General features: G+C 64.9%; 43 protein-coding genes, 1 other RNA gene and 3 pseudogenes (1 of these 47 only partly in view). 21 read left to right on the top strand and 26 right to left on the bottom strand.

The features are described from left to right. Both recC and KWO_RS21840 read right to left on the bottom strand, forming a co-directional pair. A protein-coding gene (gene recC, locus KWO_RS21835; RefSeq protein WP_010376479.1) for an exodeoxyribonuclease V subunit gamma crosses the window boundary here: on the bottom strand, positions 1-1128 show its start. Its footprint begins 2286 nt before the window's first position; only the first 1128 of its 3414 coding nucleotides appear in the window; the start codon lies at positions 1126-1128; its stop codon lies beyond the left edge, outside the window. A 349-nt stretch (positions 1129-1477) separates the two neighbouring features. Continuing rightward, positions 1478-6220, bottom strand: a complete 4743-nt coding sequence (locus tag KWO_RS21840) for a putative Ig domain-containing protein (RefSeq protein WP_026113129.1) — start codon at positions 6218-6220, stop codon at positions 1478-1480. 294 nt (positions 6221-6514) lie between these two features. Between KWO_RS21840 and KWO_RS21845 the strand changes: the two genes are divergently transcribed. The 4 genes from KWO_RS21845 to KWO_RS21860 all read left to right on the top strand — a co-directional run bounded on the left by KWO_RS21845 (position 6515) and on the right by KWO_RS21860 (position 8829). Next, positions 6515-7066 (top strand): phage tail protein, encoded by a 552-nt coding sequence (locus KWO_RS21845; protein ID WP_010364925.1) that lies wholly within the window; start codon positions 6515-6517, stop codon positions 7064-7066. 67 nt (positions 7067-7133) lie between these two features. Further along, positions 7134-7661 carry a phage tail protein gene (locus KWO_RS21850; protein WP_010364924.1) on the top strand — a complete coding sequence of 176 codons (528 nt, stop codon included), beginning with the start codon at positions 7134-7136 and terminating at the stop codon, positions 7659-7661. A 60-nt stretch (positions 7662-7721) separates the two neighbouring features. Further along, complete coding sequence (locus KWO_RS21855; protein ID WP_010364922.1) at positions 7722-8258, top strand: phage tail protein; 537 nt, start codon at positions 7722-7724, stop codon at positions 8256-8258. A gap of 13 nt (positions 8259-8271) precedes the next feature. After that, positions 8272-8829: a GNAT family N-acetyltransferase gene (locus tag KWO_RS21860; protein ID WP_010376469.1), complete on the top strand. Its 558-nt coding sequence runs from the start codon at positions 8272-8274 to the stop codon at positions 8827-8829. Positions 8830-8861: 32 nt separating this feature from the next. Here the strand turns inward: KWO_RS21860 and KWO_RS21865 are convergent, their stop codons facing one another. Continuing rightward, positions 8862-9149, bottom strand: a complete 288-nt coding sequence (locus tag KWO_RS21865; RefSeq protein WP_010364918.1) for a DUF6916 family protein — start codon at positions 9147-9149, stop codon at positions 8862-8864. 386 nt (positions 9150-9535) lie between these two features. Here KWO_RS21865 and KWO_RS21870 point away from each other — a divergent pair, with 386 nt between their 5' ends. The 6 genes from KWO_RS21870 to KWO_RS21895 are packed head-to-tail and all read left to right on the top strand — an operon-like array spanning position 9536 to position 13647. Then, on the top strand, positions 9536-10330 hold the full coding sequence (locus tag KWO_RS21870) for an ABC transporter ATP-binding protein (protein WP_010364916.1): 795 nt from the start codon (positions 9536-9538) through the stop codon (positions 10328-10330). Continuing rightward, positions 10330-11079 (top strand): MlaE family lipid ABC transporter permease subunit, encoded by a 750-nt coding sequence (locus KWO_RS21875; RefSeq protein WP_010376467.1) that lies wholly within the window; start codon positions 10330-10332, stop codon positions 11077-11079. The genes KWO_RS21870 and KWO_RS21875 overlap by 1 nt, the downstream gene beginning before the upstream one ends. Positions 11080-11090: 11 nt before the next feature. Next, positions 11091-11642: an outer membrane lipid asymmetry maintenance protein MlaD gene (gene mlaD / locus KWO_RS21880; protein WP_010364912.1), complete on the top strand. Its 552-nt coding sequence runs from the start codon at positions 11091-11093 to the stop codon at positions 11640-11642. Next, a complete protein-coding gene (locus KWO_RS21885) occupies positions 11639-12301 on the top strand; it encodes an MlaC/ttg2D family ABC transporter substrate-binding protein (protein ID WP_010364909.1) in 663 nt (220 codons plus the stop codon). Before mlaD ends, KWO_RS21885 begins: the two co-directional genes overlap by 4 nt. After that, complete coding sequence (locus KWO_RS21890) at positions 12291-12581, top strand: STAS domain-containing protein (protein ID WP_010364907.1); 291 nt, start codon at positions 12291-12293, stop codon at positions 12579-12581. Before KWO_RS21885 ends, KWO_RS21890 begins: the two co-directional genes overlap by 11 nt. 10 nt (positions 12582-12591) lie before the next feature. After that, positions 12592-13647 (top strand): MlaA family lipoprotein, encoded by a 1056-nt coding sequence (locus KWO_RS21895; protein ID WP_010376456.1) that lies wholly within the window; start codon positions 12592-12594, stop codon positions 13645-13647. A 74-nt stretch (positions 13648-13721) separates the two neighbouring features. Here KWO_RS21895 and KWO_RS21900 read toward each other — a convergent pair whose 3' ends face one another. Continuing rightward, on the bottom strand, positions 13722-14525 hold the full coding sequence (locus KWO_RS21900) for an FRG domain-containing protein (RefSeq protein WP_100243350.1): 804 nt from the start codon (positions 14523-14525) through the stop codon (positions 13722-13724). Between the two features lie 9 nt (positions 14526-14534). Next, positions 14535-15098 (bottom strand): glutathione peroxidase, encoded by a 564-nt coding sequence (locus KWO_RS21905; protein ID WP_010376452.1) that lies wholly within the window; start codon positions 15096-15098, stop codon positions 14535-14537. 145 nt (positions 15099-15243) lie between these two features. Here KWO_RS21905 and KWO_RS23320 point away from each other — a divergent pair, with 145 nt between their 5' ends. Beyond that, positions 15244-15378, top strand: a complete 135-nt coding sequence (locus KWO_RS23320) for a hypothetical protein (protein WP_010376450.1) — start codon at positions 15244-15246, stop codon at positions 15376-15378. 95 nt (positions 15379-15473) lie between these two features. On the opposite strand, the gene KWO_RS21910 is transcribed toward KWO_RS23320, so the two are convergent. From KWO_RS21910 to KWO_RS21920, 3 genes are all read right to left on the bottom strand, one after another. Next, on the bottom strand, positions 15474-15842 hold the full coding sequence (locus tag KWO_RS21910; RefSeq protein ID WP_010376447.1) for a hypothetical protein: 369 nt from the start codon (positions 15840-15842) through the stop codon (positions 15474-15476). Positions 15843-16061: 219 nt separating this feature from the next. Next, positions 16062-17594 carry a DNA recombination protein RmuC gene (locus KWO_RS21915; RefSeq protein ID WP_026113127.1) on the bottom strand — a complete coding sequence of 511 codons (1533 nt, stop codon included), beginning with the start codon at positions 17592-17594 and terminating at the stop codon, positions 16062-16064. Between the two features lie 183 nt (positions 17595-17777). Then, positions 17778-18785 carry a zinc-binding alcohol dehydrogenase family protein gene (locus KWO_RS21920; RefSeq protein WP_010376443.1) on the bottom strand — a complete coding sequence of 336 codons (1008 nt, stop codon included), beginning with the start codon at positions 18783-18785 and terminating at the stop codon, positions 17778-17780. A 96-nt stretch (positions 18786-18881) separates the two neighbouring features. Between KWO_RS21920 and KWO_RS21925 the strand changes: the two genes are divergently transcribed. From KWO_RS21925 to KWO_RS21950, 5 genes and pseudogenes are all read left to right on the top strand, one after another. Continuing rightward, the gene (locus KWO_RS21925; RefSeq protein WP_017113520.1) at positions 18882-19805 is read left to right on the top strand and encodes a LysR family transcriptional regulator; all 924 of its coding nucleotides are present in this window, start codon (positions 18882-18884) and stop codon (positions 19803-19805) included. A gap of 477 nt (positions 19806-20282) precedes the next feature. Beyond that, the gene (locus KWO_RS21930; protein ID WP_010376436.1) at positions 20283-20513 is read left to right on the top strand and encodes a hypothetical protein; all 231 of its coding nucleotides are present in this window, start codon (positions 20283-20285) and stop codon (positions 20511-20513) included. A 163-nt stretch (positions 20514-20676) separates the two neighbouring features. Further along, positions 20677-21291: pseudogene (locus tag KWO_RS21940) on the top strand (glutathione S-transferase family protein). 145 nt (positions 21292-21436) lie between these two features. Beyond that, on the top strand, positions 21437-21817 hold the full coding sequence (locus tag KWO_RS21945) for a hypothetical protein (RefSeq protein WP_010376430.1): 381 nt from the start codon (positions 21437-21439) through the stop codon (positions 21815-21817). 219 nt (positions 21818-22036) lie between these two features. Further along, a complete protein-coding gene (locus tag KWO_RS21950) occupies positions 22037-23452 on the top strand; it encodes an amino acid permease (protein ID WP_010376429.1) in 1416 nt (471 codons plus the stop codon). A gap of 528 nt (positions 23453-23980) precedes the next feature. Here KWO_RS21950 and KWO_RS21960 read toward each other — a convergent pair. From KWO_RS21960 to KWO_RS21990, 7 genes are all read right to left on the bottom strand, one after another. Beyond that, positions 23981-26470: a GH92 family glycosyl hydrolase gene (locus KWO_RS21960; RefSeq protein ID WP_026113334.1), complete on the bottom strand. Its 2490-nt coding sequence runs from the start codon at positions 26468-26470 to the stop codon at positions 23981-23983. 402 nt (positions 26471-26872) lie between these two features. Then, on the bottom strand, positions 26873-27463 hold the full coding sequence (locus KWO_RS21965) for a hypothetical protein (protein WP_010376425.1): 591 nt from the start codon (positions 27461-27463) through the stop codon (positions 26873-26875). Between the two features lie 222 nt (positions 27464-27685). Then, complete coding sequence (locus KWO_RS21970; protein WP_010376423.1) at positions 27686-28075, bottom strand: DUF2628 domain-containing protein; 390 nt, start codon at positions 28073-28075, stop codon at positions 27686-27688. A gap of 119 nt (positions 28076-28194) precedes the next feature. After that, positions 28195-29943, bottom strand: coding sequence for a sensor domain-containing diguanylate cyclase (locus KWO_RS21975; protein WP_010376421.1), 1749 nt, complete (start codon positions 29941-29943; stop codon positions 28195-28197). 120 nt (positions 29944-30063) lie between these two features. Further along, positions 30064-31254, bottom strand: a complete 1191-nt coding sequence (locus tag KWO_RS21980; protein ID WP_010364873.1) for a sugar diacid recognition domain-containing protein — start codon at positions 31252-31254, stop codon at positions 30064-30066. 242 nt (positions 31255-31496) lie between these two features. Next, positions 31497-32666 (bottom strand): glycerate kinase, encoded by a 1170-nt coding sequence (locus KWO_RS21985; protein WP_010376419.1) that lies wholly within the window; start codon positions 32664-32666, stop codon positions 31497-31499. 25 nt (positions 32667-32691) lie between these two features. Further along, positions 32692-34002: an MFS transporter gene (locus tag KWO_RS21990; RefSeq protein WP_010376418.1), complete on the bottom strand. Its 1311-nt coding sequence runs from the start codon at positions 34000-34002 to the stop codon at positions 32692-32694. A gap of 195 nt (positions 34003-34197) precedes the next feature. Between KWO_RS21990 and KWO_RS21995 the strand changes: the two genes are divergently transcribed. Further along, positions 34198-34272, top strand: a non-coding RNA gene (locus KWO_RS21995) — sX9 sRNA. A gap of 241 nt (positions 34273-34513) precedes the next feature. Here the strand turns inward: KWO_RS21995 and KWO_RS22000 are convergent. The 3 genes from KWO_RS22000 to KWO_RS22010 all read right to left on the bottom strand — a co-directional run bounded on the left by KWO_RS22000 (position 34514) and on the right by KWO_RS22010 (position 37644). Then, positions 34514-35755: a dipeptidase gene (locus tag KWO_RS22000; RefSeq protein ID WP_026113125.1), complete on the bottom strand. Its 1242-nt coding sequence runs from the start codon at positions 35753-35755 to the stop codon at positions 34514-34516. 283 nt (positions 35756-36038) lie between these two features. Continuing rightward, positions 36039-36359: a hypothetical protein gene (locus KWO_RS22005; RefSeq protein WP_010364861.1), complete on the bottom strand. Its 321-nt coding sequence runs from the start codon at positions 36357-36359 to the stop codon at positions 36039-36041. A 118-nt stretch (positions 36360-36477) separates the two neighbouring features. Then, positions 36478-37644, bottom strand: a complete 1167-nt coding sequence (locus KWO_RS22010; protein WP_010376413.1) for a class I SAM-dependent rRNA methyltransferase — start codon at positions 37642-37644, stop codon at positions 36478-36480. A 322-nt stretch (positions 37645-37966) separates the two neighbouring features. On the opposite strand from KWO_RS22010, the gene KWO_RS22020 reads away from it, so the two are divergent. Both KWO_RS22020 and KWO_RS22025 read left to right on the top strand, forming a co-directional pair. Then, the gene (locus KWO_RS22020; protein ID WP_010376412.1) at positions 37967-38923 is read left to right on the top strand and encodes a TerC family protein; all 957 of its coding nucleotides are present in this window, start codon (positions 37967-37969) and stop codon (positions 38921-38923) included. A gap of 337 nt (positions 38924-39260) precedes the next feature. Continuing rightward, positions 39261-40046 carry a rhomboid family intramembrane serine protease gene (locus KWO_RS22025; protein WP_017112429.1) on the top strand — a complete coding sequence of 262 codons (786 nt, stop codon included), beginning with the start codon at positions 39261-39263 and terminating at the stop codon, positions 40044-40046. Positions 40047-40125: 79 nt separating this feature from the next. Here the strand turns inward: KWO_RS22025 and KWO_RS22030 are convergent, their stop codons facing one another. After that, entirely contained in the window at positions 40126-41226 is a 1101-nt protein-coding gene (locus KWO_RS22030; protein ID WP_010376411.1) for a glycerophosphodiester phosphodiesterase, read from the bottom strand. A gap of 247 nt (positions 41227-41473) precedes the next feature. Beyond that, positions 41474-43780 (bottom strand): TonB-dependent receptor, encoded by a 2307-nt coding sequence (locus KWO_RS22035; protein ID WP_026113124.1) that lies wholly within the window; start codon positions 43778-43780, stop codon positions 41474-41476. 190 nt (positions 43781-43970) lie between these two features. Here KWO_RS22035 and KWO_RS22040 point away from each other — a divergent pair, with 190 nt between their 5' ends. Next, positions 43971-44828: an acid phosphatase gene (locus KWO_RS22040; RefSeq protein WP_010364847.1), complete on the top strand. Its 858-nt coding sequence runs from the start codon at positions 43971-43973 to the stop codon at positions 44826-44828. 156 nt (positions 44829-44984) lie between these two features. On the opposite strand, the gene mnmE is transcribed toward KWO_RS22040, so the two are convergent. The 3 genes and pseudogenes from mnmE to KWO_RS23625 form a co-directional block, all read right to left on the bottom strand. After that, a complete protein-coding gene (gene mnmE, locus KWO_RS22045; protein ID WP_010376408.1) occupies positions 44985-46325 on the bottom strand; it encodes a tRNA uridine-5-carboxymethylaminomethyl(34) synthesis GTPase MnmE in 1341 nt (446 codons plus the stop codon). Positions 46326-46485: 160 nt separating this feature from the next. Then, positions 46486-47116, bottom strand: a pseudogene (locus KWO_RS23620) (tetratricopeptide repeat protein); the annotation flags it as partial. A gap of 71 nt (positions 47117-47187) precedes the next feature. Continuing rightward, positions 47188-47436 (bottom strand): hypothetical protein, encoded by a 249-nt coding sequence (locus tag KWO_RS23625; RefSeq protein WP_227479786.1) that lies wholly within the window; start codon positions 47434-47436, stop codon positions 47188-47190. Between KWO_RS23625 and KWO_RS23630 the strand changes: the two are divergent. Then, positions 47356-47924: pseudogene (locus tag KWO_RS23630) on the top strand (hypothetical protein). The gene KWO_RS23625 and the pseudogene KWO_RS23630 sit on opposite strands and share 81 nt — an antisense overlap. Here KWO_RS23630 and yidC read toward each other — a convergent pair. Genes yidC through rpmH form a run of 3 tightly spaced genes read right to left on the bottom strand, consistent with a single transcriptional unit; the run spans position 47902 to position 50268 of the window. Continuing rightward, a complete protein-coding gene (gene yidC / locus KWO_RS22055) occupies positions 47902-49626 on the bottom strand; it encodes a membrane protein insertase YidC (protein ID WP_010364840.1) in 1725 nt (574 codons plus the stop codon). The pseudogene KWO_RS23630 and the gene yidC overlap by 23 nt on opposite strands. Before the next feature lie 25 nt (positions 49627-49651). Continuing rightward, a complete protein-coding gene (gene rnpA / locus KWO_RS22060; protein ID WP_010376407.1) occupies positions 49652-50089 on the bottom strand; it encodes a ribonuclease P protein component in 438 nt (145 codons plus the stop codon). A 38-nt stretch (positions 50090-50127) separates the two neighbouring features. After that, the gene (gene rpmH, locus KWO_RS22065) at positions 50128-50268 is read right to left on the bottom strand and encodes a 50S ribosomal protein L34 (RefSeq protein WP_002805908.1); all 141 of its coding nucleotides are present in this window, start codon (positions 50266-50268) and stop codon (positions 50128-50130) included. Positions 50269-50471: the final 203 nt, after the last annotated feature.

The following is a 50471-nucleotide window of genomic DNA, read 5'->3' on the forward strand; positions in this document are numbered from 1 at the left end:
CGTGTCGTCGAGCAGCGCGCGCAGCTGGTCGTGCAACACCTGCAACTCGCGCAGCCGGGTGTGGCAGGCGTGCACCTGCAGGCTGGGGTCGTGCAGATTCACCGCAGGCAACAACGCAGGCACCGGCGGTGCGCGACGATGGAACAGATCGCTCTGCATGCGTCGCAATAAGCTGTCGCCCAACCCGCCATCGGCCAGCGTGCGACGGCCGGAGTCGAGCGGGTCGGCATACGCCGCAATTTCGGCTAGCGGGTGCACCACTTCGTAATCGCCCACTAACGCCATGAAATCGCGCCCGGCCGCGCCCCAGGCCTGCAGCAAGGGGTTTTCCTGTACTTGCTCGGCGAACAGCTGCACGGCGCCGTCTTCGCGCCGGCGTTGCCACAAGGTCTGCAGATCGCCCCAGTAACCTTGCGTGGGCGTGGGCAAATAGAAATGCAGCGTGCCCACACGCGCCTGCGTGGCCAGCACGCGCAAGACATCCGGCGAAATATTCAAGATGGCAAAGGCGAACAAGCGCTGCGGCAGACCTTGCGGCACCGGACCATCGGCACGCGCGTAGCGATCCAGATACTGGCCGATGCGGCGCGCGCGGTATTGCCGGCCGCTGGCGATACCGCGCCACAGCCGGGCTTGCGGGTCATCCGGATCAGCGCCGCCTTCCCAGCGCAGCAGCCAGTCGCGTCGCCATGCCTGGTATTTTTCGAACACGCTGCCCAACTCGCCGGCCAGCGCCCACGGCTTGAGCGCATCGCCATCGGCCAGGTATCCGGCCAGCGGCGCCAGGGCCGCATCGCTGCCCAGGTCGGTCTGCAGCGCGGCGTACAAGCGCCACTGCGTGGTGGCCATGTCCAGGTCGTCGTCGGCCGCGGCGAGGTTGCGCTCCAGCGCACGCGCGACAAATTCGCCGGGTGTGAGAAATTCCAGATTGGCCGCAACACCGTGCTCGGCCGCCAGCGTGGACTGCAGCCAGCGCCGCATCGCCACCTGCGGAATCAGCACCACCTCCGGCTGCAGCAACGGTTGCCCAGGCACCGGCCGGCGCAACTCCTGCGCGAGCAAGGCAGCCAAGGTATCCAGCGCGTTGGATGGATAGAGACGGAAATCGGGCGCGGAGGTGGCGTGCATGCGTGGTGCATTGTGCCGGATGCACGCGTGACGCGCCGTTTGCTGCGGTGTCCGCGCCAAGGTCGCCGCGTTGAGCGACAAGGCCGCACGGCATCGTGCCGGCACTGCGCGGGGATGTCGATCGACAGCGCGCCATACACGTTGCATCAACAACTGCAATCAGGCTTCACGCCGCATACGACGCGCCGCCATCCTTACGCACATGCGTAGAACCACCCAACGACGCCATGTACTCCGCAGGCAAGCATCATCGCCACCGTGCGAGCGACGCAACGCACGCCACAAACGCGACGGGCCGGGATATTCGCCCGGCCCATCGCGTTGCATTACTGCATGGCGTGCAAGTCGATCAATATTTCTTTTCCAGATTGATCATCCAGGTCTGATCGTTGTTGCTGTCGCCGTCGGTGATGCCGCGGTATTCCAGCCGCGTCGACAGGCCTTGCCCGGTCAGCAACGCCGCACCGATGCCCACCATCAACCGGTTGCGATCGAACGCGCTCTGCGCAGTGCGATAGAACGGGCCGCCGGTAAGATCGGCGTAGCTCAGCGTGGCATCGCCACGGCCCTGGAAGTCGCGCTGATACTCCACGCGCAACTGCGGGGTCAGGCGTCCCCAAGCGACTTCGCGACGCCATTCCAGACGCAGACCGAGGTTACCGGTGGTGGTGGCCACATCCATGTCGGCATAACGCAGCGCGAACGGCGCCACGCCCTCTTCCACATAGCCATCCAGCGTTGCGCGTGCCACATCCACCCGCGCGTACGGAGTGATCTGCAGCGTGCCGCGTTGCAGGTCGGCACCGGTGGACAGCGAAGCGATCCACTGCTTGCCGTCGCGGTTGCCCTCGGCCAGCGAGCTGTCATCGGTGACAAAGCGGCGCAGGTCGTACGACAGCAGCTGGTAGCCGACCAAGGTGTCGAAGAAGAACGCCTTGCCCGGATGGAAGCTGGCATACAACGCCATCGTGTAGGCGGTGGCCTTGCTGTGACTGCCGTTGCTGCCCACGTCGCTGTCGTCGCGCCCCCAACCCAGGCCCGCACCGATCGCCAGCGACTGCGCAACGCGGTAGTCGGCACCCACGCTCAAGCCGTCGGTCTGGAAGTCCACGCCGTTGCTGTTGGTCTGGCGGTTCAAGCTACCCGAACGGATTGCACCGCCCACCCACAGACCCAGGTCGCCCTGCGTCTGCGCGCTGCTGCCGGTGGTGCTGGTCACCGCGGGCGCATCGCGGAAGTCGTTGTCGGCTTCCTGCGTGTCCGGGCTGCATGGCTGCGCACTGATGCCGCGATCGGCCTGGCGGCAATGCGAGGTCGGCTGGAAGCTCACGGCATTGGTGAAGCTAACGCCGCCGCGATGCGTGGCTTCCAGACGGCGCTGGAAGTTGTCGATCTGCGCCCGCGCGAAACGCCGTGTGGACTCGGACTGCGCATCGATCAGACCACGTACTTCCGCATCCACGCTCGGGTCGCGCCGCGGCGCGATGGTGAACACCACGCTGGCCGGTGCCGAGGTGGCGAATGCGTTGGACAAGGTGAACTGCACCGTGGCCTGGCCGACGAAAGCCGGATTGGGCGTAAAGGTCAACATGAAGGTCGGCGTTTCGGCCATGGCAGCCGCTGCCGGCGATGGGCCGGAGGCACGTGCCGCCGCCGCGCGGGCAGTACCGCCCGCGCGGGTGATGGTGGCGGTACCGGCCGATGCCGGCAGCACCGCAACCACCGCAGCAGCCACGAACGGCCCGCCGGTCGCATTGCGGGTCAGATCGACCTGCTGCGCTTCGCCCGGCACTGCCGCTGCAGTCACCGACACCGCCACCGGCCGCGCGTTGACCGTGATGGTCAGCGTCACCGCTGCCGAGGTACCACCGGCACCGCTGGCGGTATAGCTCAGCACATCAGTGCCGACAAAGCCGGCGTTGGGCGTGTAGACCAGCTCCAGCCCGTTGACCACGGCCGTGCCGTTGGTGGGTGCGGTGGCAATGGCGATTGCCGTGATGCTGCCGGTGTCGTTGGCGGTGACCGCCGCGGTGACGGCGGTGTCGGTCATGGTGGCGGCAACATCGGCCACTGCGACCGGCGCTGCATCACTCACGGTGAAGGTGTAGGCCTGGGTGGCGCTGGCATTGCCCGCATCGGCCACCGCAATGGTGAAGGACGAGGTGCCCTGCACCGTCGGCGTGCCAGACAGCGTGCCGTCGCTGGCCAACGTCAACCCGGCCGGCAACGCGCCGCTGGCGATGCTGTAACGATACGGCGCAATGCCACCGCTGGCGGTGAGCACCTGGTTGTAAGCGGTGCCACGCACTGCCGCCGGCAAGGTGGGCTGCGCCAGCACCAGCGTTGCGGCGTTGATGGTCAGCGCGTAGCTCCGGCTGGCCTGCGCGGCGGGGCTGGGCGTGCTGTCGGTGACCGTCAGGGTGAAGGTGAAGGTACCCGACACCGTCGGCGTCCCGCTGAGGCCGCCGGTTGCAGCGTCCAGTACCACGCCACCCGGCAGCGCGCCGGCAGTGACTGCATAGCGATAGGGTGCAGTGCCGCCGGTGGCCGGCGTGACGGCAGCCGCATAGGCCTGCCCTGCGGTCCCTGCCGGCAAGGCCGACGCCGGCAACACCAGGTTCGGGCCAGCCACAGTCAGGCTGCATGCCTGTGCGCCGGTGAAGCTGTTCGCATCGGTGGCCTGCACGGTGAAGTTGAACGTGCCTTCCACCGTCGCCGTGCCCGACAAGGTGCCGTTGCTGGCCAAGGTGATACCGGCCGGCAATGCACCACTGGTGATCGCGTAGCTGTAGGCGGCCATGCCGCCGCTGGCCCTCAGCGTCTGGCTGTAGGCGGTGCCACGTGTCGCGGTGGGGACTGCGGACGGCGTCACCGCAATCGTCGGCGCAGCGATGTTCAACGTGTATCCGCGCGTGCCCTGCGAGGGCGTGCCGCTGGTACTGTCGGTCGCAGTGACGGTGAAGCTGAAGCCGCCCACGCTGGTGGTGGTGCCGCTCAACGCCCCGCTACTGCTGTTGAGCGTGATGCCGGCGGGCAACGCGCCGGCGGTAAGCGCGTAGCTATAGGGCGCAATGCCGCCGGTGGCCGGAGTGATCGCGCTCGAATAGGCCTGGCCCGCGGTTCCGGCCGGCAAGGTGGTGGCCGGCAAGGTCACGTTGGCGCCGGCCACGGTGAGGGTATAGGCGCGGCTGCCGCTGGTCGGCGCTCCATTGTCGGTCGCGGTCACGGTGAAGTTGAAGCTGCCGCTGGCGGTCGGCGTGCCGGACAACACTCCGGAAGCGTTCAACGTCAGTCCGGCGGGCAATGCGCCAGCGCTGACCACGAAGGTGTAACCCGGGGTGCCACCGCTGGCGGTCAGCGTCTGGCTGTAAGCACTGCCTGCGGTTGCTGCGGGCAGCGACGCCGGCGAGATCGTCACCACTGCATCATCGTTAAGGATGGTGCCGGTGCCGGTGGCGCGGGCGATGGTCGCGTTGCTGACGCCGGACAGGCCCACACTGAAGGTTTCGTTGGGTTCGACGGCCGTGTCGCCGTTGACGGTGATCGCCACGTTCTGCGTCGTGACGCCGGGCGCAAAGCTCAGCGTGCCGGAGCGCGCAACATAGTCGCTGCCGGCGGTGGCGGTGCCGTCGGCGGTGCCGTAGTTGACCGTGACCGTCTGGCCGCTGGCAGCGCTCAGACTCACTGTGAAGGTGGCCGTGGTGGTGCCGCTGTTGCCTTCGTTGACGCTCACATCGTCAATCGACAGCGCCGGCTGCGCGTCGTCGTTGACGATCGTGCCCAGGCCCTGTCCGTCACTCACGGTGGCACCGGTGACGTTGCTGACGTTGACGAAGAACGTTTCATTCGGCTCGGCCAGCGTGTCGCCGTTGACCAGCACGGTGAAGGTGGCGCTGCTGCTGCCGGCGGGGATGGTCTGCCCGGTCAGACTGGAGGCGACATAGTCCGCGCCCGCAGTGGCGGTGCCATCGGCGGTGGCGATATCGAAGCTGACGCCGCCGGCGTCGGCCGGCGCACTCAACGACACGCTGAAGGTGGCATTGGTGGTGCCGGCATCACCTTCGTTCACCGAGACATCGTTGATCGACAGCACCGGCAGGTCGTCGTTGAGAATGGTGCCGGTGGCGCTGTTCGGCGAACCGACCGTGTAACCGCTGCCGGTGTTGAGGCTAATCACCACGGTTTCGTCGGGCTCGACAGTGGTGTCGGCGGTCGGATCGATGGTGATGGTGCCGGTGGTCTGGCCGGCGGCGATCACCAGCGGTGAACTCATGGCCGCATAGTCGGTGCCCGAGGTCGCGGTGCCGCTCACGCCAAAGCCGATGGACAGCGCCGAGGGGGACGGTTGGTCCAGGGTGACCGTGTAGAGGAGGTTGGTGGCGCCGTCCTCGGTCACGCTGGCCGGGGACACCGCGATCGAGGCGACGGGAAAATCGTCGTTGACGATGGTGGCGGTGGCGCTGGCGGGGCTGCCGGTGGAATAACCGGTGCCGCTGGCGACGCTGAAGGTCACCGTTTCGTCGGCTTCCACCGTGGTGTCGGCGATGGGGGTAACGGTGAAGCTGGCCGAGCTGGTATTGGCCGGCACCACCACGCTGGTGACGGCGCCGGAGTAATCCGCGCCACTGGTTGCGGTGCCGCTGCGCGTCAGGTTGACCGTGGTCGCCGAGGTGTTGGTCTGGCTCAGCGTCACTGTGTAGACGAAGGAGTTACCGCTGTCCTCGTTGGCGCTGGACGGCGAAACCGCAATGCTCGCGCTACGCGAGGGGTTGATGGTGATGTTGAAGACGACCTGGTTGTTGTCCTGGTCCAGTAGATAGAACGAGTCCGAGGTCGCGCCATCCCCGTTGTTGGTATATGTCACCCGCTCAGTGCCTGCGCCGTCGAGCTGACCGGTGAGGGTGGCGCTACCGTGCGACGGTGGTGCACCGTCACTCATGCCAAAGTTGTCGGGGCCATCGCAACTACTGACGTCGAACGTCACCGACCCGCCGGAATTGACGGTTGCGCTCTGCGGACTCGTGCAATAGGCGGCCATCGCGACATGAGAGGTCGCCAACAGCATCACCGCCATCAGCCAACGTAGGGCCAGGCGCAAGCCGCCCGTGCCGGTGCAATTCGTATACATCGTGTCATCCCCTTAAACACGCCACCCCGATGGCGTCGGCAACGGTCCTGGTGCCTCAGCTCAGCAAACCCATGCATATAAGGGCATAGGTTTTCGCTGCCGTGCCATTTGAACAGGAACTGACTGCCAGTTAAAGAACACAAAATTAATACTTCATTCCAGTTCTGGTGCACTGCGGCTTGCCGCGTCCCTGACTGCCGGGTATCTCTAGAGCGGCCACCGACATCTGGTCGGCGGTCACCTACGCGGGAGATCTGGATGAGCGAGTTTTTCATTGGTCAGATCATGCTGAGCGGCTATGCGTTCGCACCGAGGTACTTCGCCCAGTGCAATGGGCAGCTATTACCAATCAATCAGAACCAGGCCCTGTTCAGTCTGCTTAGCACGCGCTTTGGCGGCGATGGCAGCACCAACTTTGCCTTGCCGGACATGCGTGGGCGCACGCCCATGGGCTATGGTCCGTCGACCGATCCGAACTGGCAGCCGCCTGCGCTGCCGATGGGCCAGGCCGCGGGCGCAGAAGCGGTGACCCTGGTGGGCGACAACCTGCCCGCGCACACCCATCTGATGGATTGCAGCAGTGGCAACGGCGATAACCGTGCGCCCTCCGGCCGCCTGTTCGCCAACAACATCGTCAGTCCTGGTCCGGGAACGCCGCATGCGTTGTATGCCGCGCCCGGCGCGATGGTGCCGCTGTCGCAGTCCACCGTCGCCAATAGCGGCGGTAGCCAGGCGCATCCGAACGTGCAGCCGTACACGACGCTCAATTTCTGTATCGCGCTGTCCGGCATCTTCCCTTCGCGCAGCTAGGCGCATCCGCATTCGGGCGTGCAGCGCGCAGCGTGCGCGTGGCGCCTCATCGACCAGGAAGAATCTTATGGGTACTCCCTTCATCGGCGAAATCCGCATGTTCGGCTTCGGCCGCACTCCCCAGGGCTGGCAGGCGTGCGACGGCTCGCTGCTGCAGATCTCCGAATACGAGCCGTTGTACGTGCTGCTCGGCACCGCTTACGGCGGCAATGGCAGCAGCACGTTCGCGGTGCCCGACCTGCGCGGCCGCCTGCCGATCCATCAAGGCCAGGGACCAGCCCTCAGCAACTACGTGCTCGCCCAGAGTGCCGGTACCGAGACGGTGACGTTGACCAGCCTGCAGATGCCTGCGCACACGCACACCGCGCAGGCCACGACCGCGGCGGCGACCGCCCCGGCGCCCGCCGGGCTGCTGCCCGGCGCGGTCAACGGCGCTGTGTTCTATGCCAGCGACCTCACCGGCGCCACCATGGTAGCGATGTCCGGGCAGAGCACCTCGTCCGCCGGCGGCAACCAGCCGCACAACAACGTCATGCCCACGCTGACGGTGCAGTACTGCATCGCCACCACCGGCATCTTTCCGCAGCAAGCCTGATCCCATGCGCCGCGCCGACATGGCTGCGGCACGCATCCGCTCCATCGGAGGAATCCGCTCATGACCGAACCCTATCTCGGCGAAATCCAGTTGTTCGGCTTCGACTACAACCCGTATGGCTGGGCGTTGTGCAATGGCGCCACCCTGCCGATCACGCAAAACAGCGCGCTGTATTCGCTGCTGGGCATCGCTTACGGGGGCAACGGCAGCAGCACGTTCCAGTTGCCCAACTTCAGCGCGCGCGCTGGCTGCCAGCAGGGCCCGGGCCCGGGGCTGACCCCGCATACGCTGGGCAGCAACTTCGGCTCGGCCTCGGTAAGCCTGAAGAGCACCGAGATTCCAATGCACCAGCACGGCGTCAATGCGTTCTCGCAGGCGGACGCAACCAAGAAGACCGGCACGCCGGTCAGCGGTGCCGGCCTGTCGTCGCTGAATGTCACCAACGAACGCTCGTTCCTGGCGGCCGCGCCTGACAAGCAGTTCTTTCCGACCATGGTGATGCCCACCGGCATGGGCCAGGCGCACGAGAACCGGCAGCCGTATCTGGCGGTGAACTTCTGCATCGCGCTGTCGGGCGACTACCCTACCTTCAGTTGATGACGTTGATGACATGGCGCGCCTGCTTTCCAGCGAGGCACTGATCGCAGCATTCGGTGCAGGCCAGGTCGCCTCACCGGATGCGCACGCCATTGCACTGCGGCCTGAGCAGGATGCCGATTTACCCTGGTTGCAGGATCTGTACGCCAGCACGCGTCGCGACGAACTCGCGCGCGTGCCCTGGCCGGACGTCGCCAAGCGTGCGTTTACACAGCAGCAGTTCGCGCTGCAGCGTGCGCATTATCGGCAGCATTTTGCCGATGCGGACTTTCTCATCGTGCAGGCACAGGAGCTGCCTATCGGTCGGCTCTACCTGCACCGCGCCGCCGTGCAGCACACACTGGTGGATATCAGCCTGCTGCCGGACTGGCGTTGCCAAGGCATCGGCTCGCAATTGATTGCGCAGGCGCAGGCATGCGCCCGCGATGCGGGATGTGCCTTGTCGTTGCATGTGCTGCACGCCAATCCCGCTGCGCAACGCCTGTATGCGCGCCATGGATTCGTTGCAGGCGACAGCGCCCAGATGCATCTGCAGATGCACTGGCATCCGCACGCTCACCTGCTCAGCTGAGCGTGCTCAGTTGGCCCCGCTCAACTGGCCGCTCAATTGAACACGGCCTGATATAAAAACCCATCGCGCTCGCGTGCCACCGGCACCAGGAAGATGCCGATCTCGCCCAGCCGCGTGTGTCGCATTTGATAGGTCTGCTGCGGGAACAAAAAAGCCGAGCCATTACGGAACAACAGCGAGAACGGCGCGCGCTGCGCGGTGCGTGCATGTGGCAAGGGCCGCGCTTCCACCAGCACGAATGGCACCTCGCCTTCATTCAATGCGGCGGCAAAGGTCTCGTTGACGCTACCGGCGAAGTGTTCAAGCGTCAGCAACTCCATGGAAGATTCCTGCAGCGACGAAGTAGTGTGGATCGTCACGTTTTGTCGCCGATCCGACAAGACGCCGTTGCCGACAACGCGATGCATTCGACAGATCGGTGTACGACCACGACAGACAAGCGATGACGAACGCGACACACTCAAGCGTGGCAACGTGGCGCGTACTGCAGCACGGCACCACAACTCTCCCCTACTGCTGCGTACGTTTCCTGCGTCCGATGGTGCGCATGCCATTGCTTGCGTTGCAGGACACGCTGTTACGCGTAAGCGACGCGAAACGCGCGCACCACCGCTCAGTGAATGCGACAATACTGCACGCGCCAGTCTGGTTATATTCAGCGGTGCGCGGGCTACTCTATCGCGTTGGAATTTTGTTAAAGGCACCGATGACGGCTTCCGCTTCCCCTGTCGTGCAGTTGTCCGGTGTCCGCATCGATCGCGGCGGGCGCACGATCCTGCGCGATGTCTCGCTGGATGTGCCACACGGCAGCATTACGGCCGTGCTCGGTCCATCCGGGAGTGGCAAGTCCACGATGCTTGCGGCGCTGACCGGCGAACTGCGCCCGGTGGCCGGCACGGTCACCCTGTTCGGCAATGCAATTCCCAGCGGCAGCCGCGCGCTGCTGGAGATGCGCCGCAACGTCGGTGTGCTGCTGCAAGGCAATGGCCTGCTCACCGACCTCAGCGTGGCCGACAACGTCGCGCTGCCGTTGCGCACCCACACGCGGTTGCCGGCACCTGTGCTGCAGCGCCTGGTCCAGATGAAGCTGCATGCAGTGGGCCTGCTGGCCGCAGCCGATGCGTGGCCGCGCGAGTTGTCCGGCGGCATGGCGCGGCGTGTTGCACTGGCGCGTGCGCTGGCACTGGACCCGCCGCTGATGATCTACGACGAGCCGCTGACCGGGCTGGACCCGATCGCCTCGGGCGTGATCATGAGCCTGATCCAGCGCCTCAACGACAGCCTGGGCCTGACCAGCATCATCGTCAGCCACCATGTGCACGAGACGCTGCCGATCTGCGACCAGGCGGTGGTGATTGCCAATGGCGGCATCGTGTTCGCCGGCACGCCCACGCAGCTGCAAGACAGCACTGACCCGCTGGTGCAGCAATTCCTGCATGGCCAGCCGGATGGCCCGATCGCCTTCGATGCCGCCCCGCGCCGCGACCGGAGTGCTGCCTGATGGCCTTCGCCGATTCCGTTCGCGCCTTTGGCCGCGCCGGGCTGTTCTCGCTCACGGTGCTGCGCGGCTCGCTGCCCACGCGCGATTTCATTGCCGAGCTGGTGCGCGAGATCTACAAGGTCGGTGCGCGCTCGTTGCCGATCATCGCCGTGGGCGGCGCCTTCGTCGGCCTGGTGCTCACCTTGCAGGGTTACCGCACGCTCACCACCTACGGCGCGTCGGATGCGTTGTCCACGCTGTTGGGCTTGTCGTTGTACCGCGAACTGGCGCCGGTGCTGACCGCGTTGTTGTTCATCGGCCGCGCCGGCAGTTCGATCGCCGCCGAGCTCGGCTTGATGCGTGCCACCGATCAGATCAAGGCGCTGGAGCTGATGGCCATCGATCCGGTCGCCAAGGCGGTGGCGCCGCGCTTCTGGGCGGCGGTGCTGACGGTGCCACTGCTGACCGGTGTGTTCTGCTCGCTGGCGATCACCGGTGGCTACTTCGAAGCCGTGTACGTGCTGGGCATCGACAACGGCACGTTCTGGTCCGGGCTGAGCAACAGCGTGGACTTCTGGGACGACTTCGGCGTGGCGATGCTCAAGTCGGCGATCTTCGGCGGCACCGCCGCACTGGTCGCCGCCTATGTGGGCTTCCATGCCGAACCGACCATCGAAGGCACCTCGATCGCTACCACCCGCGCGGTGGTGAATGCCTCGTTGCTGGTGCTGATGTTCAACTTCGTCCTTTCTGCAATGTTGTTTAGGTGAGTGGAATAATTATGGCCATGCGTGGACCACGACTCGAATTCGCCGTCGGCGCCTTTTTGCTGCTGACCCTGGCCTCGCTGCTGGTGCTGGCGGTGGCGTCGACCAACCAGCGTTGGGGCTTTGGCTCCAGCCAGTACACGCTGACCGCCCGCTTCAGCCAGATCGGCCAGCTGCGCGCGCAGGCGCCGGTGAAGATCGGCGGCGTAACCATCGGCAAGGTCTCCGACATCAGCCTGGACCCGACCAAATTCGATTCGATCGTGACCCTGTCGCTGGACACCAAATACAAGGATCTGCCCGCCGATACCTCGGCCGGCATCTTCACCAGCGGCTTGCTCGGTGAGAGTTATATCGGGCTGCAGCCGGGCGGCGACCCGGACACCCTCAAACCGGGCGACGAAATCGGCTTTACCCAGCCGGCAGTGGATCTGCTGCAGCTGGTCGGCAAATACATGTTCAGTGGTGGCGGGAGTGGCAGCAGTGCCAATGCCCCGGCCGCCGCCAATGGCCAGGCGCCCGCGCCTGCCCAGACCGCTCCTCCCTCTACGGAACCACACCAATGAAAACCACCTTGCTTTCCGCTGTCCTGGCCTCGACCCTGCTGGTGTGCGCACCGGCCACCGTGCTGGCCCAGCCGGCGGCTGCCAGCGCGCCGACGCAGGGCGCGGCGACCAAGACCGTCATCGACAGCAGCACCCGCATCCTGAGCACGCTGGACCAACGCCGCGCCGAGTTCCGCAGCAACCCGGCGGCGCTGCGTCAGTTCATCAATGGCGAATTGAACAAGGCCTTCGACCGCGACTATTCGGCCCGTCTGGTGCTGGGCGTCAACGGCCGCGGCGCCTCCGATGCGGACGTCAAGCTGTTTGCCGATGCGCTGGCCGACAACCTGATGCAGCGTTACGGCACCGCGTTGCTCAACTTCGAAGGCAAGCCGACCTTCCGCGCCAAGTCCGAGAGTGCGCTGCCGGGCAACCGCGGCGTCAAGGTCTCCACCGACCTGCTGCGCGCCGGCAACGACCCGACCCCGGTCGATTACATGATGCGTAACGTCGGTGGCCAGTGGAAGATCTTCGACGTGATGATCGAAGGTATCTCCTACGTGCAGACCTTCAAGACCCAGTTCGACGGCCCGCTGCGCGAGAAGGGCATCGCCAAGGTCGCCGCCGAGCTGCGTAGCGGCAACCTGCAGGTCGGTGCGGCACCGGCCAATGGCAAGTAATACCGTGCAACGTACGGGCGACACGCTGGTCATCACCGGCGTGCTCGACCGTGCGGCAGTCACTGCGGCCTGGCCGCAGGCGATTGCGCAACTGGATAGCGCGCGCGCGCTGGACCTGGCGGGTGTACAACGTCTGGACAGTGCCGGCGTTGCAATGCTGGCCGAACTAGCTGCCCGGTTACGCCAAACCGGCAGCGGCGCGGTAGTGGGCGAGGCGTCCGGTCTGGACGAATTGCGCGCTGCCTACCGGTTGTCCCCCACTCTCGATTTTCAGGCCTGAGCGCCACCCCATGACCCAGTTCCGTTCTCTTCCAGTGTTGGCCTGCCTGCTGCTTGGTGCGTGCGCCAGCCAGGCACCCAAATCCGCACCGCCGTCGGACGGCACTGCCATCGCGCCTGCTGCCGATGCACCCGTACGCGACGACGCTGGGGTAACCGCGCAACCGGCCACCGCCGGTATGGCCGCCCCGGACGCAATGCCGGCCAGCGCGGCTGCTCCTGCCGATCCGCAGGCCACTGCGGGCACCGACACCGCCGCTGCAGGCACGCCGACCGATGCCGAAAGCGATTTCGACGCGTTGTATGGCTCGACCACCCCGCAAGCAGGTGCCAATGGCGCACCGGCGCAACCAGGCGCGGGGCCGGCCTACGACCCGTGGGAGCGCTACAACCGCGGCATGCACCGCTTCAACATGGCGGTGGACCGTGGCGTGGCGCGTCCGTTGGCGACGGCCTATACCAAGGTGGTGCCGAGCCCGGCCCGTCTTGGTGTGACCAACTTCTTCGACAACCTGGGCACGCCGCTGACCATGGTCAACCAGCTGCTGCAGGGCCACCCGGTCTATGCAGCGCAGTCGCTGGGCCGCTTCGTGATGAACACCACGCTGGGTGTGGCCGGTCTGTTCGACCCGGCTTCGGCGGCCGGCATCCCGCGGCGTAGCGAAGACTTCGGCCAGACGCTGGGCGCGTGGGGCTGGCGCAACTCGCGCTACTTCGAGCTGCCGCTGTTCGGGCCGCGCACCGTGCGCGACACCTTCGGGCTGGCTGGCGATATTCCGCTGTCGTGGATTCGCCATGTGGACGACGGCGGTACGCGCTTCGCGCTGCAGGGCCTGCAGCTGGTGGACACGCGCGCGCAGCTGATGTCGCTGGATTCGCTGCGCGACCAGGCGCCGGACGAATACGCGCTGACCCGCGATGCGTGGATGCAGCGCCGCAATTACCAGATCACCCGCGATCTGCGCAGCCACAACGAAAAGAACAACGAGCTGCCGGATTACCTGCGCGAGGACAAGGACAACACCGTGCCGGGTAATGCGATGCCGATCCCGAACTGGGTGCGTTGACCGGTTGGGTTTTTGGTGAGTGATGCACGCAAAAAGCCCGGGAGTGATCCCGGGCTTTTTTGTTGCACTAAATCTCAATCGCTTATTTCTCGGAAAGCCAGCATTTGCATGAGGGATTCTTCCGTACCAAACAGAGAAAAAGAGTTTATGTTCATTGCATCAAGTTGACGCAAAATATTTCGCCTAAGTTCTGCAGGTATAACAAACTTCTCTAACCTATCTTGCCTGCCCGCCACTCCTCCCATTGCAGATTCATGCTGCGAAAAACACCAATCATTATCAAACTTTCCAATGCATGCCGTGTACTCCGACTGCTGAATAAAATGTCTTTTGTGCGCGGTTACGTACTGACCCAGGGTGGCGATCTCGGGAGAACCAACCATGCCGCCTTTTCCGAACCCTAAGTTTTCGACATACATATACAGTGCGGAATCATCCTGGTGATCTTGCCCACTGCACGCAAAAAACAAGGCAACGTAGAGCGATCGGCTCCAGTCCAGTAGAGGAGTAGGAAATCCATGATGCCTTAGATAAACCATAAACTCATATTGCCCATCCAAAAAGCTTACTTGGGATAACAGAAACGTGCTGCCAGGGCCTTCTTGATTTCTCGAGTCAAACTTAAATGATCTATCTGTGTAAGCCTCAATTCCTGGCTTAACCTTAGACAAGTAGCGTACATACTCGTTAAGCGAAAGATCTTGTTTTCCAAATCGCTCTAACGTCGTCTCCAACTTCCATCCTGCTCGTGACTGGCCACGAAACAATATAGGGGAGACGTAGTGATAGCCGTCTGAAGACCTTGCGTTACAATCATTTTTAAGCGTCTCCGCACATTGCTCCAGTTCGTACAGACTTGATACTTTTTGTCCTTCCATGAAGTTCCCCTAAAAGAATCGCGAGATTTGAACCACCAACGCCGCATCGACTGCGGCACGCAGGCGTGCATCGTCGGCGGGGATGTCCGGGGCGAAGCGGTCGATGATCTTGCCGTCGCGGCCGATCAGGAATTTTTCGAAGTTCCACAATATGCCGGGCGCGGGGTTGGGTGCGATGCCGTAGCCGGCCAGTTTCTCGCGCATCGGGCCGTCGCCGGTGGTGTGCGGATGCGTGCTGGTCAGTGTCTGATACAGCGGGTGCGCCTGGTCGCCAGTGACCGGGATCTTGGCAAACATCGGGAAGGTGACGTCGTAGGTGAGCTGGCAGAACTGCGCGATCTCCGCTTCGCTACCCGGCTCCTGGCCGTTGAAGTCGTTGGCCGGAAATGCCAGCACTTCCAGGCCCTGTGCGCGCTTGTCGCGATACAGCGCTTCCAGCCCTTCGTACTGCGGGGTCAGGCCGCACTTGGAGGCGACGTTGACTACCAGCAAAACCTTGCCGCGGTAGTCGGCCAAGGTGGCCGGCTCGCCTTCGATGCGGGTCACGGGAATGTTGTACAGCGTCTGGCTCATGCGTGCATCCTGTTATCCGTAGAGAACGCCGAGCATAAGCCCGCGCAGACGAGTGCGATACTGATATCGGCGTCCAGCGCGGTCGCCGTGATGGCGGCGATGTGTGTGCACGTATTGGCCTGTTACCCCGCAGCTTCACGAACGCGTGGATGCGTCGCCGCGCATCGAAGCAGTACTCGACGGCCTGCTCGACCTTTCGCGTCTGGATGCCGGCGGGTTGCGTCACACGGCCGAAGACATCGACGCAGTGCGACAGGGCGGCGAATCGACATCGCCATGATCTGCGATGCCGATGTCGCTCCGCACCAGTTGACGCTGGTACTCGCGTACCGAGTGTTCGAAACGCCGGGTCGAATCGCTCGCCGCACACAGACATCAGTCGATACACACAGCTGCCTGGCCCTTGCCGCCGACCACCTGCTGGCGGCAACCGAAGCGATCGCTGTCGCGCTGGCAGGTGCCGGTGGTCGCGGCGCCGGTGGGCACGATGCTGGTGGCCAGGCAGTCGCCACTGCAGTCTGCATTGTCGCTACAGGTCTTGCCGGCATCGGCATACGGCACGATGCAGCGCGGAATCTGCATGCGGCCAACCGGGCGCATTTGGCCAGCTTTTGCGGAGCATGCAGCAGCGTCGGCGCTTGTTTGCGCGGCGTTCGCCGCGGCGGCCGGCCTGGTTGCCGGAGTATTGCTGCATGCGGTCAGCAGCAGCGCGCAGAGCACTGCGTGGATCCATCGGCTCGCCATGTGGAGAATCTCGTTTTGAACCAGGTGGGTGCAAGCATCGCGATGGCGATGTCTGCGTGATGTGCTGGCTATCGGCGCAAGAGAACATGCCGGAGGCCTGCATTCGTCAGGAGCGCACCCGGGCGACCAGCTTTTACCGATAACGCTTCATCGCGCCCAGATGCGCTCCTACGTTGTGCTATCGCCTGCGGGCGTCATGCATCACCGTCTGCAGCCGGATCACGCCTGCTCGTCGCTGCCGTCGTCTTCGCTGCTGGTTCCAGTGTCGTCGCTGCCATCGTCCAGCAGCGCCTGCGATTGCTCGCCGGCCAGGGTTTCCACCCCGCGCAGGCGGCGTTCGATGGTGCGGGTCTTGCGACTGGCTTCGCCCAGGCTCTTGCCCACGGTGCTGATCTGCCGCTCGGCCTTTTCGAGAATGCCGGCAAACTTGCCGAACTCGCTCTTCACCGCACCCAGCACCTGCCAGACCTCGCTGGAGCGTTTCTCGATCGCCAGCGTGCGGAAGCCCATCTGCAGGCTGTTGAGCAAGGCGGTAAAGGTGGTGGGGCCGGCCAGCACCACGCGGTGCTCGCGCTGCAGCAGATCGACCAGACCGGCGCGGCGGATCACTTCGGCATACAGGCCTTCGGTGGGCAGAAACATCACCGCGAAGTCGGTGGTGTGCGGCGGGCAGACATACTTGTCGCTGATCGATTTGGCCTGGATGCGGATGGCGCGTTCCAGCTGTACAGTCGAATGCTTGATCGCGTCGAGGTCGCCCTTTTCCTGCGCGTCGATCAGGCGTTCGTAGTCTTCGCGGGGGAACTTGGCATCGACCGGCAGCCACACCACGGTGTCGTCGCCGCGCCCGGGCAGGCGGATCGCGAAATCCACCGCTTCCGCGCTGTCGGGCTTCACCCGCACGCCGCGCGCATACTGCTCCATCGTCAGTGTCTGCTCGAGGATGTTGTCCAGCTGCACTTCGCCCCAGCCGCCGCGGTCCTTGACGTTGGTGAGCACGCGTTTGAGGTCGCCCACGCCGGTGGCCAACTGCTGCATTTCGCCCAGGCCGCGCTGCACCTGTTCCAGCCGTTCGGAGACCAGCTTGAACGAGGCATCCAGACGCGTGTTGAGCGTGGTCTGCAATTTTTCATCGACGGTGGCGCGCATCAGTTCGAGCTTGCTGGCGTTGTCGTTTTGCAGGCTGGCCAGCTGCTGCTCGAGCGTGGCGCGCATTTCGCCAATGCGCAGTTCGTTGCGCTGGGTGAGTTCGGTCAAGCGCTGGCCAAGCGCTTCGGTGAAACGCTGTTGCGATTCGCCGGCTTCCTGGCGGCCCTTGCGGGAGTCTTCGGCCAGCGCTTCGCGCAGCGCGGCCATGTGGGTGTCGGTGCGCGCAATCAGTTCGGTCAGTTGCTGGCCGAACACGTGGATGCGGGTTTCCTGTTGCTGGCCGAAGCCTTCCAGCTGGGTGCGCAGTTCGGTGAGCCGCAGGGTCAGCAGTTCGCCGGTGCGTTGCTGCGCAAGGCCGCTTTCTTCGCGCGCCTTGCGGGCGTCTTCGCCGAGCGCGTCGCGCAGCAGGTCCAGGCGTTGGTCGGTGCGCGTGGACAGCTCGGTGAGGTTGCGCGCGAAGGTTTCCAGGCGGGCATCCTGCTGCCGCGCCAGGCCTTCGAGTTGCTCGCGCAGTTCGCCGCGGCCGTCGCGTTGTTCGGCGCGCAGCGCATGCTCCAGCGCAGTGGTGGACGGACGTCGCAGCAGCGCGAGCAGCTGCAACACGAGGACTACGATAAGTAGTCCGAGAAGGATCAGGGATTCGGATGACATGCGCGCAGTGTAGCGGTGCCTGTCGCAACAGCTGCGTCGCGGATCTTGACCAGCAGCGATGGCGCGGCAGCGCTTAGGGTGTGGCAGCACGACAGCGGCCATGCCAGGCCGCTGTCGTGCGCGAGGCGCCTGCGCTCAGAAGCCTTCCAGTACCAGCTTGCCGCGGGTGCGGTGCGATTGCAGCGCGGCGTGGGCGCGGCGCAGGTTGTCGGCGCTGATGCGGCCGTAGTGCTCGCCTAGCGTGGTGCGCAGCACGCCGGTATCCACCAGCTCGGCGACGCGATTGAGCAGATGGTGCTGCGCGATCATGTCGTCGGTTTCGAATAGCGAGCGGGTGAACATCAGCTCCCAGTGCAGCGACAGGCTCTTGCGCTTGAGCGGCACAGCGTCCAGCGTGGCCGGGTCGTCGATCAAGGCCAGCTGGCCCTGCGGGGCAAGTACCTCGACCAGCTGGGCGAAGTGCTGGTCGGTGTGCGTAAGGCTGGCGACGTGCTGCACCTGCGCGATGCCGATGCGCTGTAGGCCTTCGCTCAACGGCTGGCTGTGGTCGATCACGTGATGCGCGCCGAGTGCGTGCACCCAATCCTGGGTTTCCGGGCGCGAGGCGGTACCGATCACGGTCAGCTTGGTCAGCGTGCGCGCCAGCTGCACCAGGATCGAGCCGACACCACCGGCCGCACCCACGACCAGCAGCGCCTGGCCTTCGCCGCCGCCTTCGGCAATGCCGAGCCGGTCGAACAACAGTTCCCAGGCGGTGATGGCAGTCAGCGGCAACGCGGCGGCCGCGGCGTCATCAAGCGTGGACGGCTTGCGCCCGACCAGGCGCTCGTCGACCAGGTGGTATTCGGCATTGGTGCCCGGGCGGGTCAGCGCGCCGGCGTAGTACACCGCATCGCCGGGGCGGAACAGGCTGACCTGCGTACCGACCGCATCGACCACACCGCTGGCGTCCCAGCCGAGCACGCGCGGGGCGTCCACCGCGGCGTTGTTGCGCACCTTGGTGTCGACCGGATTGACCGAGACGGCGTGGATGCGCACGCGCAAATCGCGCGGGCCGGGGGTGGGCAGGGGCAGCTCGAGTTCGACCAGTGCGCGCGGGTCGTCGATGGGCAGGCCGTGTTGCGGATAGGCAATGGCTTTCATGGCGGGGCGTCGTGCGGGAGGGAGCTGCATGGTCGGCCACCTGAATTCACAGAAAAACCGGCAAACTGTGCAAGCACTTTCACGATTGGAGTGAAGATGGTCCGCTTCGACGACCTGGCGCTGTTCGTGCGGACCGCAGCGCTGGGCAGTTTTTCCAGTGCCGCGCGCGAGGCGGACCTGTTGCCTGGTCAGGCCAGCGCGGCGGTGGCGCGGCTGGAGCGCGCGCTGGATCTGCGCCTGTTCGCCCGTTCCACACGCAGCCTGCGGCTGACCGCCGAGGGCGAGCAGTACCTGCCGTACGCGCGCCAGGTACTGGAGTTGCTGCGCGACGGGCGCGAGCATGTGCGTGACCACGACAGTGCGCTGCAGGGCTTGCTGCAGGTGACGGCGCCGTCGGACCTGGGCCGCAACGTGCTGCTGCCGTGGCTGACCGAATTCCGCGCCGCGCACCCGAAGCTGACCTTGCGCCTGCACCTGTCCGATCAGGTGGCCGACTTGTATCGCGCGCCGGTGGATGTGGCGTTCCGGCTCGGCCGCATCGACGATGCCGAGCATGTGGCGTTGCCGCTGGCACCGGACAACCGCCGCGTGCTGGTGGCCGCGCCCGCGTACCTGCAGCGCCATGGGCGGCCCGCCACGTTGGATGCGCTGCGCGAGCACGCCTGCCTGCTGTACGTGCTGGCCGGGCGTGCCTACGACCGCTGGCAGTTCGAACTGGAGGGCCGCCGCCACGTGGTGCCGGTGCGCGGCGCAATGCTGTGCGACGACGCCGATGTGGTGCGGCGCTGGGCGGTGGCGGGCGAAGGCATTGCCTACAAATCGTGGCTGGATGTGTGCGGCGACGTGCAGGCCGGACGGCTTCAGGTGCTGTTTCCCGAGTGTGGCGACCGCCTGCCGCTGCATCTGGTGTGCCCGCACCGCAAGCAGTTTTCGCCGGCGATCCGGCAACTGCATGCGTTGTTTGCGCAACGCTGCCAGGCGCTGACGGCGTTGTATCCGGTGCAGGCCGGTGTGGAGTGATGTCGTTGATGAGAAGCAGTGGTCAGATGGCACGACTTCTTTCACCGGCGATCCGGCAACTGCATGTGCTGCTTTGCGCAACGCAGCCAGGGCTGACGGCGTTATAGCCGGTGCGGGCTAGGGGTTGGTGTGGAGTGATGCGGTTGACGAGAAGCACTGCTTAGGCGGCACGACCTCTTTGGTCGGCCGCGTTGCTTGGTCGATGTGTTGAGCAGATGCATGTCATCAACATGCCATACCCACTGAGCGTTACGCGGTGTGCCGTGCTCACGTCGCACCGACCGGCGGTTCTCTTGTTCCCTGCGTTGCAATGCATTCCGTGTGGCTGCACCGCTACGCCAACAATATGCAGCCCGCATGCGTCGCTGCCCATGGATTGCTCTGTCGTTGCTGCGCGGGCCATTGCCGCGTTCGTTGAAGCGCCCATCACTGCGGCGGATCTAGCCTGCCGGCATGACATCATCCAGTTCCGGTCGCATGCAGCGCTATGGCAACCACGACGGCCACTCTGGCGTGGTGGCGTACGCGCTGGCCGATGACGCCATCGCGGTGCGCTTTCGCAACGGCGAGACCTATGTGTATACCGCCGACAGCGCGGGTGCCGAGGTGGTGGCGACCATGCAGCGGCTTGCCACGGCCGGGCGAGGTTTGAGCACCTACATCAGCCAGACCGTGCGCGATGCGTACGCGGGCAAGATCGAACTGTAGCGGCGCACGATTGCAGCGGTGAGAATGCAATGCGCGCTCGGCTGCTCACCGCAGCGGGCATCAACACGCACGGCTGCGCTAGCCGCATCACGCGTCTGGCGTTGCATGCAGTACGTGCCACCATCGCCAATTGCTTCCCATCACGCGTAGCAAGGAAGAACACGTGCTGGAGATCTACGGAAAGCCAACTTCGATCAACGTGCGTAAGGTGCTGTGGTTGTGCGATGAGCTGGCGCTGGACTACACGCTGCATGCGTACGGCAGCGGCTTTGCATCGGTGCAGACGCCGGAATTTCGCGCGCTCAATCCCAATGCGCTGGTGCCGGTGATCCGCGATGGCGCGCTGGTGCTGTGGGAATTGAACGCGATTTGCCGGTAGCTGGCTGCACGCAGCCAACGCCACGATCTGCTGCCAGCCGCGCCCGCCGCGCGTGCAATGGTCGAGCAATGGATGGATTGGCAGGCCACCGAGCTCAACACCGCCTGGCGCTACGCATTCATGGCCACCATGGCAGCGCGGCGCATACAGATCCGCAGGCGATTGCCGCAAGCGTGGCGCAGTGGAACCAGCACATGGCGATTCTCGACGCACAACTGCAACGCGGCGGTCCATTCGTTTTCGGAGCAGACTTCACCTTGGCCGATATCGTGCTGCGCCTGGACGCAACGCTGGATGGCCAGCCCGATCGCACATACGACGTTGCCTGCGGTGACGGCGTACTACGCACACCTGCAACTACGCGCCGGAATTCAGCGCCACGGTTGTACCGCGCCGTAAGGCTGCGCACAGCACCAGTGCAAAGCGAGCCAGTGCGACGCGAACCAGACAACGCAGCAACTGCATGCAGCACGCTCGCACTGCATTGACCTCAGCGTGACTTGCGCATGGGTAGGGTGAGGTTCTGCTTTTGTGAGGCTTGCCGATGACTACTGCCACCAACCGAACCCGCCTGCTGGCCTTGGGCCTGTTTGCTTTTCTGGGCACCTTCGCGGCGATCGTCTGGTACCTGATGCGGCCCTACGGCTCGGTGTATTTCTTTCCGGTGCATTTTTTGATCGGTACGGCGTTGCCGTTTTTGATCTATGCGATCGGCGGAACCCGGCGATGGTTCTGGATCGGCATGGGCATCACAGCGCTGGTGCTGCTGTGGTTCAACCTGTGGGGCCATGAGGCCAATGGCGCAGCGCCGCGGGTGCTCGACTGGAGCCACTTTGCTGCCGGCGTGGTCGGGCTTGCCGGTGCATGGGCGGTGCAGCTGATCTATCGCAACGCGCGCCCGCCGCATCGCCCGTCGGTTGAATGAGTGCAGATTCGGGATTGGCGATGTGTGACTTGCAAAAGCAGTGACATGGCGTCGGCGGGTGTACTCGGTGATTGAGTTGCAGGGCGCGCGGCGTGAGGGTAACGCCATGGACGTGTGTGCCCTGCCCGACAGCGGCAGTCGCATGCGCTTGGACCGAATAGCTTTGCTGCGCTGCGTTGGGCGACACTCGCGCATTCTTTTGATTCCTGCGAGGTCCGCATGTCGTCTTGGCTCAGGCGCAAATCCATCGATCAGGTCACCGTGCACGAGGCCGGCCGGCAACTGGTCCGCAGCCTGAGTTGGCCGCATCTGATCGCACTCGGCATCGGGGCCATTGTCGGCACCGGTATCTATACGTTGATTGGCGTGGGCGCCGACAAGGCCGGCCCTGCAGTGCTGCTGTCGTTCGTAGCGGCCGGCATCGTCTGCGCCTGCGCGGCGCTGGCGTATGCGGAAATGGCCACGATGATGCCGGCCGCCGGCAGCGCTTACACCTACAGCTACACCGCGTTGGGCGAAAGCATCGCCTGGGTGGTGGGCTGGAGCCTGGTGCTGGAATATTCGCTGGTGGTGAGCACGGTGGCGGTGGGCTGGTCGGGTTACTTCGTCGGCTTCCTGCAGTGTTTGGGGGTGAGCTTGCCGCACGAACTGATCGCCGGGCCACATGCCGGCGGCATCGTGAACCTGCCGGCGGTGGTGATCACCTTCCTGGTGGCCGGCATGCTGATGGCCGGCACCAAGGAAAGCGCCACGCTCAATGCGGTGCTGGTGGTGCTGAAGATCATCGCGCTGGGTGTGTTCGTGGCCATTGCGTTGCCAACCTTCAACAGCGCCAACCTGCAGCCGTTCATGCCGTATGGCTTCTCCAAGGCGATGGGCCCGGACGGCGTGGAGCGCGGCGTGATGGCCGCGGCGGCGATCATCTTCTTCGCGTTCTATGGCTTCGATGCGATTTCCACTGCGGCCGAAGAAACCAAGAACCCGGGGCGCGATCTGTCGATCGGCATCGTCGGCTCGATGATCGGCTGCACGCTGATCTACGTGCTGGTGGCGCTGGCGGCGGTGGGTGCGATGAGCTTCACCGTGTTCGGCAAAAGCCCGGAACCGTTGGCGCTGATCCTGCGCGAACTCGGCCACGGCAAGGCGGCGTTGGTGATCGGAACGGTGGCGATCATTGCGTTGCCGACCGTGCTGCTGGCATTTTTGTACGGGCAGAGCCGCATCTTCTTTGTGATGTCGCGCGATGGCTTGTTGCCGCGCAGCTTGTCCAAGGTCAATGCACGCACCGGCACGCCGGTGGCGATCACGCTATTCACCGCGGTGCTGGTGGCGGCACTGGCGGGCGTGGCACGGCTCGACGAGATCGCCGCATTAGCCAATGCCGGCACACTGGCGGCATTCACCGCAGTGGCTGCCTGCCTGCTGGTGCTGCGCGTGCGCGAGCCCGGCCGCGCACGTGCCTTCCGCACGCCGCTGGCATGGGTAGTGGGGCCGGTCGCGATCCTGGGCTGCCTGTACCTGTTCTGGAGTTTGCCGAGCAAGACGCAGGTCTGGTTCCTGCTGTGGAATGCGCTGGGCGTGGTGGTGTACTTGGCGTATGGGCGACGGAATAGCCGATTGAATGCGGCTGGCTGAGAGCGCGACATCCTTCTCCCGTCGGGAGAAGGTGCCCGCAGGGGCGGATGAGGGTACGTGCGAAGCCACGTGCTCTCGAAAGAACACCGGGGCTTCGCTCCGCATCCCGACCCCGAAGCCCCACACGGCGCAGGCGCTCCAAGGCACGCGCCAGTGGCTTGCAGGCTGTGACTTCTCGCCCGGCGGAGAAAGGCTTTCAGCTCTGCCAAGAGATCTGAAACTGCATGCACTGCTTTCCCTTCTCCCGTCGGGGCATTGTCCCCTTCATGGGGGAGAAGGTGGCGCGTAGCGCCGGATGAGGGTGCGGGCGTAACTTCGTGCAGTGGGATAACACGAGGGCTTTGCCCCGTACCCTCACCCCACGCCCCGCTCCGCGCCCCAGCCCGCGCTTGCGGCGCGGGCGCTCCAAGGCACGCGCGCCAGTGGCGCGCAAGCTGTGCCTTTTCGCCCCGATGGGAGAGGGGCTTTAACATTGCCGCTCTTATAGCGCCAAGCGCTGTTGCCCCTTCTTGCCCCGCAGGGAGAGGGCTAATCCGCCGCGGTGTACTGCGCCTGCGGCGTGGCACAAAACGATGTCGGCAATGCATCCGCTTGCGTACCCCAGCCTTGCGTGGGCGCCTGCTTGGTGAGCGCAAACGCCAACGTGCCGCCCTGTTGCAGTTGCGCCCACTCCAGGAATACCTGCGGCTGCGGCTTGCCGTTCCACCGCACGCTGTCCACGTATTGCAGCGCGCGGCCATCGGCGCCGGGGGCGTCGATGCGCAGGCGCTTGCCGTTGCCCAACTTCAGCGTGACCCGCTTGAAACGCGGCGCATGCAACAGGAATTCGCCGCTGCCCGGCACCGCCGGATACAAGCCCAACCCACTAAACAGGTACCAGGCCGACATGGTGCCAAGGTCATCGTTGCCAGTCACGCCGTTGGGTGCGTTGGTAAACAGCTGTTGCGCGGCGCGCAGCACGGTGGCGGTCTTCCACGGTTGCCCGATCAGCGTGTACATCCACGGTGCATGCAGATCCGGTTCGTTGTTGGGGTTGTAGCGATACTGGTTGTAATAGCTGTACGGGCCGACCACCCAGTGCGTACGTGCCGCAGTGAGCGGATCTTTCAGCAGATCGTCATAGGCGAAAAAGGCGTCCAGCCGCTTCCCGGCCTGCTCGCGGCCATGCATGGCCTGCAGCATGCCGGGGATGTCCTGCTGCACCAGCCACTGGTACTGCCAGGCCGTGCCTTCGTGGAAGCCATGCGCCGAGCGTGGGCTGTAGTGGTCGTCGGACGGCGCATACCAGCTGCCGTCTTCCAGGCGCGGGCGCGGGAAGCCGGCAAAACCGGTCTCGGCATCGCGCACATCCGCGTCCCAGACGCGGTGCCAGTTGCCGCCGCGTTTGCGCAGCTGCGCGCTGTCGTCGCTATGGCCTAGCGCCTGCGCCATCTGTGCGAGCGCGCAATCGGCCAAAGCGTATTCCAGCGTGGCCGAGCCGCCGTGGTGCGGGTCCACGTCCATGCCCTTGGAGGGAAAGGCGCGGTCGTAATGCACGAAGCCGTTGGCCAGATAACTGGCATTGCCCGAGCGCCCGGCGTGGCGCGAATTGATCGGCGGCTGGCCGAACGCATTCTGGCGCAGCGCTGCATACGCCTCCGCCTCATTGCCCTGCAGCGCGCCGAAGCGCCACAGATCCACCAGGAACGGGGTGACCGGGTCGCCGGTCATGATGTTGGTGTCGAAGTTGGCGTAACCCCAGCGCGGCAACCAGCCACCCTGCTGATGGATCGCCAGCAACGAGCGGCCGATATCGCGTGCGCGCGCCGGTTGCAGCAAGGCCAGCAACTGGTTTTGCGTGCGGTAGGTGTCCCACAGCGAAAAATACGCGTAGTAGGTCCAGCCATCAGCACGATGGATCGTATCGTCGTAGCCGCGATAGCGACCATCGGCATCGCTGCCGGTGAGCGGCTGCAGCAAGGCGTGATACAGCGCGGTGTAGGCCACGCTGCGGTCGTCGTTGCTGGCGCCTTCCAGTTGCATGCTGGCCAATTCGTTGCGCCAGAGGTGCTGCGCGCGCTTGCGCATCTGCTCCAGGCTCAGCAGTTTGCCGCCCTGCATGCCATCGGTACGCAGGTTGCTGCGGGCGCCTTCGGCATCCACATGCGAGATGGCGCTGACCACGGTCACCGCACGCGCGTTCTTGTTATTGCCCAGCGGGAAGCTGAGCCAGGCGCCGTTGGGCTTAAGTTCGCCGCCCATGCTGTGGCGCGCGCCGGGCACGCCGCCCTCTTCGCCCCACACGCCATGCGCGGTAAAGGGGCGGTCGAATTCCAGCCGGAAACAGGTGGTGTATTCGTGGCCGCCGCAGAAGCTCTGCGTGGTGAGTTTGCCCTCGACCACGCGGTCGCCAAAGATCTGCACCTGGCTGCCGATCACCACATGGCGGTCGTTGGCCTGGGCCACGTTGACCAACACATGGCCGGTGTCGGCACCCGGCGCGAAGGTGTAGCGCTCGGTGGCGGCGCGGGTGAGCGCGCTGGCTTCGGCGTCGATGCCGCCGTAATCGGTGAGCCGCACCTTGTAGTAGCCTGCCTGGCCCACTTCGCCGTCATGGGTGTAGCGCGCGGCATAGCGCTTCTGGTCGAATGCCTTGGCATCTTTGGTGTCGAAGTCGCCACCGGGGCCGATGCGCCCGGTAACCGGCAGCACCGACACCTGCCCGCCCTGCTCCCAGCAACCGGCGCCGGACAGGAACGAATGCCCGAAGCCACGAATGCTGGGGTCGTCGTAACGCCAGCCGGCGTAGTGCGCGCCGATCGGGCTGACCTGGATCAGGCCGAACGGCGCCGATGCGCCCGGGTAGGTATTGCCGTCGTCCTTGCTGCCGATGAAGGTGTTGACCTGCGCCGGGTCCTGCGCGGCCAGCGGGCCGGACATGGCCACGCCAAGCAGGCAGAGACCGATCGCGGCGCGGCGCCACAGCGGCGTTGATGATGCGGGCAAAAGAGAACGATCAGATACAACGTCAGGGAACATGCACGGCATCTCACATGGGGCGACAGGACTCAGCTGAAATGGCGCACATATGTGCACCGCACGGAGCTGCGGCTGTCCTCACAGGCGAGCTCTAAGACGGCTCTCTTGCGCCTCAGCGGCTGGAGAGACGCCTGCGATGATTGTGCACTGAATCCGGGCGCACGTGCCCTGGGCGGCCGTATCGTGCGCGTCGCGCAAAGAAGATGATGCGCGTGCTTGGCAGACTTCAAGGAACTGCAGCAATCTGCTGGCAAACCGGGCGCGACGGATGGACATCCTCAAATCCGGCGGTACGCCGCCCCAGCTCCCCAATCCTGGCCGCATCAGGCGCGCGCCGATGCAGGCGTTTGCTGGTTCAGCACTTCAAACAACTCTGCGTAATGCGCACTGAAACGTTCCCGGTCAGCCACCAAGGCTTCCAGATCTGGCACCTTGCGGCGGCGCTAGCGTGGTGATCATGTGGTCCAGTCCCTGCATACCGGGCGCAAGCGCAGCGAGTGTCGCCGCTCTCAGCAATGAGTGAGGCCCGTGCGTGGCGATTGTTTGAAATCCTGGCGTGTGAAAGCGACTGCTTTCGATCTGGAACTTCAACGTCGTGCGTGCGCCTTTCTCCTCGGCGCAGCGCAGGCTCAGCTGCACATCGGAACTACTCCGTTGTTCTGGCACACACGTCTGGTCAGGACGGCGGTGCTGAAGATCCACGGTCACTTTTTCGCCCGGCATGGACAGGGCCATATCGATAGCCGCCAAGGCCTGGTTTGCCGTTTGGGTCGTCAGTGCGGTGGCGCTCCCAGTGCCCCCAACAGCGGCCGCCTTGGTCGAGCCCGGACAACGCGTGCCGGGAAACGCTCTTCTCGCCCGCCGCTTCAGACCGCTCAGGGGACCTGCGGTGTCAGCCGTCTTCGGCGCCTGCGGCACATTTGTCGGTACAGGTTCGTGCACGACATCGCCCGAGGCGTGATCACTCCGCGGTGGTGAATTCTCGATCTTCATGAGACACCCGCTATAAGCGAAGCCTCCCCTGCATCTGTCAAAAAGCGAGACGCTTCCGAGCACGTCTCCCACGACGCGAACCCAGCGGGATGCATCAACGATGTCGAAGCGAAGCCGCTTAAGGAGCGGATGCCCACGCCGCGCCCACAAAAAAGCCCGGCCATCGGACCGGGCTTGGCGGCAAGGCGTCGGTGGGAGGGTCCGCGCCTGGGTGCCCCTGACTTACCAGCGCATGCCTTCGAACGGATTGAAGCTGGTGCTGCCCTTCACCTTGTCCAGGTAGTAGGCGTAGTTGGCGCTCATGCCGGCCAGCAGGGCCAGTGGAATGCTCAGCGCGTTGCCGATCGCTGCGGGCAGGAACGAGGCAATGACGCCGACCACCAGGCCGATGCCGATCAGGCCCAACGCCTTGCGCCACAAGCCGAGGATGAAAAAGTAGATGAAGCCGAAGAACAGCGCGTAGAAGTTCATGCCCACCTTGAGCTTTTCGCCGAAGGGCAGCGTTTTGAGCGCTTCCTTGTGGGCGGGATCCTTGGGGCCGCCGTGACGATCAAAGAAAGCGAAGCGGAACTGCCACTTGGGGCTGAGCTGGGTGCGATCAAAGGTATCCATTCCAATCCATATAGTTGTAAACGGTTACATGATAGGCGATCGGGTATTCATCGGCACGTTCTCCGCGCCGGTCACACGGGTTCGGTGCAGCTTTGCGGGCGCGGTGCCCGCCCGAATGGTCAGCGCTGGTCGCTCATGCCGGTACCGCGGCGGGCACGGCGCAGCGAGTACAGCGAGTGGTCGGCGCGATCAACCACCGCCGCCAGCGCTTCGCCTTCCTGGCGCAAGGCGGTGCCGAGGGTGAAGCGGATCGGCGCGTCGTCGATGGCGCCCATGTAATCACGCGTCAAGATGTCCAGCTGTGCCTGGGTGGCCTGGTGCAGCAACACCAGGAATTCGTCGCCGCCCAGGCGCACCAGGCGGTCCTGGGTGCGCAGCGGCTGGTTGAGGAACCAGGCCATCTGCACCAACACCTCGTCGCCACGCTGGTGGCCATGGGTGTCGTTGACCAGTTTGAACTTGTCCAGATCCACCACGATGCAGCCCCAGCGCACGCTGGGGTCGCGCTTGTCCAATTCGTCCAGGAAGCGGCGGTTGTAGCAGTTGGTGAGCGGGTCGGTGAACGACCATTCCAGCAGCTGCTTTTCCTGCCGGTACTGGTTGGTGATGTCCTGGGCATGTGCCAGCACCACCGTGGCGTCGGATTCCACGTCCAGCACGTTGTGGTACTGCCAATGGCGCAGGCTGCCGTCGCCGGCCACCAGTTCGATCACGCCCGAATCCTGGCCATCGAGCACCATCCGCGAGAGGTACCCCCGCAAGGCGGCGTGGCGCTCGGGGCGCACGAATTCCACCAGCGAGCGGCCCTCCATCTGCTCGACGCTACGGCCCAGCGAGCGCGCCGCGGCCGGGTTGATGCTGACCAGCCGGCCGTGCATGTCGTGGGTGCAGATCAGGCCCAGGCTGTACTGGAACATCTTGCGGAACTTGCGCTCGCTGGCGGCCAGCGCATCTACCGCCCGGTGCCGGTCGGTGACGTCCTGGATCGCGCCGATCAGCCGCTTGCGCCCATCCACATGTTCCACCGAGCCGGTGCTGTGCACCCAGAGCCGCCGCCCGGTGGCGCTGATCAGCGGCAGCTCCAGATCCCAGGGCGTGCCGTCGCGCACGCAGGCTTCAAACGCTTCGGTGATGATCGCGCGCGCTTCCAGCGGGTAGAAGCCGATCGCCTCGGTCAGGCTGGGCCGATAACCAGGTGGTAGGTCGTGCAGGCGGCAGGTCTGGTCGGACCAGGTCAGCGTGCCGCTGGTCACATCCACTTCCCAGCCACCCACCCCAGCCACGCGGCCGGTGCGCTCGAGAAACGCTTCGCTCTCGCGCAGGCGTTGCTGCAGCTGGGCGTTGGCCGCCTCACGCTCGAGCATCACGCGGCGTTGCTCCAGGCCTTCGGCGGCCACCTTGGCCAGTTGCTGCAAGGCCTGCAATTGCGCCGGCTCCAGCGCGCGCGCGCGCTGGTCGATCACGCACACGGTGCCCATGCGTAAGCCATCCGGCAGCACGATGGGGGCGCCGGCGTAATAGCGGATACCGGGCGCATCGGTGACCAGGGCGTTGTCGTGGAAGCGTGGGTCGGCCGGCGCGTCGCGCACTTCCATCACCGCATCGCCCTGGATGGTGTAGGCGCAGAACGCCAGCTCGCGTGGGGTTTCCGAAACCCCCGGCAGGCCGATGTTGGCCTTCCACCACTGCCGCCGTTCGTCCACCAGCGAGACCAGTGCGATGGGGGTACCGGCGATCGCCTGCGCGGCAGCGGCCAGCGCGTCGAAGAACGGCTCGGCGGCGGTGTCGACCACCTGCAATAACGCCAGACGTGCCAGGCGCTGGGCCTCGCTGGACGCAGATGACACGACGGTATCGCACTGGTTCAACGGAGCGCTCGTGGCCGGGCAATCTGCGCAGTTTAGCGGACTGCGCACCCCAGCCAAGGCGGCGTTGCGTGCGCTACTGCACAGCGCCGCATTGCGCGCGTGCTGCGGGTGTCGCGTCACTCAGTCGGTGGTGGTCGTGTCCGTGTTCGCCACGGTTGCGGGGCTGTCGTCGCGCATCTGCAGCGCCAGGTACAGGCGCATGCAGTCGTCGGTGTTGCTCAGGTCCACCGCGCACAGTTCCTGGATGCGCTGCATGCGGTAATCCAGGGTGTTGCGATGGATGCCCAGCACCTTGGCAGTGGGGGCCATGCGCATGCCGGCGGCAAACCAGACCGACAAGGTCTTCAACAACTGGCCGCGACGTTCCTGCGCCAGCAGTGCCTGCAGCGGCTTGCGCAATTCCTCGGCCTGCCAGGCCTGACGCAGGTCGTCCACCAGCACCGGCAGGCGGTAATCGTCGTAGAAAAATGCGTCGGCCTGCGGGGTGCGCGCCTTGCCGATGCGCATGGTGGTGCGCGCAATCTGGTGCGACAACGCCAGCCCGTTGGACTGCGGAAAATACTGGCCCAAGGCCAGCCGGATCCGCAGCCGGCTGCTGGCGCGCATGCGCTCGAGCAGACTGTGTGCGCGGCGGCGTTGCTCCTCCACGTCCCAGTGACCACGGCGGTCCAGTGCCGGCTTGAGCACCACCAGCTCGTTGAGCGCGGTGGCGGCGATCAGGTTGCCGCGCTCGGGCGTGGACAGCAGGGTGTGCAGGCGCTGCAGTTCCACCAGCATGGCGTCCAGGTCCAGGCTGTCGCTTTCCACTTCGATCACCGCGGCCACGCGCGGCAGGTCCAGCGCGATGCCGACCCGCTCGGCCCAGCCGGCCAGCGCCGGGGTCGGGCCATCGGGACGGATCAGGCCCAGCGTGACTTCTTCGCGCAGGCGCGCGTCGCGGGCCAGCAGGCGCAGCAGTCCGGCCTGTTCCAGCATCGCTTCGGCGGCCATGCGCACCAGCTCGGCCTGTTGCCCAATGCGCTGCGGGTCGCCGGTCAGCCCGACGCAGCCGACGATGCGGCCATCGGCGATCAGCGGCAGGTTGACGCCGGGGCGCACCGCATCCAGCTGCTGCGCCAGGGCGGCGTCGATCTCCACCCGGCCCTGCCTCGACAGCACCAGCAACGCACCTTCGTGCACCTGGCCGATACGCGCCGGCTCGCCGCTGGCGATGATGACGCCGGAGTGGTCCATCACATTGACGTTGCCGTCGATGATGGTCATCGCGCGGTCGACGATGGACTGCGCCAGGGTGCGGTCGAGCGTGAGCATGGGCCGGGGTCTGTTGACGCGATCGAGAGAGGTCACGGTGGCATGTTCGGTGCGCACATGTTCGCCACGTGTGTGATTCGGCGTGCGCTGTGCTGCAGGTCTATGTCCCAGCGTGTCTGCGAACGGTGCTGACCTCCGTTGGCGTGGTGCGATTCGGCGTGCAGCGGGCACGCGCGCTGTCCAACAGGCTGCATCAGAACCGAGCGCATGCCCTCGCCGCTGATGCCACCGGCGCGCGGCCATCAGCACCCATCCACACCCGGCGGCAGCTGTGCCAACACCTGACCCACCTGCAACGTTGCCGCAACGTTGCGCGCGGCGATGCGCACGTTGCTGGCGGCGTCGGCCAATGCCTGTTCCAGCGTGCAGGCGCGATGCACCACCGCGAACATGGCATCGATGCCGTGGCCGTGCAGCAGCGCGGCGCCGTTGCCCAGGCAGCCGGCAATGGCGATCACCGGTTTGGCGTGCCGTTGCGCCACCCGCGCCACGCCGACCGGGGTCTTGCCGTGCAGGCTCTGGCTATCCAGACGACCTTCGCCGGTGATGATCAGATCGGCCTGGGCGACCAGTGCATCCAGCCCAAGCGCCTGCGCGACGATCTCCACGCCGGGCCGTAACTGCGCGCCCAGATACGCCACCAAGGCCGCGCCCAGCCCGCCGGCCGCACCGCCACCTGGCAGCGCGTGCAACCGCACGCCCAGGTCGCGCTCCAGCAGGTCGGCGTAGTGCTGCAGGTTGCTATCGAGCTGGCGCACCATAGCGGGGGTGGCGCCTTTCTGCGGGCCGAAGATCGCCGAGGCGCCGGTGGGACCGATCAGCGGGTTGTCCACATCGCAGGCCACTTCGAACTGGCAGTCCTGCAGCCGCACATCCATGCCCTCGGTGTCGATGCGCGCCAGCGCAGCCAGCGCGCCACCGCCCGGGCCGATCGCCTCGCCTTGCGCATCCAGCAGCCGCACGCCCAAGGCCTGCGCCATGCCGGCGCCGCCGTCGTTGGTGGCGCTGCCGCCGATGCCGATGATGAAGCGGCGTGCGCCGGCGTCCAATGCGGCCAGGATCAACTCACCTACGCCTGCGGTGCTGGTGTGCAGCGGCGCGCGCTCGGCCGGCGGCAGCAGCGCCAACCCGCTGGCGGCGGCCATTTCGATCACCGCGGTGCGGCCGTCGCCGGTCAGGCCGAAGAACGCCTGCACTGCGGTGCCGAGCGGACCGCTGACGGTGCAGGCGATCACCCGCCCGCCGGTGGCGGCAACCAGGGCATCGACCGTGCCTTCGCCGCCGTCGGCAACCGGCACCTTGCTGTAGTGCCAGTCGGGGAACACCTCGCGAAAGCCCGCCTCGATCTGCGTCGCCACTTCCAGCGCAGACAGGCTTTCCTTGTACGAATCGGGGGCAATGACGACCTTCATGGGGACACTCGCTTGGACGGACGCATCACTGGTTCACCGTGCGCGCAGGCACCCGCAGCACCAGCGCGGCGCCCAGCAGCATGGCGCTGGCCAGCACGTACAGCGCCAGCTCGGTGCTGTGGGTGGTGTCCTTGATCCAGCCCACCAGATAGGGGCTAACGAAGCCAGCGACCTGGCCGGTGGAATTGATCAGCGCCAGCCCACCGGCCGCGGCGGCGGCGGTGAGAAAGCCGTTGGTCAGCGGCCAGAACAGCGGCAAGCCGCTGACCGCCCCCATCGTGGCCAGGGTCATACCGAACAAGGCCAAGCCCAGGTTGTCGGTGACGCTGGCGGCGATGCACAGGCCGGCCGCGCCCATCAGCAACGGAATCACCAGATGCCAGCGACGCTCGCCGCGGCGGTCGGCCGAGCGGCCCATCAGCACCATGAACACTGCCGCCGCCAAGTACGGGATCGCGCTCATCAGACCGATGCGGACCGGGTCGGTGACGCCGCTGCCCTGGATGATCGAAGGTAGCCAGAAGTTGATCGCATACACCCCGCTCTGGATGCAGAAGTACACCGTGCCTAGCAGCCACACCGCCGGGTTGCGCAGCACCGCGCGCAGCGAGGTGGACGCACCGGCCGGCTTGCCTGCTTCGTCGTCGGCCAGTACGCGGGCCAAGGCCTGTTTTTCCTGCGGGTCCAGCCAGCTCGCCTGTTGCACGCCGTCGCTGAGCAGGAACCACACCCCGATGCCCAGCAGCACGGTCGGCAAACCTTGCAGCAGGAACATCCATTGCCAGCCGGCCAGCCCGCCCTGCCCGGCCGAAAAGTGGCCCAGGATCCAGCCGGACAACGGCCCGCCCAGCACCCCGGAGATCGGGATGGCCGACATGAAGACAGTCATGACCCGGCCGTGCCGGGCGCGCGGGAACCAGCGCGTCAGGTACAGCACGATGCCGGGGAAGAAGCCGGCCTCGGCCGCGCCGGTGAGCAGGCGCAGCGTGTAGAACCCGGCAGGCGTGCGCACGAACAGCAGGCAGGTGGACAGCAGGCCCCAGCTGACCATCATGATCGCCACCCAGCGCCGCGCGCCGATACGCTGCAGGATCAGATTACTGGGCACCCCGCAGGCCAGGTAACCGACGAAGAAAATGCCCGCGCCCAGCCCGTACACGGTTTCGCTCATGCCCAGCTCGCCCAGCATCTGCAGCTTGGCGAAGCCGACGTTGACCCGATCCAGGTAATTGAACAGATAGCAGACGAACAGGAACGGGATCAGCCGCCACAGGATCTTGCGGTAGGTCGGACCCATGCCATCGGGGGTCGGCAGGGGCCGGGTGGCTTGGGTCATCGCACGCTCCAGCAGTCAGTGGGCCAGCCGGCGCACAGTGCCTTGGCACCAGCACCACACAGGGGGTCGGCGCATTCTAGATTGAGCGTTTTTACGGAATCTTCGTTAGGGTGCCGCCCGTCCGTGGGCAAGCACGCGCCACTTTTTGTGCAAACGCCCAATGGCAGCGATCAGGCGGACGGTGCTCGGTGCGGCGTGTACCACGCGTCCGCTCCGGTCCCGGCGCCGTCCGCACTCACCTGGTCGACTGTTCGCAGCGTGTTGGTAGTCGCTCTACATTTCGGACCAGGCACGCGCGGCGTCTGCCGAACCGGAACACGCCCCAGTGATCGGCAGTTGGTGCACGGCTGGCGGATCGTGCGACGCAGACGCCCGCACCGCAACGCGCGGACGTCCCTCATACCGTCGGGTCCGATGCAGCATCCGGCAACACACCGGCGCACTGACCGCCGTGCGCTTGCGAATCTCGAACCACCACTGCCAAATCCCGGCACTAGTGCCGACTCCCTACTCACGATTCCCTATTCCCTGCCGCATACGCCTGCGCCTGGCCCATCACGCGCAGCAGATTGCCGCCCCAGATGCCGGCGATCTGCTGCTCGGTGTAGCCCTTGCGCAGCAACCACGCGGTGATGCGCGGCAGGTCGGAGACATCTTCCAGGCCCACCACCCCGCCACCGCCATCCCAATCCATGCCGATGCCCACGTGCTCGGGCCCGACCACGGCCAATAGGTGCTCAAGATGCGCGAAGAAATCCTCTTCGGTGGCGCGCTTAATCGGGTAGCGCGCATCCAGTTCCTTGAGCGCGGCGCTGAGCTTGGTGCCGTCGGCAATCTTGACGTGTTCCCAGCCGCCATGCTGGTCGGTGAGCGCTTTTTCGGCAGCCTTGCGCTCGGGGCTGGCGCCGCTGTCCACCAGATAGCCGCCGTAGGAATTGACCTGAATCATCCCGCCGTGCGCGGCCAGCACCTTCAAGCGTGCATCGTCGATATTGCGCGGGTGGTTGTAGACCGCATGCGCGCCGCTGTGCGAGAGCACGATCGGCACAGGCGACAGCGCAATCAACTGGTCGAACACCGCATCGGAGGCGTGCGATTGATCGATCACGATGCCCAGCGCCTGCGCCTGTTGCACCAGCTGTTTGCCGGCCGGGCTCAGGCCCTTCCACTCCGGCCCCATGGGGTCGGTGGCCGAGTCGGCGAACTCGTTGTTGAGAAAATGCACGGTGCTCATCAAGCGCAGCCCCTGCGCGTAATAGAAGCGCAGCAACGTAGGGTCGGCCACCAGCGGGCTGGCGTTTTCCATGCTGATGTACACCACGCGCTTGCCCGCGGCCTTGATGCGCGCGGCATCGGCCGGCGTGGTCGCCAACGCAAAGCGCTGCGGTTGCGCGGCCGCCAGCGTGTGGATCTTCAGCAAGCGCTGCAGACCAGCGTCGCGGTCGTCCAGATGCGCGGCCGCAGTGCGATTGCCCTGCCCGGTGTAGACCGCCCAGAACCCGCCATCCAGCGCGCCTTCGACCATGCGCGGGTAATCCACCTGCGACAGGCGGTTGCCGGCATGCGCCTGCAACACATCGAAGTCGGCGCGCTCCAGATTGGCTGGTGTGTCCAGATGCGAATCCAGCGTGACCAGACGGTGTTGCAGCGCGGTGGCGCGTGCCAGTTCGGCCTTGGAAAATTCCAGCGCGTGCGCGGGCAGCGCGGCCGCCAGCAACAACCCGACAGATAGCGAAAGCGAGCGCAGGTGCATGCGACCTCCCAGGCAGTGGGATGAGCCGATCATAGCGGCTGGCTGCACGCGCACTGCGGCCATACGTAGAACGCTGCAGCGCTGCGTTCGATCCGCACGGCGTGGCGTGCGATACGCGCACTGCAAGAGCAGTTCTGCGGCGATGCCGATGGCACGAGCATGCGCAATGCTGTCGAGCCACGCCGCAGCCGGCAACCACGGCGCGGGCAGCCGCCGGTCATCACGCATCGGTTTGGTCCGCCTGGCAGCCCAGCGCGCGAAGACCGCCACGCGCGCGTATCGCTCAGTCGTCCAGTTCAGCCAGTCGCGCGCGCACGCTGTCTACATCGATGTGTTCGCGCACATGCGGCCACTGCCGCGCCCACACCGAGCGGAACACGATCCACGCACCGAACACGCCCAGACAGGTCGACCCCAACGCCAGCAGCAACGGGTGCAGTGGCGAGCCGTCGCCGGTCTGGAACAAATACATGAAGGCGCCGGAAAACAGCAGCCACACCCCAAACACCGGCCAATTGCTGGCCAGCAGGCTGGCATTGGGCCGTTCGATCTCGCGCAGCAACCGGCGCAAGGCCTTGCGCTCGTCTTCGTCGCTGGAGGTCATCGGCTGCCGGCTCCTGGTTGGGTGTCTGCATTGAATCGACGCTTGCCGACGATGGCATCGCGCGGCGAAAGACGCTGCCTGCACTGCGGCAGACCGCGTCCTCCGCCGCGCAACACGGTTACACCACGCGGCAGAAAACGGCCTTCAAATAACGCGATTCCTGCACGTGGGCCATGAACGGGTGGTCCGGGCCGGCACCGGCCACTTTCAGGATCTGGATGGTGCGCCCGGAGAAATACGAGGCACGCCGCAGCATGTCCAAAAACTCCTGCTCGGCCACCAGGCCGGTGCACGAAAACGTGGCGAACAGGCCGCCGGGCTTGACCACGCCCAGCGCCAATTTATTCATGTCCAGATACTTCTTCAGCGCCGGAATCACCTGCTCGCGGTCGCGGGTCATCTTGGCCGGGTCCAGAATCACCACATCGAACTGGTCGCCACGATGAGAGGCATCGCGCAGCCACGGAAAGATGTCGGCCTGCACGAACTTGGGCCGCACGTTGTTGAGCTTGGCGTTGCCCTTGGCAATGGCGATGACGTCTTCGTCGATGTCCACGCCCAGCACTTCGGACGCACCGCGCGCGGCCGCATACACCGCAAACCCGCCGGTGTTGCAGCACAGGTCCAGCACGGTCTTGCCTGCCACTTGCTCGCTCAGCCACTGCCGGTTGTCGCGCTGGTCGGCGAAGAAGCCGGTCTTGTGCGCACCGGCCGGGTCGGCGCGGAACTTGATGCCGTGCTCGGTGATTACCGCCGCTTCGGTGGTGGTGTTGCTGTGGAAATCGAAGCTTTCCTGCTTCTGCACGTGTTCGTCGGCAAAGCTGTGGAAGCGGCAGCCCGGGAACTGTTCGCGCAGCGCTTCGTAGATCCATTCGCGGTGACGGAACATGCCGGCGGCGAAGAACTCCACCACCACCAGGTCGCCGTAGCGGTCCACCACCAGGCCGGACAGGCCGTCGCCTTCGCTATGCACCACGCGCCAGGCGTCGGACACGCCGTCGAGCTTGAGCCAATCGCGGCGCAGGCTCACTGCCGCGGCGATCTTGCGCGAAAACCAGCCCGCATCCACCGGCACCGACTGGTTGGTTTCCAGGATGCGCACGGCAATGCGCGAATGCCCGTTGTAGAAGCCGCGGCCGATCCACTCCCCGTCAACGCCGACCACATCGACGATGGTGCCGGGCTTGGGCTTGGCGGCGGGCTTTTCCACCAGCTTCTGGAAGATCCACGGGTGGCTGGAGCGCCAGGCATTCTTGAGACGGACGACGGGGACTGGAGTATTCATCCGCCCATTGTATCCGGCTGGATTGACGTGCCTGCGCCGGGCACGCAGAATCGGGCCTAGAAGGGGAGTAGCTCCCAGGAATGAATGGCAGGACGTCGCGAGCAATCGCGCAGTTGGTTCTGTTGGTCGTTCCAGCGTTGTCGCCGTCATTACGAGCCCTGTCACGCAGGCGCTCCGGTGCAACGGCAACCGGCCCAGCCGGTTGCGAGCAAGACCTTCGCCGCGCAGGCGAAGGTCCGTTACCCGGAATCCACGATTACCGTGTCACAAGGCCTCAGCCCAACCGGCTGTCCAGGTCGCTTTCACTTTTTTCGGGATTCTTATGCAAACCATTGGCAATGTCTGGTTATGGGGTGGCTTTGCGGTCGTGGTGATCGTGGCGCTGATGGTCGATCTGGTGCTGATGCGCCATGGCGGCGCCCACAAGGTCACGTTCAAGGAAGCCACCTGGTGGAGCATCGGCTGGGTGCTGCTGGCGTTGGCCTTCAATGCCGGGCTGTGGTGGTACCTGCAGGGCACCGCGGGCGACGCGCAGGCCGACCAGATCGGGCTGCAGTTCCTCACCGGCTACCTGGTGGAAAAGTCTCTGGCGGTCGACAACATCTTCGTGTTCCTGATGGTGATTACCTACTTCGGCGTGCCCGAAGAACAGCGCCAGCGCGTACTGATCATCGGTGTGCTGGGTGCGATTGTCCTGCGCGCGATCATGATCTTTGCCGGCTCGATGCTGCTGGCCAAGTTCCATTGGCTGCTCTACGTGTTCGGCGCGTTCCTGCTGCTGACCGGGATCAAGATGTGGTTCTCGGCCGGCAAGGAGCCAGACCTGGAGAGCAACCCGGTGCTGCGCTGGATGCGCAGCCACCTGCGCCTGAGCCCGCAGTACCACGGCAACCTGCTCAGCGTGATCAAGGACAGCAAGCGCTGGTTTACCCCGCTGTTCGTGGTGCTGATCCTGATTGCGGTGATCGATGTAATCTTCGCGGTGGACAGCATCCCGGCGATCTTCGCGATCACCACCGACCCGTTCATCGTGCTCACCTCCAACGTGTTCGCGGTGCTGGGCCTGCGCGCGATGTTCTTCCTGCTGGCCGGCATGGCCGACCGCTTCCACCTGTTGCCGTACGGCCTGGCGGTGATTCTGGTGTTCATCGGCACCAAGATGATGATCATCGATCTGTACAAGATTCCGGTCCTGGTGTCGCTGGCCGTCGTGGTGACGATCCTGGTCGCCACCATCGTGCTGAGCCTGCTGCGCCCGCCCAAGTCCGCCGGGCACTGAGGGGCTGGGATTGGTGGTTCCGGATTCGTGGTTGGTCGCGGCGGGTAGATGGGGGGCTTGCCGCAATCTCCGGATGAAACACAGGGCTCACTGCTGTCATGTGTGGCAGCCGTGGGCGCCTTCTGCGTTGCGTGTTGATTGCTGGCTTCGGTCGCTCCGCCCACTTCCGCGGAGCATTTGGCATTGGCGACTGACGCGGCCAGGGGCACGCGTCGCTAACTGCACGGTGCGGCGCAGGTGAGTGCACGGATGATCTACGGATTGTCCCGCCGCCGGATCCGGTTATCCCACGCAAACGGGGCTTGCAAAGGCAAAACCACGCCGCCATCCGTTATGCATGACAACGCATTCTCTCGCTCCCGATATCGCCACGCAGAACCGCCTGGATCGTTCTCGGGTGCTGCGTGCCTTCAACGTCAGCCTGGCCGCCGTGCTGCTACTGGTGGCGGTGTTCACCGCCCAGGGCATGTTCGACTGGCGGGCCTGGGCGGTGGCGCCGCTGCAGGCGGACGGCCTGCTCGGCATCCTCACCGCACCGCTACTGCATGGCTCGCTTGCGCACCTGGGTGCCAACGCCGCCGCGTTGTTGATCCTGGGCACGCTGGCCGGCAGCGTGTACCCACGCGCCACGGTCATGGCACTGCCGCTGTTGTGGCTGGGCTCGGGCCTGGGCGCATGGCTACTGGGTGAGCCGGGCAGCCGGCATCTGGGCGCCAGCGGCGTGACCCACGGCTTGATGTTTTTGGTGTTCGTGCTCGGTCTGCTACGCCGCGACCGCCCGGCGATCGCCACCAGCATGATCGCCTTCCTGTTCTACGGCGGCATGTTGATGACCATCCTGCCGCACGAAGCCGGGGTGTCCTGGCAATCGCATCTGGGCGGTGCGGTGGCCGGGCTGATCGCCGCGCTGCTGCTGCGCCTGCGCGACCCGCAACAGGCAAAGCCGCGCTACAGCTGGGAAGACGAGGATGAAGACGCCGCCTGGGAAGTGAGCAACGCTGAGCATGCAATGCTGGAACCACCGCCGCCGCGTCAGGTACCGGTGCTGTGGCAACGCCAGGACGACGGCTCGCAGAGCGTGGTGCTGCATTTCCCGCCGCGTGAACGACCCCCTGGGACGTAGGAGCGCGCTAGCGCGCGATGAGGCGTTATCGGTACGCTTCATCGCGCGCTAGCACGCTCTTATCAGACCGCATGTGCGTTTAACGCGTTGCATGCTCGTTCAATGCACGCCGCGCAAGGCCCGGGTCGTCGGCGAAGAACGCATCGATGCCGGCATCCAGATACGCCTTCAGCTCGGCCAGTGCGCCAGCGTCGTTGCGCTCGGTCACCGCACCGCTGCTGCGGTTGTCGGCGGACAGAAAATAATTTTCCGGACGGAAGGTATAGGGCTGCACCTGCAGCCGGGCCGCATGTGCGTCGCGCACCAGGCTGGTGGGCGTGCCCAGGCGCTGCTGCGCATCCAGCGGAATGATGCTGCGGATGTCGGGGCCGATCGCATCGGCATATGTGGCGACCTGCTTCAGGCCGTCGGGCGTGATCATCTGACCGTAGGTCTTCGGCGCATTGGCTGTGCCGGCATCGGGCAGCGCCGTCTGTGCGCTACCGAGCAACTGCAGCAGACGGATGTTGCTGCTGCGCCCGATCTTGCTACGTAGATAGCGCAGATTGTTGGTCTCGAACGATTGGATGATCACCGGCGCAGTCTGTGTGTAGGCATGCGCATGCAAGGTGGCCAACACTTTGTCTTCCATCGGCAGGCCAAGCGCCTTGAAGTAAGTCGGGTGCTTGATTTCCGGAATCAGACCGATGCTGCGCCCGGTCGCCGCCGATTCCGCGGCGACGAAATCGATGATCTCATCGAAGGTGACGATCTGAAACTTCCCATCCCAGCGCGTGCCGCGCAGCTGCGGCAGCCGTTCGCGCGCACGTAGCGTCTTCAACTCGGCCAGGCTGAAATCTTCGGTAAACCAGCCTTCCATCGCCTGACCGTCGATGGTCTTGCGCGTCCTGCGCGCAGCGAACTCCGGGTGGCTCGCCACATCGGTGGTGCCGCCGATCTCGTTCTCATGCCGCGCGATGGGTACGCCATCTTTAGTCGACACCAAATCCGGCTCGACGAAATCGGCGCCATCGACAATGGCTTTGGCGTACGAGGCCAAGGTGTGTTCGGGGCGCAGCGCACTGGCACCACGGTGCGCAAAGATCTGCACTGTCTTCGCCAGCGGTGCTTCGGCAGCTGCCGGGCCGCTCATGCCAACCATCATCGCTCCCACCAGCCAGATACGACCGAACTGCATCATGCATCTCTCCAACGAAAAACAGTTACCGAATCGACGCATGACCGCCAGGCGAGTCTGGTTGATAAGCGGCGCGGAAGTACGGTTGTACATCCCGGTTCCACTGCATCGCCCGCACCCCTCGGAAAAATCACTCGCGACGTCTTGCTTAGCCAGCCTAAAACTGTCTACGTCCATCGAAACCGGAAATCGGTAAGCAACCGCAAGACCGGCTCTTACGATTCCCCAATCCCGAACCCGATTCCCGTCCTCAGAACTTGGCATCCAACGTCAAAAACACCTGACGCGGCGCACTGGCATGGAACGCCAGCTGACGCCCGTTCGGGTCGGTGTTGGCGAACGCGGTGAGGTTGGAGGCGTAACGCTTGTTGGTGAGGTTGGTGACGTTGAGCGAGAGCTTGAGCGCCTGCAGCACGCCGACCTGGCCAAACGCGTACCCGGCGCCGGCATCAAACGCGGTGTAGCCGCCAAAGCCCTGATCGTTGGTGTAGGTGTAATAACGCTGGCCGGTGTACTTGCCACGCAGGTTGACGTTCCAGTTCGCGTAGTTGAAGGCGATTTCGCTGGCGAACATACGCTTGGGTGTATCCACCGTGTACTTGCCGGCGGTGGCAATGGTCACGCCATTCTGCACGTAGTTGTCGTCATAGGTCGAACGGTTGATCGATGCCGAGTTGTACCACTGCAGGTAGCTGGTCGGCTTCCAGATCACCGTCAGTTCGCCGCCGCGGCTGCTCACCGAACCCACGTTGAAGAAACGCGTGGTGCACGCCGGCGTGGTGCCCTGCTGGATGCTGGCGCACGGGTTGAGCGAGAGCAGCCGGTTGTCGAAAGTGACGTCGTAACCGACCAGCGAGGCTTCGAAGCGATCGCGGACGAAGCGATAGCCTGCTTCCAGCGTGCGCGATTTTTCCGGCTCCAATGCACCGACGCTGGCATCGAACGACGCCTGGGTCACAAGCAACGGACCACCGGCGCCGCCACCCTGGAACGCGGCGATGTTTTCCGCATAGGACGCGAACACTTCCTGGCCTTCGGCGAGGCGATAGCCCAAGCCGATCTGCGGCAACACCGATTCGCTGGCCTTGAGCGAGCCGGTTGCTACCGGCGCTTCCACCGCCACGCCCGGCGTTTCGCGCGCGGTCATTTCGGTGCTCGGGCTCTTGATGCCCAGATCCAGGCTCAGGCGCTCATCGAGAAACTTGAAGTTGCCCTGCACATAGAACTGGCGCGTGGTGATGACGTAGTTTTGCGAGAACAAGCGACGGTTGGGATTCTGCAGGAACTTGTCGTCGCTGACCGGGCCGGTAATCCAGTAGAAGTTGCGCTCCACATCATGGTGATTGCGCTCGTACCACAGGCCGGCTTCCAGATGATGCGGGCCCAACTGCCAACCGAGCGAGGCGATGCCGCCGGTGCGGTTGATCCAGTAATTGGTGCTGCGGATCGAGATCGGCAATGCCTCCGGCGTTCCCGGATTGGACGCCTGTCCCGGCGACCACCAGTGGCCCTGGCCCTTGTTTTCATGGTGATAGACCTGGGTATGCAGGCTAATCGCATCGTTGGGCTGGAAGTCGCCAGCCACATAGAACAGGTCGTCGTCTCGCAACGCGCGGCTCTGGTAATACGCATCGTCAACGTTGTCGACGCCGCCGCTGAAACCGCAACGCGCGGCATTGCGCGTGGCCGGCGCGCAATACGCTGCGGCCAGGGCACGGTTCCAATCCGGCGCGTACAGATTCCAGTCCCAACCCAGGCCACGTGCCATGCCGCTCTTGGACAGGTACGCGTAGTCGGCCTGCGATGTGCGCGAAGTATCGGCAAACGCAGTCAGCTTGCCGCCATCGAACTGGTACACGCCTTTGGCGTTGAACTGCCGCGTGGTGGTCGGCGATTCCGGGCGTGCCCACATATCGGCTTGGGCGTTGATGCCCGACAGATACGCGGAAAACCCGTTGTAATCGCCGGTATCCACACGCAGGAAGGTGCGGCGATTGGCATCGGAGCCCACCGTCTGCGACACCCGCCCGCCAAACACGCTGGACGGATCAGCCGAGTAATACTGGATGGTGCCGCCCAGGTTGCTGGTGGAGGCAGTGCCCAGCGCACCAATGCCCGAGGCCAGCTCCACGCCGCCGAAATTTTCCGCGATCAATGCGCGGCTGATGTTGAGGCCGTTGTAATTGCCGTAGGCGTTGTCGCCCAGTGGCAGGCCATCCAGCGTATAGCCCAGGCGCGTGCCGTTGAAGCCGCGCAGGCTGATCGTCTGCGACTCTTCGTTGGCACCGAACGCATCATTGGATTGCACGTCTACGCCCGGCATGCGGTTGAGCAGCTTCTGGATGCTGGTGCCCGGCGGCAACACCGGAATGTCTTGCTGGGTGATGCGCTGCACCTGACGCGTTTCGCCCTGGCCGATCACCGACACCGTATCGAGTTGCTGGACGACCGCACCGGTATCGGCAGACACGTCGAGGTCGGCAGCGTAGGCGGCAGGCGCGAGCATAAGCACGAGCACAGCGAGAACGGCGGCACTTAACTGATGGGTCTTGGGCATGAGCGGCGCTGGCGACGAGTCAAAAGATGGCGGCAAGCGTGCGACAGTTGTCTTGCGTCGATGCGACCGCGAAATGACAGTGCGACGACACCGGGTTTGCATCCCTCGCCATTGCTGCGTTGCGCTGGCATGCAGGTGTCATCTATGCGTCGTAATCTGCGAGCTCTTCCATTCGTTGTCTGAGGTTGCTATGTCGCAGCGCATTGCGTGCCACTCTCATCGGACGCTGGTCAGCGTTGCCATCGCCGCACTGTTGATCGGCAGCGGCATCGCGAGTGCACGCGACAAGGCAGCCTCGAAAGATTCGGTGCTCGCCACCGACGCGCATGGGTACCTAGAGAAACACCAACTGCCCGACAGCCTGCAGCTGGTGCCACCGCCACCGCAGGACGGTAGCGCCGCGCTTGCCAACGACGAGGCAGTTTCCAAGGCCATGCTCTCCCTGCGCGGCACACCGCGCTGGGAGCTGGCCGCACAGGACGCAGTGCTGAGCTTTCCGGCCGCGGCCACGCATTTCAGCTGCGCACTCGGCGTACAAATCGACCAGACCGGTACCCCACATCTGATGCAGTTGCTCGAACGCAGCATGCGCGATGCCAGCACCGCCACCAGCGCCGCCAAGGCACGCTACCAACGCCCGCGTCCGTTCATGCGCAACGAGCAACCGACGTGCAGCCCGGACGATGACGCCGCCCTGCGCAAGAACGGCTCCTACCCCTCGGGCCATACCGCCATCGGCTGGACCTGGGGCCTGATCCTGTCGGAAATCGCCCCCGCCCACCGCGACGCCCTGCTCGCCCGCGGCCGTGCCTTCGGCGACAGCCGCCTGGTCTGCAACGTCCACTGGCAGAGCGATGTCACCCAGGGCCGCATGGTGGGCGCCGCCACCGTCGCCGCCTTGCACGGCAACCCTGCATTCGAAAAAGACCTAGCCACCGCACGCGCCGAGATTGAGAAAGCACAGGCAAAGCCGCCAACGGCATCTGCGGCGGCTGCATGTAATGCGGAAAGCGAAGCGCTGAAGACGGTGTTGCCTGGTGTGATGTAGCTCAGAATAGGCGAGCGTCTGTGCGCACTCAGACGATAAGCACCAGATGCCGTCAGCAGTGCTAACGACGCGGGTGGTATACCAAGCGAATGCACACTTGTGCGCGGGCTAACTCTGAGAACCTCAGCGCGTACCAACGCGCTGGGCACCGCCGCATCACTTACCGATACAAAAACTCGAAAAGATCTTGCCGAGCAAATCATCGGCGCTGATTTTGCCGGTGATCTCACCAAGCGCCTCGTGTGCCAGGCGCAGTTCTTCGGCTGCCAGTTCGAGTTGTTCGAAGCCTAGTTCCAGATCGGCGATGTCCACGTGTTGTTCGGCGCGACGCAGCGCTTCGACGTGGCGCGTGCGGGCGAAGAATTCGCCATCGACGCTTTCCACGCCATCGCCGAGCGCAAGCTCACGCAGGCGGATGTGCAATTGCTCAAGTCCTTGCCCAGTCACCGCCGAGACGACGATCGCATTGGCATCGAGCGGCACGGCATCGCTGAGCAGATCGCATTTGTTATGGATCCACAGCTGACGCGGTACGGCATCGATGGCATCACCAATCGCCTCGCGTGCCGCCTGTGGGTCGCGTGCATCGAGCACCACCAACGCCAGATCGGCCCGCTCCAATTCGGCGCGGGCGCGACGCATACCTTCGCGTTCGATCGCATCGCCGCCCTCGCGCAGGCCGGCGGTATCGACCAGGGTCAGCTCGAAGCCGTCGAGCTGGATGGCTTCGTGCAAGGTGTCGCGGGTGGTGCCGGCGACATCGGTGACGATTGCGCGATCGCTACCGGCGAGCGCATTGAGCAACGAACTCTTGCCGGCGTTGGGCGGGCCGATCAACACCGCATGCAGGCCGTCGCGTAACTTGCGTCCGCGTTCGGCATCGCGCAGCAACTGGGCAAGCAAAGTGCGCGCCTGGGTCAAGCCGTCGCGTACCTGGTTGCCGCCCAAGGTGTCCAGCGGCTCGTCGGCAAAATCGATGGCCGCTTCCACATGGATACGCAGGCGGGTCAGGGTGTCCGCCACCGCATCGACCCGTCGCGAAAACACCCCGTCCAGTGCGCGCCGCGCGGCGCGGGCCGCCCGCAGGTCGCCGGCTGCGATCAGGTCGGCGATCGCTTCGGCCTGCGCAAGATCGAGCTTGCCGTTGAGAAATGCGCGTTCGCTGAATTCACCGGCACGTGCCTGACGTGCACCCAGTTCGATGCAACGGGCAACCAGTTGCCGCAACAGCACCGGGCTGCCATGGCCTTGCAACTCGACGACGTCTTCGCCGGTAAAGCTATGCGGCGCGTTGAACCACAGCGCGATGCCGTCATCGACCACCGCGCCCTGCGCATCGCGGAAGCGCGCGTAGTGTGCATGCCGCGGTTGCAGACGCGCGATGCCCAGTTGCGCTACAATCTGCACCGACTGCGGCCCGGACAAACGCACGATGCCCACGCCACCGATTCCGGCAGCACTGGCGATGGCAACAATGGTCGAACTGGAAGACGACATGGGCACGGCTCTAACGTGGATTGAAGAAGGACACCTGGATTGTAAACGGCGCCGCCCGCCGCGCCGAACGACTTGTCTGCCGGTCTTTGGGATCGCCTACCTGTTCCGGCAATCGCGGTGTCCTGGCGTCTGCATGCAACATCTTGTCGGCCAGCTTGCATCACAGCGATTGCAACTGCGCACGCGCCTGCGCCGCGCCACTGCCTTGCGGCTGCAATTCCAGATACGTCGAATAGGCCTTGCATGCCTTGTCGGGATCGCCGGCTTTTGCATATGCATCGCCAAGATTGAGATAAGCCGCCGCGCGCGATGGATCGATCTTCAAGGTGTTCTCCAGCCAGCGCGCAGCTTCGGCGAAGCACTCCTGGCGTATACACACAGCCCAGGTTATTGGCTGCCAGCGCGAAATCCGGGCGCAGCTTCAGCGCATCGGCAAATTGCTCAGCCGCATCGGCGTAGCGCTTTTCCTTGTACAACTGCAGGCCGCGTTCGTTGGCCAATTGTGCGCGTTGGCGGTCGCTGCTCTTCACTGCGGTGGGTAACGCCAGCGTGGCTTCGCCACCTTGCAGGGTTTTTACCGTGACCGGCGCTGTAGCCGCTGTCGCACCGGCTACGGCCGGCGCAGGACGCGCGGCATCTACGCGTCCGTTAAGCGCAATCGCATCAGCCGACAACTACGCGGTATCTGCAGTGAGAAATTCTTCTCCGCTTGAAACCTGGAACACGAACTCGCCGCCTTGCGAGCTCGGCAGGCTGGCCGGTATCTGCGCCGAGACTGCCGACACCGCAGGCCCACCACACCGTGATCGCGCAGGATGTTTTCGCGCGTGTACAGCGTACGCAGATGGGTCACGTCGTCGTCCTACTTCTCGCGCTTGGGCACGATGGCGCGGCTGCAATCGAAGCGGCTGAAGATCTGCGTCAGCTCCTTGTTGTAGCTGCGCTCGATCTCGTCCAGTGCCTCCAGATCCTCACCGATACGCTGGTAGAGTTTCACCGTCGGCAATGCGGAGTCGCGGCCGATGCGCGCATGCAGATCGCGCAACACTTCGGCAAACGCCAGGCGGTCGGCATCGAACAGATCCGGTGCCGATTCCACCTCGTCCAGCACTGCAGCAATCGTCGCGAACCGGCTTGCCTCCTTGGAAGCCAGAACGGTGTCGAACGACGCGGCGCTGCGTTCGCGCTGCTCGAGATTTTCGTGGAACAGCTGCTATTCCAGGCTGCTGGAAGTGGCACGATTGCGTGGGGTCTGTTTGTCCTCATCGGCCAGCAGCACGATGATGCGGCGGTGCCGATCCAGCTATTCGCGCAGTTGCGCGATCAACGCCTGCGCAGCGTCGCCGGTCTTGTCGGCCTGCGTGACTGCGGTCGTTGCAGCAGGGGATTTCGCAGTTGATGCGGCATCGCTCGCGTCATGCTTTCCACAGCCGGCCAGCGCCAGCACTCCCACGCAACTTGCGCACAGCAACAGGCGATGCAACGGCGATGTGGTCACGACGGCGTCCTTGGCGAAAGAGACAACAGAGACAGGCTGACATGCAGAAAGCCCGCCTTGCGGCGGGCCTTCTTCAACTTACTTGGCGTTGGCCTGGATGATCTTGCTCGGCTTCTCGCCGTGCTGGCGGATCATCCACCACTGGATCAACAAGCCCAGCCCGCCGTTGACCACCCAGTACAGCACCAGACCGGCCGGCATGAAAGCCATCATGACGCCGAACACCAGCGGCATGAACTGCATCATCTTGGCCTGCATCGGGTCCATGCCCGGGGTTGGGGTCAGCTTCTGCGTGGCCCACATGATCGAAATGTTCAAAAGCGGCAGGATGAAGTAAGGGTCGCGCGCGGTCAGGTCCTGAATCCAGCCCAGCCACGGCGCCTGACGCAGTTCTACCGACTCCACCAGCACCCAGTACAGCGCAAAGAAGATCGGCATCTGGATCAACAGCGGCAGGCAGCCGCCCATCGGGTTGATCTTTTCCTTCTTGAACAGCTCCATCGTCGCCTGCTGATACTTGACGCGATCGTCGCCGTAGCGCTCCTTGAGCTGCGCCAGACGCGGCTGGAAGCGGCGCATCTTGGCACCGGACTTGTACTGCGCCGCCGACAGCGGATACAGCGCCAGACGCAGCAGCACCACCAGGCCGATGATGGCCCAGCCCCAGTTGTGCAGGAAGCTGTGCAGATGGCTCAGTACCCAGAATAGGCCCTGGCCGATGATGGCCATGATCGAGAAGCGGCTGTAATCGACCACACGGTCCAGACCCTTCACGTCTTCCTTGGCTATCAGGCCGACCAGCTTCGGGCCCACCCACAGGCGCGCTTCGGTGCTGGCAGTCTGGCCCGGCGCCACGGTGAAGGCCGGGCCGCGCAGTTCGGCCACGTCACGCGGGCCGTCCTGGTTCAGCACGTAGAGCGAGGCTTGATCTTTCTGCGGAATCCATGCGGTGAAGAAATGGTGCTGCAGCAGCGCCATCCAGCCACCGGTGATCTGGCGATTCAGGCCACCGTCGTTCATGTAGTCCTTGAACGCACGGCGCTCATAGCCTTCCTGCGGGCTATACCAGGTCGCACCGTTGAAGCTGAAGGAGTCCGGATTGGTCATGCCACGGCTGAGGATGGTCGGCACCCGGCTCAGCTTGCGGAAGACGTAGCCGTTCCACGGCGCGCCGCTCTTGTTGATCACTTCATCCTTGATCGAAATCGCATAGCGGCCACGCTCCAGGGTAAAGGTGCGGCGGATCGATACGCCGTTGGGGCCATTCCACACGAACGGCACCACCAGCGTGTCCTGGCCCTTGGCCAGTTCGAACGCGGTACCCGGCTGCTCGGCGCGGAAGCCGCCCACGCCCGGCACCGGCGAATGCTCGCTGGCCCAGCCACTGGTCGCGTTGTACGGGTGCGCAGCGTCTTCGGTCAGCAGGCTGACCGGCGCGGTGCCGTCCTTGGTCTGCGGAAACTGCAGCAGTTCGGCGTCGAGCACGCTGCGGCCATCCAGCTTCAGGCGCAGCACGTCCGAGGTCAGGGTCACCACCGGTGCGGCGCCTGCAGCAGCCGGTGTCGCACCGGTGGTGCTGGTCGCCGGGACGGTACCCGGCGCGCCGGCCTGCGGAATCGCCTGAGCAGCGGGTACATTGGCCGCGCTCGGCGTTGTCGCATCCAGATCACGTGCCGCCGGCACCGACTGCGTCGCCGCCGCAACGGGCGCATTGGCAGCCGCTTTTTCTTTGCCCCATTCCATCCACAGCAGCGCCGCGACCATCAGCCAGGCAAAAATCAGGAAAACACGGGTCTGGTTCATCGGGCAGCAACTCGCTCAGTCGGAACTACAGTTCCGGCTCTGTCGGGGAAAGGGAGGATGGGTGCATCGTCCTGGCGGGCGGCATTGTGCCGGGCGCAGCAGGCAGGGGCAATGCGCCGACACGGCGCAGCAGACGCACGAAGGCGTCGCGAATCTGCGGATTGGTCGCTTTTGCAGCTGCCGAGCGCGCCACGATGACGTAATCGCCACCGGCCAACTCAGGCAACAGATGCCGCATGGCATCGCGCAACACACGTTTGATGCGGTTACGTCCCACCGCGCGCGTATCGACCTTGCGCGACACCGCCATGCCCAGGCGCGGCGGCGTATCGCCAATGCGCCAGTGCAGGCTCAGGAGCGGATCCGAGGTGCGGCGTGCGTTATCGAAAACAACCGTATATTGCGCACGCGTACGAACCCGCGCAGAGCGAGGAAATCGCCTGCACGGGTTCGATACGTTCACGGTAAGGACTGCCTCGGCCGCAGGGAGCGGCGCGGCAATCAAGCGCTCAGGCGCTTGCGGCCCTTGGCGCGGCGGCGAGCCAGGATCTTGCGGCCGTCGGCGGTTGCCATACGTGCGCGGAAACCATGGTCGCGTGCTCGCTTGAGGTTGCTGGGTTGGAAAGTACGCTTGGTGGCCATGGGGCCCTCTGCATGAAGGGAGACGAATAGAACCGGCAATTCTATAGGTCCACTACAGCCCGGGTCAACACCCCGCAGGCGTTACCGCGAGTGGGAATAACCACCGCCTGTGGATGGACCTGTGAATAACTCTGGGAAAACCGCGTCTCCGGTGCTAGTCTGCCCCATCCTCTTTTCACTACCGGGCTGCGTGCACGGCGCTT

It is taken from the genome of Xanthomonas vasicola pv. musacearum NCPPB 4379, assembly GCF_000277895.2.
Lineage (GTDB): Bacteria > Pseudomonadota > Gammaproteobacteria > Xanthomonadales > Xanthomonadaceae > Xanthomonas > Xanthomonas vasicola.

What these genes read in the sequence shown, in the direction of transcription:
- KWO_RS21920 (WP_010376443.1), bottom strand. Translation starts at nt 18,785, where the DNA reads ATGAAAGCCATTGCCTATCCGCAACACGGCCTGCCCATCGACGACCCG.
- KWO_RS21885 (WP_010364909.1), top strand. Translation starts at nt 11,639, where the DNA reads ATGAAAACCACCTTGCTTTCCGCTGTCCTGGCCTCGACCCTGCTGGTG.
- KWO_RS21890 (WP_010364907.1), top strand. Translation starts at nt 12,291, where the DNA reads ATGGCAAGTAATACCGTGCAACGTACGGGCGACACGCTGGTCATCACC.
- KWO_RS21950 (WP_010376429.1), top strand. Translation starts at nt 22,037, where the DNA reads ATGTCGTCTTGGCTCAGGCGCAAATCCATCGATCAGGTCACCGTGCAC.
- KWO_RS22000 (WP_026113125.1), bottom strand. Translation starts at nt 35,755, where the DNA reads ATGCACCTGCGCTCGCTTTCGCTATCTGTCGGGTTGTTGCTGGCGGCC.
- KWO_RS22030 (WP_010376411.1), bottom strand. Translation starts at nt 41,226, where the DNA reads ATGATGCAGTTCGGTCGTATCTGGCTGGTGGGAGCGATGATGGTTGGC.
- KWO_RS21930 (WP_010376436.1), top strand. Translation starts at nt 20,283, where the DNA reads ATGCAGCGCTATGGCAACCACGACGGCCACTCTGGCGTGGTGGCGTAC.
- KWO_RS21910 (WP_010376447.1), bottom strand. Translation starts at nt 15,842, where the DNA reads ATGGCGAGCCGATGGATCCACGCAGTGCTCTGCGCGCTGCTGCTGACC.
- KWO_RS21985 (WP_010376419.1), bottom strand. Translation starts at nt 32,666, where the DNA reads ATGAAGGTCGTCATTGCCCCCGATTCGTACAAGGAAAGCCTGTCTGCG.
- KWO_RS21990 (WP_010376418.1), bottom strand. Translation starts at nt 34,002, where the DNA reads ATGACCCAAGCCACCCGGCCCCTGCCGACCCCCGATGGCATGGGTCCG.
- KWO_RS21875 (WP_010376467.1), top strand. Translation starts at nt 10,330, where the DNA reads ATGGCCTTCGCCGATTCCGTTCGCGCCTTTGGCCGCGCCGGGCTGTTC.
- KWO_RS21860 (WP_010376469.1), top strand. Translation starts at nt 8,272, where the DNA reads ATGGCGCGCCTGCTTTCCAGCGAGGCACTGATCGCAGCATTCGGTGCA.
- KWO_RS21905 (WP_010376452.1), bottom strand. Translation starts at nt 15,098, where the DNA reads ATGAGCCAGACGCTGTACAACATTCCCGTGACCCGCATCGAAGGCGAG.
- mlaD (WP_010364912.1), top strand. Translation starts at nt 11,091, where the DNA reads ATGGCCATGCGTGGACCACGACTCGAATTCGCCGTCGGCGCCTTTTTG.
- KWO_RS22040 (WP_010364847.1), top strand. Translation starts at nt 43,971, where the DNA reads ATGTCGCAGCGCATTGCGTGCCACTCTCATCGGACGCTGGTCAGCGTT.
- KWO_RS21925 (WP_017113520.1), top strand. Translation starts at nt 18,882, where the DNA reads ATGGTCCGCTTCGACGACCTGGCGCTGTTCGTGCGGACCGCAGCGCTG.
- KWO_RS21895 (WP_010376456.1), top strand. Translation starts at nt 12,592, where the DNA reads ATGACCCAGTTCCGTTCTCTTCCAGTGTTGGCCTGCCTGCTGCTTGGT.
- KWO_RS22020 (WP_010376412.1), top strand. Translation starts at nt 37,967, where the DNA reads ATGCAAACCATTGGCAATGTCTGGTTATGGGGTGGCTTTGCGGTCGTG.
- yidC (WP_010364840.1), bottom strand. Translation starts at nt 49,626, where the DNA reads ATGAACCAGACCCGTGTTTTCCTGATTTTTGCCTGGCTGATGGTCGCG.
- KWO_RS21970 (WP_010376423.1), bottom strand. Translation starts at nt 28,075, where the DNA reads ATGGATACCTTTGATCGCACCCAGCTCAGCCCCAAGTGGCAGTTCCGC.
- KWO_RS21870 (WP_010364916.1), top strand. Translation starts at nt 9,536, where the DNA reads ATGACGGCTTCCGCTTCCCCTGTCGTGCAGTTGTCCGGTGTCCGCATC.
- rpmH (WP_002805908.1), bottom strand. Translation starts at nt 50,268, where the DNA reads ATGGCCACCAAGCGTACTTTCCAACCCAGCAACCTCAAGCGAGCACGC.
- KWO_RS22025 (WP_017112429.1), top strand. Translation starts at nt 39,261, where the DNA reads ATGACAACGCATTCTCTCGCTCCCGATATCGCCACGCAGAACCGCCTG.
- KWO_RS21945 (WP_010376430.1), top strand. Translation starts at nt 21,437, where the DNA reads ATGACTACTGCCACCAACCGAACCCGCCTGCTGGCCTTGGGCCTGTTT.
- KWO_RS21845 (WP_010364925.1), top strand. Translation starts at nt 6,515, where the DNA reads ATGAGCGAGTTTTTCATTGGTCAGATCATGCTGAGCGGCTATGCGTTC.
- KWO_RS21865 (WP_010364918.1), bottom strand. Translation starts at nt 9,149, where the DNA reads ATGGAGTTGCTGACGCTTGAACACTTCGCCGGTAGCGTCAACGAGACC.
- KWO_RS21980 (WP_010364873.1), bottom strand. Translation starts at nt 31,254, where the DNA reads ATGCTCACGCTCGACCGCACCCTGGCGCAGTCCATCGTCGACCGCGCG.
- KWO_RS22010 (WP_010376413.1), bottom strand. Translation starts at nt 37,644, where the DNA reads ATGAATACTCCAGTCCCCGTCGTCCGTCTCAAGAATGCCTGGCGCTCC.
- KWO_RS21900 (WP_100243350.1), bottom strand. Translation starts at nt 14,525, where the DNA reads ATGGAAGGACAAAAAGTATCAAGTCTGTACGAACTGGAGCAATGTGCG.
- mnmE (WP_010376408.1), bottom strand. Translation starts at nt 46,325, where the DNA reads ATGTCGTCTTCCAGTTCGACCATTGTTGCCATCGCCAGTGCTGCCGGA.
- KWO_RS22035 (WP_026113124.1), bottom strand. Translation starts at nt 43,780, where the DNA reads ATGCCCAAGACCCATCAGTTAAGTGCCGCCGTTCTCGCTGTGCTCGTG.
- KWO_RS21855 (WP_010364922.1), top strand. Translation starts at nt 7,722, where the DNA reads ATGACCGAACCCTATCTCGGCGAAATCCAGTTGTTCGGCTTCGACTAC.
- KWO_RS21960 (WP_026113334.1), bottom strand. Translation starts at nt 26,470, where the DNA reads ATGTTCCCTGACGTTGTATCTGATCGTTCTCTTTTGCCCGCATCATCA.
- KWO_RS21850 (WP_010364924.1), top strand. Translation starts at nt 7,134, where the DNA reads ATGGGTACTCCCTTCATCGGCGAAATCCGCATGTTCGGCTTCGGCCGC.
- KWO_RS22005 (WP_010364861.1), bottom strand. Translation starts at nt 36,359, where the DNA reads ATGACCTCCAGCGACGAAGACGAGCGCAAGGCCTTGCGCCGGTTGCTG.
- KWO_RS21965 (WP_010376425.1), bottom strand. Translation starts at nt 27,463, where the DNA reads ATGAAGATCGAGAATTCACCACCGCGGAGTGATCACGCCTCGGGCGAT.